At 54.6% G+C, this 57,671-nt stretch carries 48 protein-coding genes and 1 pseudogene (2 of these 49 cut by a window edge); 21 read left to right on the forward strand and 28 right to left on the reverse strand.

Annotated elements, in window-relative coordinates; genetic code table 11:
* The 6 genes from Q0S71_RS11125 to Q0S71_RS11145 form a co-directional block, all read left to right on the forward strand.
* Positions 1-1,187, forward strand: the 3' portion of a protein-coding gene (locus Q0S71_RS11125; RefSeq protein WP_295994988.1) for a hypothetical protein. It extends 2,248 nt beyond the left edge of the window; 1,187 of the gene's 3,435 nt are visible here — the last part of the coding sequence; the start codon falls outside the window, past its left edge; the stop codon is at positions 1,185-1,187.
* The gene (locus Q0S71_RS11130) at positions 1,180-2,007 is read left to right on the forward strand and encodes a phosphoadenosine phosphosulfate reductase family protein (protein WP_295994990.1); all 828 of its coding nucleotides are present in this window, start codon (positions 1,180-1,182) and stop codon (positions 2,005-2,007) included. The genes Q0S71_RS11125 and Q0S71_RS11130 overlap by 8 nt, the downstream gene beginning before the upstream one ends.
* A gap of 32 nt (positions 2,008-2,039) precedes the next feature.
* Positions 2,040-4,472, forward strand: a complete 2,433-nt coding sequence (locus Q0S71_RS11135; protein WP_295994992.1) for an ATP-binding protein — start codon at positions 2,040-2,042, stop codon at positions 4,470-4,472.
* A gap of 61 nt (positions 4,473-4,533) precedes the next feature.
* Complete coding sequence (locus tag Q0S71_RS11140) at positions 4,534-6,387, forward strand: hypothetical protein (protein ID WP_295994994.1); 1,854 nt, start codon at positions 4,534-4,536, stop codon at positions 6,385-6,387.
* A gap of 1,308 nt (positions 6,388-7,695) precedes the next feature.
* Complete coding sequence (locus Q0S71_RS27385; RefSeq protein WP_367185293.1) at positions 7,696-8,073, forward strand: RNA 2'-phosphotransferase; 378 nt, start codon at positions 7,696-7,698, stop codon at positions 8,071-8,073.
* Positions 8,070-8,582, forward strand: a complete 513-nt coding sequence (locus Q0S71_RS11145; RefSeq protein WP_295994997.1) for an HAD domain-containing protein — start codon at positions 8,070-8,072, stop codon at positions 8,580-8,582. The genes Q0S71_RS27385 and Q0S71_RS11145 overlap by 4 nt, the downstream gene beginning before the upstream one ends.
* A 412-nt stretch (positions 8,583-8,994) precedes the next feature.
* On the opposite strand, the gene Q0S71_RS11150 is transcribed toward Q0S71_RS11145, so the two are convergent.
* The 5 genes from Q0S71_RS11150 to Q0S71_RS11170 form a co-directional block, all read right to left on the reverse strand.
* A complete protein-coding gene (locus Q0S71_RS11150) occupies positions 8,995-12,141 on the reverse strand; it encodes an efflux RND transporter permease subunit (RefSeq protein WP_295994999.1) in 3,147 nt (1,048 codons plus the stop codon).
* Positions 12,138-13,646: an efflux RND transporter periplasmic adaptor subunit gene (locus tag Q0S71_RS11155; RefSeq protein ID WP_295995002.1), complete on the reverse strand. Its 1,509-nt coding sequence runs from the start codon at positions 13,644-13,646 to the stop codon at positions 12,138-12,140. The genes Q0S71_RS11150 and Q0S71_RS11155 overlap by 4 nt, the downstream gene beginning before the upstream one ends.
* Positions 13,643-14,959: a TolC family protein gene (locus tag Q0S71_RS11160; RefSeq protein ID WP_295995005.1), complete on the reverse strand. Its 1,317-nt coding sequence runs from the start codon at positions 14,957-14,959 to the stop codon at positions 13,643-13,645. Before Q0S71_RS11160 ends, Q0S71_RS11155 begins: the two co-directional genes overlap by 4 nt.
* 70 nt (positions 14,960-15,029) lie before the next feature.
* Positions 15,030-15,410 (reverse strand): hypothetical protein, encoded by a 381-nt coding sequence (locus Q0S71_RS11165; RefSeq protein ID WP_295995008.1) that lies wholly within the window; start codon positions 15,408-15,410, stop codon positions 15,030-15,032.
* A 114-nt stretch (positions 15,411-15,524) separates the two neighbouring features.
* Positions 15,525-16,577, reverse strand: a complete 1,053-nt coding sequence (locus Q0S71_RS11170; RefSeq protein WP_295995011.1) for a DMT family transporter — start codon at positions 16,575-16,577, stop codon at positions 15,525-15,527.
* 120 nt (positions 16,578-16,697) lie between these two features.
* Here Q0S71_RS11170 and Q0S71_RS11175 point away from each other — a divergent pair, with 120 nt between their 5' ends.
* Complete coding sequence (locus tag Q0S71_RS11175; RefSeq protein WP_295995013.1) at positions 16,698-17,330, forward strand: DUF305 domain-containing protein; 633 nt, start codon at positions 16,698-16,700, stop codon at positions 17,328-17,330.
* 42 nt (positions 17,331-17,372) lie between these two features.
* Here Q0S71_RS11175 and Q0S71_RS11180 read toward each other — a convergent pair whose 3' ends face one another.
* Together Q0S71_RS11180 and Q0S71_RS11185 are read right to left on the reverse strand one after the other, a co-directional pair.
* The gene (locus tag Q0S71_RS11180; protein ID WP_295995015.1) at positions 17,373-17,801 is read right to left on the reverse strand and encodes a nuclear transport factor 2 family protein; all 429 of its coding nucleotides are present in this window, start codon (positions 17,799-17,801) and stop codon (positions 17,373-17,375) included.
* A gap of 177 nt (positions 17,802-17,978) precedes the next feature.
* Positions 17,979-18,224, reverse strand: coding sequence for a hypothetical protein (locus Q0S71_RS11185; protein WP_295995017.1), 246 nt, complete (start codon positions 18,222-18,224; stop codon positions 17,979-17,981).
* A gap of 266 nt (positions 18,225-18,490) precedes the next feature.
* Here Q0S71_RS11185 and Q0S71_RS11190 point away from each other — a divergent pair, with 266 nt between their 5' ends.
* The 8 genes from Q0S71_RS11190 to Q0S71_RS11225 all read left to right on the forward strand — a co-directional run bounded on the left by Q0S71_RS11190 (position 18,491) and on the right by Q0S71_RS11225 (position 27,213).
* Positions 18,491-18,835, forward strand: a complete 345-nt coding sequence (locus Q0S71_RS11190) for a hypothetical protein (protein WP_295995021.1) — start codon at positions 18,491-18,493, stop codon at positions 18,833-18,835.
* Positions 18,835-20,208: a TolC family protein gene (locus tag Q0S71_RS11195; protein ID WP_295995023.1), complete on the forward strand. Its 1,374-nt coding sequence runs from the start codon at positions 18,835-18,837 to the stop codon at positions 20,206-20,208. Before Q0S71_RS11190 ends, Q0S71_RS11195 begins: the two co-directional genes overlap by 1 nt.
* On the forward strand, positions 20,205-21,596 hold the full coding sequence (locus tag Q0S71_RS11200; protein WP_295995025.1) for a copper oxidase: 1,392 nt from the start codon (positions 20,205-20,207) through the stop codon (positions 21,594-21,596). The genes Q0S71_RS11195 and Q0S71_RS11200 overlap by 4 nt, the downstream gene beginning before the upstream one ends.
* Positions 21,597-21,624: 28 nt before the next feature.
* Positions 21,625-21,954: a copper-binding protein gene (locus tag Q0S71_RS11205; protein WP_295995028.1), complete on the forward strand. Its 330-nt coding sequence runs from the start codon at positions 21,625-21,627 to the stop codon at positions 21,952-21,954.
* A 22-nt stretch (positions 21,955-21,976) separates the two neighbouring features.
* Complete coding sequence (gene copC / locus Q0S71_RS11210) at positions 21,977-22,345, forward strand: copper homeostasis periplasmic binding protein CopC (protein WP_295995031.1); 369 nt, start codon at positions 21,977-21,979, stop codon at positions 22,343-22,345.
* Positions 22,346-23,245, forward strand: coding sequence for a CopD family protein (locus Q0S71_RS11215; RefSeq protein WP_295995034.1), 900 nt, complete (start codon positions 22,346-22,348; stop codon positions 23,243-23,245). It abuts the gene before it with no gap.
* Positions 23,246-23,387: 142 nt separating this feature from the next.
* On the forward strand, positions 23,388-25,817 hold the full coding sequence (locus tag Q0S71_RS11220; RefSeq protein ID WP_295995037.1) for a heavy metal translocating P-type ATPase: 2,430 nt from the start codon (positions 23,388-23,390) through the stop codon (positions 25,815-25,817).
* A complete protein-coding gene (locus tag Q0S71_RS11225; RefSeq protein ID WP_295995039.1) occupies positions 25,810-27,213 on the forward strand; it encodes a hypothetical protein in 1,404 nt (467 codons plus the stop codon). Before Q0S71_RS11220 ends, Q0S71_RS11225 begins: the two co-directional genes overlap by 8 nt.
* A 166-nt stretch (positions 27,214-27,379) precedes the next feature.
* On the opposite strand, the gene Q0S71_RS11230 is transcribed toward Q0S71_RS11225, so the two are convergent.
* The 6 genes from Q0S71_RS11230 to Q0S71_RS11255 form a co-directional block, all read right to left on the reverse strand.
* Positions 27,380-27,904: a glycine zipper 2TM domain-containing protein gene (locus tag Q0S71_RS11230; RefSeq protein ID WP_295995042.1), complete on the reverse strand. Its 525-nt coding sequence runs from the start codon at positions 27,902-27,904 to the stop codon at positions 27,380-27,382.
* A gap of 291 nt (positions 27,905-28,195) precedes the next feature.
* Positions 28,196-29,158, reverse strand: a complete 963-nt coding sequence (gene dmeF, locus Q0S71_RS11235) for a CDF family Co(II)/Ni(II) efflux transporter DmeF (RefSeq protein WP_295995045.1) — start codon at positions 29,156-29,158, stop codon at positions 28,196-28,198.
* A 1-nt stretch (position 29,159) separates the two neighbouring features.
* Positions 29,160-29,363 (reverse strand): DUF1289 domain-containing protein, encoded by a 204-nt coding sequence (locus Q0S71_RS11240; protein WP_295995048.1) that lies wholly within the window; start codon positions 29,361-29,363, stop codon positions 29,160-29,162.
* A 9-nt stretch (positions 29,364-29,372) separates the two neighbouring features.
* Positions 29,373-29,648, reverse strand: coding sequence for a metal/formaldehyde-sensitive transcriptional repressor (locus Q0S71_RS11245; RefSeq protein WP_295995051.1), 276 nt, complete (start codon positions 29,646-29,648; stop codon positions 29,373-29,375).
* 374 nt (positions 29,649-30,022) lie between these two features.
* Positions 30,023-30,412: a hypothetical protein gene (locus tag Q0S71_RS11250; RefSeq protein WP_295995054.1), complete on the reverse strand. Its 390-nt coding sequence runs from the start codon at positions 30,410-30,412 to the stop codon at positions 30,023-30,025.
* A 12-nt stretch (positions 30,413-30,424) separates the two neighbouring features.
* Positions 30,425-31,210, reverse strand: coding sequence for an endonuclease NucS domain-containing protein (locus tag Q0S71_RS11255; protein ID WP_295995056.1), 786 nt, complete (start codon positions 31,208-31,210; stop codon positions 30,425-30,427).
* A gap of 140 nt (positions 31,211-31,350) precedes the next feature.
* Here Q0S71_RS11255 and Q0S71_RS11260 point away from each other — a divergent pair, with 140 nt between their 5' ends.
* Complete coding sequence (locus Q0S71_RS11260) at positions 31,351-32,367, forward strand: toll/interleukin-1 receptor domain-containing protein (RefSeq protein WP_295995091.1); 1,017 nt, start codon at positions 31,351-31,353, stop codon at positions 32,365-32,367.
* Positions 32,368-33,392: 1,025 nt separating this feature from the next.
* Here Q0S71_RS11260 and Q0S71_RS11265 read toward each other — a convergent pair.
* The 5 genes from Q0S71_RS11265 to Q0S71_RS11285 all read right to left on the reverse strand — a co-directional run bounded on the left by Q0S71_RS11265 (position 33,393) and on the right by Q0S71_RS11285 (position 37,440).
* A complete protein-coding gene (locus tag Q0S71_RS11265) occupies positions 33,393-33,917 on the reverse strand; it encodes a hypothetical protein (protein ID WP_295995094.1) in 525 nt (174 codons plus the stop codon).
* 9 nt (positions 33,918-33,926) lie between these two features.
* Positions 33,927-35,009: an XRE family transcriptional regulator gene (locus Q0S71_RS11270; RefSeq protein WP_295995098.1), complete on the reverse strand. Its 1,083-nt coding sequence runs from the start codon at positions 35,007-35,009 to the stop codon at positions 33,927-33,929.
* Positions 35,010-35,211: 202 nt separating this feature from the next.
* A complete protein-coding gene (locus Q0S71_RS11275; protein ID WP_295995101.1) occupies positions 35,212-35,523 on the reverse strand; it encodes an efflux RND transporter permease subunit in 312 nt (103 codons plus the stop codon).
* Between the two features lie 44 nt (positions 35,524-35,567).
* On the reverse strand, positions 35,568-36,518 hold the full coding sequence (locus Q0S71_RS11280; RefSeq protein WP_295995104.1) for a sce7725 family protein: 951 nt from the start codon (positions 36,516-36,518) through the stop codon (positions 35,568-35,570).
* 46 nt (positions 36,519-36,564) lie between these two features.
* Positions 36,565-37,440 carry a sce7726 family protein gene (locus Q0S71_RS11285; protein WP_295995107.1) on the reverse strand — a complete coding sequence of 292 codons (876 nt, stop codon included), beginning with the start codon at positions 37,438-37,440 and terminating at the stop codon, positions 36,565-36,567.
* A gap of 415 nt (positions 37,441-37,855) precedes the next feature.
* Between Q0S71_RS11285 and Q0S71_RS11290 the strand changes: the two genes are divergently transcribed.
* From Q0S71_RS11290 to Q0S71_RS11300, 3 genes are all read left to right on the forward strand, one after another.
* Positions 37,856-39,049 (forward strand): dsDNA nuclease domain-containing protein, encoded by a 1,194-nt coding sequence (locus Q0S71_RS11290; RefSeq protein WP_295995110.1) that lies wholly within the window; start codon positions 37,856-37,858, stop codon positions 39,047-39,049.
* The gene (locus Q0S71_RS11295) at positions 39,046-40,857 is read left to right on the forward strand and encodes a hypothetical protein (RefSeq protein ID WP_295995113.1); all 1,812 of its coding nucleotides are present in this window, start codon (positions 39,046-39,048) and stop codon (positions 40,855-40,857) included. Before Q0S71_RS11290 ends, Q0S71_RS11295 begins: the two co-directional genes overlap by 4 nt.
* 85 nt (positions 40,858-40,942) lie before the next feature.
* The gene (locus tag Q0S71_RS11300; protein WP_295995116.1) at positions 40,943-41,311 is read left to right on the forward strand and encodes a hypothetical protein; all 369 of its coding nucleotides are present in this window, start codon (positions 40,943-40,945) and stop codon (positions 41,309-41,311) included.
* Positions 41,312-41,587: 276 nt separating this feature from the next.
* On the opposite strand, the gene Q0S71_RS11305 is transcribed toward Q0S71_RS11300, so the two are convergent.
* Together Q0S71_RS11305 and Q0S71_RS11310 are read right to left on the reverse strand one after the other, a co-directional pair.
* Complete coding sequence (locus Q0S71_RS11305) at positions 41,588-42,712, reverse strand: Fic family protein (protein ID WP_295995118.1); 1,125 nt, start codon at positions 42,710-42,712, stop codon at positions 41,588-41,590.
* Between the two features lie 2,221 nt (positions 42,713-44,933).
* The gene (locus tag Q0S71_RS11310; protein WP_295995119.1) at positions 44,934-45,392 is read right to left on the reverse strand and encodes a hypothetical protein; all 459 of its coding nucleotides are present in this window, start codon (positions 45,390-45,392) and stop codon (positions 44,934-44,936) included.
* 291 nt (positions 45,393-45,683) lie between these two features.
* Between Q0S71_RS11310 and Q0S71_RS11315 the strand changes: the two genes are divergently transcribed.
* On the forward strand, positions 45,684-46,208 hold the full coding sequence (locus Q0S71_RS11315; protein ID WP_295995121.1) for an HAD domain-containing protein: 525 nt from the start codon (positions 45,684-45,686) through the stop codon (positions 46,206-46,208).
* 268 nt (positions 46,209-46,476) lie between these two features.
* On the opposite strand, the gene Q0S71_RS11320 is transcribed toward Q0S71_RS11315, so the two are convergent.
* The 7 genes and pseudogenes from Q0S71_RS11320 to Q0S71_RS11345 all read right to left on the reverse strand — a co-directional run bounded on the left by Q0S71_RS11320 (position 46,477) and on the right by Q0S71_RS11345 (position 55,363).
* Complete coding sequence (locus tag Q0S71_RS11320; protein ID WP_295995125.1) at positions 46,477-47,241, reverse strand: hypothetical protein; 765 nt, start codon at positions 47,239-47,241, stop codon at positions 46,477-46,479.
* A gap of 196 nt (positions 47,242-47,437) precedes the next feature.
* A complete protein-coding gene (locus Q0S71_RS11325; RefSeq protein ID WP_295995126.1) occupies positions 47,438-48,274 on the reverse strand; it encodes a hypothetical protein in 837 nt (278 codons plus the stop codon).
* Positions 48,275-48,287: 13 nt separating this feature from the next.
* Complete coding sequence (locus tag Q0S71_RS11330) at positions 48,288-49,625, reverse strand: hypothetical protein (protein WP_295995129.1); 1,338 nt, start codon at positions 49,623-49,625, stop codon at positions 48,288-48,290.
* A gap of 56 nt (positions 49,626-49,681) precedes the next feature.
* A complete protein-coding gene (locus Q0S71_RS11335) occupies positions 49,682-49,978 on the reverse strand; it encodes a hypothetical protein (protein WP_295995131.1) in 297 nt (98 codons plus the stop codon).
* Between the two features lie 602 nt (positions 49,979-50,580).
* On the reverse strand, positions 50,581-52,206 hold the full coding sequence (locus tag Q0S71_RS11340) for a hypothetical protein (protein WP_295995134.1): 1,626 nt from the start codon (positions 52,204-52,206) through the stop codon (positions 50,581-50,583).
* A 392-nt stretch (positions 52,207-52,598) separates the two neighbouring features.
* Positions 52,599-53,969: pseudogene (locus tag Q0S71_RS27390) on the reverse strand (TnsD family Tn7-like transposition protein); the annotation flags it as partial.
* On the reverse strand, positions 53,966-55,363 hold the full coding sequence (locus tag Q0S71_RS11345; protein WP_295995137.1) for a hypothetical protein: 1,398 nt from the start codon (positions 55,361-55,363) through the stop codon (positions 53,966-53,968). The gene Q0S71_RS11345 and the pseudogene Q0S71_RS27390, both read right to left, overlap by 4 nt.
* A 749-nt stretch (positions 55,364-56,112) precedes the next feature.
* Between Q0S71_RS11345 and Q0S71_RS11350 the strand changes: the two genes are divergently transcribed.
* A complete protein-coding gene (locus tag Q0S71_RS11350) occupies positions 56,113-56,349 on the forward strand; it encodes a DUF6471 domain-containing protein (RefSeq protein WP_295995140.1) in 237 nt (78 codons plus the stop codon).
* Positions 56,350-56,651: 302 nt separating this feature from the next.
* Here the strand turns inward: Q0S71_RS11350 and glmS are convergent, their stop codons facing one another.
* Positions 56,652-57,671, reverse strand: the 3' portion of a protein-coding gene (gene glmS / locus Q0S71_RS11355; RefSeq protein WP_295995145.1) for a glutamine--fructose-6-phosphate transaminase (isomerizing). 810 nt of this gene lie beyond the right edge of the window; 1,020 of the gene's 1,830 nt are visible here — the last part of the coding sequence; its start codon lies beyond the right edge, outside the window; it ends in the stop codon at positions 56,652-56,654.

Below are 57,671 nucleotides of genomic sequence, written 5' to 3' on the forward strand. Positions count from 1 at the left end.
GGCGCTGGGAATTACGAAATCCAAGCGAAGACGCTCTTGTAGACATTACACCCGTCTGGAACGAAATATGTGTTCAGCTGAGCGCTGAGTCGCCGCGCACTTTTTCCGGTGTCCTGGAAGCGTTAGCTGCACCGCCATTTGGAGTTAGAGCAGGTCCCGCAGGGATCTGGGTAGTGCTTTACCTTTGGGTAAATCGCGCTCGATGTGCGGTATTCGAGCGAGGAACCCTTGTTCTTGAGCTTACTGCGGAACACTTGCAGCGGATGTACAAAAGCCCTAACAACTTTACATTACGCGCACTCGAAAACGCGGAAGGAAGCAAGAAGTTAATTGATGAATACCGAGTTGCACTTGCGAGCATCGGCTGTTCTGTCGAAAGTAACACAACGTTCCTAGAAGTTGCCCGGACATTGTATCGATGGTTTACAAGGCTCCCCGATTATACGAAGCAGACTCTGCAACTTGGAAAGGACGCCGCGCTGATCAGATCGATGCTAAACAAGGCCACGGATCCCATTCAACTATTAACGCAGACTCTCAGAGAAAGTCATCTAGAGACCAAGTCCAATTTGGAGTTCTCCGAATGGCTAGCGAATGCCCTAACCGATTTGGGAATGGCACATCGTCGTCTTCAAGACAACGTTGCGAGCGAACTGAGCAAGGGCTTCGGTATTAGCGGTTCCTTAAGTCGGGTAAGAAACCAACTCCAAGCGGAGTGTTCAAAAGAAGCGTCACGACTTGCCGATGCGAAACTGCGGAGTTTTATTCTGCGATGTACTGATCTATTGCATACTGATGAAAAATGGTTAGACTCCGTTGGGAGTTTAATTGTGCAACGGCCCCTAGATTCGTGGATTGATGACTCCATGAGCAAGTTTCAAGAAGGACTTTCTGACCTTTGTGGCCGATACAAACGCTGGATGCAATTGGTCATGCATCGAGGAGAAGCTCCGCGTGCTGCCGACAGATTTGTCGGTCTCACTTTCACAATGTCCGGTGGAGAAGAAGCATCAGTTTTCGTAACAACGAATGACACATCTAAATCGATTTCAAAGGATCTGCTTTCGCTGGTCCTAGCCTCATCCAAAGGCGATCCCGAGTTGGCAGCCGCTGCCTTGGCGCAGGCTCTGGTTGATTTGCAGGGTGACGCGCATGGCGTAATCATGAAAGAGGTGGAAAATGGCTGAGCAAAAACGCGTTAGACACATTTTGAGTCTCTCTGGCGGCAAGGACAGTGCCGCGCTGGCGATCTACATGCGCGATCGCGTCCCGGAAATGGAATATATCTTTAGCGATACCCAGAAAGAACTGCCAGAGACCTACGAATATTTGGAGCGTATTTCCAGCTTCTTGGGGAAAGAAGTAGTTAGACTAAATGCGGATGTGGGCTTCGACCATTGGTACGAAATGTATGGTGGAATGATTCCCTCTAACCATCGCCGGTGGTGTACTCGTGCATTGAAATTGAAGCCCTTTGAGCAATACTGTGGCGACCAAGAGGTCATCAATTATGTCGGTCTTCGTGCCGAGGAGAATCGTAGTGGCTACATAAGTCACAAGCCTAACATCACTGCAGTTTATCCTTTTAAAGAAGATGGCCTCGTTCTTCGGGACATTGAAGAGATTCTCAGAACGTCCGGCGTGGGCATGCCTCCATACACTCAATGGGGCCGCACTCGTTCAGGATGCTATTTTTGTTTCTACCAGCAGAAGATCGAGTGGGTAAAACTCAAGGAAACGCACCCTGATCTCTACGATAAGGCAAAAGCATATGAAAAGCCTTATGAGAAAACTGGCAATTTCTTCACTTGGAGCCAAGGCGAGAGTCTTGAGGAACTTGAACAGCCAGCTAGGATGGATCAAATTCGCCGCGAACACGTAATTCGGATAGTACGACAAAAGGATCGGAAGGAGAATGCAACTCTTGCTGAGGTGTTTTCTGAAGCTGACAGAGCAGAGGAACCAGAGGATGACGATGAACAAGGCTGCCTGATATGTCAACTGTAGACGTGGTACCTCGCTAATTAGAACGGGTTAATATGGCATTCGAATTCAAAGCACGAGTTTTACTCGAACTAGGAGCAGAGCTAATCAGCTCCGACGCGGTTGCAATTTATGAGCTGGTCAAAAACTCGCTGGACGCAGATGCCACTATCGTGCGGATTAGTGTTGACATTGCTATGCAGTATTCGACGTGGCAGCAGTTGACAGATTTGTTGCATGGGCAGATACATCTGCGAGACCTATCCAAACCCGGCGATTTTTCGATTGAAGAGTTCAACAACGAAATTTCCATGCACCTCGACCCGTCGGCCGCGGCGCCATCAATTGAATGCTTCAAGGCGGCTTACGGGCAGCCAAAATCGTTTGAAGAGGCGATTTTCAATCTGTCCTTAGCGTATGAGAAATCGAACAAGATTTCTGTCCAAGACAATGGTCGCGGGATGTCGTTCGCAGAACTGAAATCAAACTATTTGACAGTCGGCACGCCGGAGAGATTAAAGGCGAAACAAGATGCCATCGCCTTGACTCTCGGATCGACTCCACGTCTTCAATATACAAAGACAGATGCCAAACTGCCACTGGGCGAAAAAGGTATTGGGCGCTTATCCGCCATGCGAATCGGTCATTGCATAACCGTGCAGTCTAAGGGACTTAACGAAAATAATTGGAACTTTCTTGAGCTCGACTGGCGACCTGCGTTTAATGATCCTACCTTAAACGCGGATGCGCCTGAGCTGGACTTCCAACCTCGCGCTGCAACTTGCGCTTCAACTGACGTGGACAAAACGGGTACCAGCATCTTTATTTCTGACTTGCAGTCAGACTGGTCGCGCGAAAAAATTCAACGGATTGCCAACAGCGATTTGGCGAAATTAGCGGACCCTTTCGCAAAGGCAAGAGCTAACAAATTTATGGAAGTGGTCTACCAAGGCACTTCTATTTCCGTGCCAACACTGGACCCTGAGCCTCTTGGTCACGCTGATGCGATCGTTGAAGCCACGTTTAGATATGAAGCTAACGGTGCACCGAAACTCGCGGTACACATCAATTACCTCACACACAAGAAGGAAAGGACTCTCCACATTGAAGGTGATCATCTTCGGGCTTGCGTTCGTGAGGAAATGGGCACGAAGAAGAATGCAAAGCCGAAGTTTCAAGTTGATGGCGAAATTGTAGCCCGCGCATTGGAGCACCTTGGCCCATGGGATCTAAAGTTTTATTGGTTCAACCGCGGAAGAATTCAACGCAACCAGCGTGAGATCTATGACACTCAGGTTAAAGGCTTCTTGGAACAGTGGGCCGGTGGATTCCTTGTGTATCGTGATGGGTATCGGGTTTACCCCTATGGTGAACGAAAAGACGATTGGCTCGACTTGGACCGTAAGGCGTTGGCGTCGAGTGCATATAAGTTGAATCGAGCCCAGATCGTAGGATATCTCCGGTTTTCGTCAATTGCGAATCCGATGTTACTTGATCAGACGAACCGAGAAGGGTTCCGAGACTCAACTGATAAGGAGGCGCTTCGTCGGCTGCTTAGGTGCATTACTGCCGGCTTCGTCCGACAATTTCTTGAAGAGGTTGATCGGGACGTTGAGCAACCGATTGAAGAGGTAAAACTGCTCGTTAGTGAGCGGATTTCGACCTCAAAGGGGTTGGCAATTGAGAGTTTGAAACGTATTCAAAGCGGAGCTCCCTCGGAATCCAAAAATGTCGCAACTGTAATGCATCACTTGGAAGAGGTCAGCGATGCGTGGGAGCGCGCGAAATTACGGATCGAGAGCTTTGACAAAGAGATTGAGGGTTTTATTCATTTGGCTGGCGTTGGGCTAATGCTCGAATTCATAGCGCATGAGTTAGCGAGAGTCACGCAGGACACCCTAAGGGCAGTTGTATCAGGAAAAATGTCGCCACAAGCGGTAGAAGCCCAACTGAAGACGCTCGAAAAGCGACTTCGCATATTGGATGAACTCAGCATTCCTGGTCGTCAAATTCGTCAGCAAAACAGCATCTTAGAAATTGCCCAACTTCTCGTAGACTTCCATCAATCGAAGGCCGCCCGAATGGGAATTCAACTGACGATAGCGCCACTGTTTGAGAAGTCACCGTGGCAAGAAAGAGTCGAGAAGGGACAAGTTCTTCAGATCTTGGACAACCTTCTGAGTAATGCTTTTTATTGGCTCGACAATAGATTAGATCGATCAGTTACTGGCACAATACACGTCGAACTCGATAAGTCTAGACGTGAAGTTCGGGTGACAGACAATGGTCCTGGCATTCCAGATGAGCGCGCCGAGGCAATTTTCGAGAAGTTCATGACTACGAAGCCACCACGGGAGGGGCGCGGTCTCGGCCTATATATAGCACGGCGATTGGCTGAGGAAAATGATGCGACTTTGGAACTGGCTCCTGCAGATAGCGATGGCATGGCGCGCACGTTCGTACTTGCCTTCGGAAAAAAAACCGACTAGTCGGGAAATTGCAGATGCCTCTGCAACGTGTGGATCTGAAGTTCAGAGAAAAGAGGAAAACTTGTCGCTCATTATTGCAAAAGCAGTCGTTATCGACGATGCGTTTGGCCCACCCGCTTCAGGCGCTATCACTTCTTTAGAAAAAGATGATTGGGGTGACTTCGTCGCGAAAGACTCAAATGCATTGAGTTCGCTACGTGCCGCATTTGGTGATCTTGTTGATCTATCTGACGACGAAATGATTGTGCGACTCAGTGGGGAACCGGCCAACCTGCGCAAACTGTGGATCAGCTACAAAAAGAAGGAGCTAGTTGACGCCCAGCTCGGTCGCCTTTTTGACATGGCGAATCAAGCTCTAATAGCAAAGGCAGATAAGGCGAACACAGTGGTTGACGTGCTAAGCGGTCTGATAGGCGCTCAAAATGTGTCATATTTCGACAGTTACGAGGACGCAGCCGGAGCGCTCGCGAGTGCTGACCTGGCAGTTGTCGATTTTTATCTCGATAACAACGACGACGAGGCGACAGCTTTGCAGCGGATCGCAGATGCTGCGCCCGTTCTGATGAAGCCGAAACTCTTGTTCTTTATGTCGTCTGTCGCCTCCCTTGATCTTCAAAAAAAGGTCCGTGGCAAAATTAATCTTCGAACGGCCTTTTTCGATGTAATGCGGAAAAGCGAAATTACGGCAGACTTTCTAAAAGCGAAGGTTGAAGCGAGACGAAGTTCGTACGAGAGCAACCTCGCACTAGAATCGATAATTGATGAGGCGTTGAAGTCTACGAAACAAGCCGTGGAAGAGTTTCAAATAGCCTGTCAAGAATTGGAAGTGCATGATCTGCGGCTATTAGACCTCACTCGTCTGGACGCTGAGAACGAGTCACTTCAAGAATATTTGACGTGGCTCTTTTCCGAAGCTCTCGCTGCTAAAGCACGCCGTCTTGCCTTACCTAAAATTATTCAAAAGTCCATCGCACCGCAGTCCATCGGTTTTTCCGGCCAGGTAGAGCAAGGGCAGATTCTTTTCGACTTGTACTCTGAAGTCGTTTTCGCGCCGCCAATAGCTCAAGGAAAACCTATTCGCTTTGGCGAATTGCTTCGTACTGAAGGCGAAGACGAGAGATTTCTTCTTGTTCTTACCCCGGCTTGTGATCTTCAACGTTGTGAGCCGACGAAGATGGTGCTGTGCACAACAGCGACCTGCACCGCATACAGTAGTCCGAAATCCTTGGCAAAAGACAAGCTTTTCGGAAAACAGGCCGACGGTCGATTGTGTCATCTGTTCACAGAACGAAAGAATCCGGAAACTCCCGACTTCATACTTCTTGATTGGCAAGTGGAGAGCGTCGAGACACATACAGTAAGGGACTTATTAGGGCCCAATTACGAACGAGTTGGTGTCATGAATGAACTTTTCGCTCATGAAGTTAAAGAAGAAGTACTCCGAGCTATTGGGCGTGTTGGAACTCAAATCGATCCGCCCCCTCCGTTGGCGCTACGGGCAAGTATTCGCTGGAAGAAAAAGGATGGGGCAGACGATGCGGCAGTCACGGCTAGAATGCCAACCAACGCTTTCGCCGCAGCGATCCTTACCTACTCTGAACAGAAAGAAAAGCCAAAAAAAGTACCTACGGTCATTCTTTCGGATAATTTTCGCCAATGGGTAAAAGATACGGTGACGGCTTCGTTTGAGGGGCAGGAGATTCCGGCGAAGCTGACGAACGCGCTAACGTCCGTGCAGAACGGTATTCAGTTTAAATTGAGCAAAACTACGTTCACGTGCAATGAAAACGGCTTGATCATAAAAGTGCTGGAGCCCGGTGAAGACCCAGCCCCCGATCCAAAAGCGTGGCTTGAAATCACGCTTGTTGGCGGAGAGGAAGCTATCCAAGCTCCCGCTGAGGCCTTTGCGGCATGAGGTGAGAAATGAGAATAGTAGGCCTTCGGTACCGAAGGCCTAACCTCAAGGTTTCGAACTTCAATGCCCTGTCTCCCACTTTAATGGCAGGGAACAAGCGTCGTGCCCATACATTATTGGCAGAAAACAACAGAACATTTCCGACCAACTTTATTCGGGCCCGACCAACTTTATTTGCTCTTGTGCGGTAAGAGAACAAAAGCGCTTCGCGAAAGTGCTTCGCGCCTCACAGGATTCAAATCTAAGTTATTGATATTCATAAAGAATTCTGTTATTTTCGGGAAGATTTTTTCCCTGGAAGATTAGGTCAAAACACCCCCTGCATTTTGGACGAGAATCATTTTGCACGTCCCAGACGGCAAAAGCGCTTCGTCCCAGTGCTGGCGGCCGCTCCTGCCCGGCACCACCCCTGTTTGCTCCCGGCGTGGCGAAGTAGGGCTCGAGATGGCGTGCTTTAGCGCCTCAGCCCAATTTCGTACATCCACGATTGCACTTCCCCAACCCACCATCTCAGCATATTGTTCTTAGGCAGATGCATCTTCGGTGGCGCTTTCTCCTGAGCGTTCTTCAGGTCTTTTCGTAGGGTACGAACACATTGACCGAGAACTTCAGCCAACTCATCAATATCCAAATATTTCGTCAATTGCAAGGCCTTAGATTTTTACACGCGGGAATACAAATATTCCCATCGGCATGATTGGGTATTAAACCGCCGGTTAAACTCGCACCTTCTTACCTCGATGTCACTCGCAGAGCGGTGCGCTCTGCTGCAAGGCGCGTCCTCCGCCCGCATCGACGTCTCCATCAAGGGGAATGCACTGTCACCTCCAAGGCCACGAAGCGCGCTCCGACCGAGTCCGTCGTGAAGGCGACTTGGCCCGTCTATGCGGCGTTCATCCATCTTCGCTAAACGGCGCCGGCGCCACGTTCGAAGACTGCCGGGAGGCTAAAGCCAAGTCGCCGCTGCGGCCGCAACCCAGTATTGCAGAGCCCGTTCGGATGCGGCGCACGGGCACTCGACTGCCTCACGCAAAGCCGCCACGCGCGCCAAATCCGGGGCGACGCGCTTGAGCTCACCCTGCAGCATGCACGTTTAGTTAATGAGCCCGTCGATGTCAGGTCTAGTTCTTGTGGTCAGCGCTGGTTCGCGCGTGGAGGCAGCGCAGCAAATTTAAGATTTTCGCTTGCTACACTAAAATACAGCAACGCTATTGGGGTATTAATTTCGATAGTTTTAATGGATTTCTTGGCAGTTCTCGACTAAGCTTACCTAGGAGCTTTCGCATCGGGAAGACGAGATGGTGCCATATGTCAATACTTGAACAAAACAGCAAGCTTTTAGCGCGTTGGTTCCGACACCGGCCCGACGCGATTAGCTTGAAACTGGATAGTAAGGGATGGGCTGTCATTTCAGAGTCGCCGGGGAAGGCTCGTTTAGCGGGCGCGCCCATCACCCATCACAAACTGATGCAGGTGGTGGCTGATAATGACAAGCAACGATTTTCTATCGGCTCCGAGAGGTTGCGCGGTCAGGTCGTTCAAGGGCATTCCGTCGATGAACTATGTAATATTTCTGTCGTGTTGCGAACGTTTAATAGGCGCCCGCGCCTTCCGTTGGCCAAGGGCGTTGCTTTTGCAATTCGACGCTTTTGTTGCCTTACTAAAGCACGGAGATGTAACAGATGAGTAGTGCTGAAGAGCCGCCTCGGGCGCCGCTCTGGGTCTGCTATTGCGACTACGATGGTGTGGCGCATGACGACGAGGTGTATTGGTCACCTAAGAAGGGCATCCATATGCGCACGCCAGGACGAACACTATTTGAATGGCTTCCTTTTTTGGAAGAGCTCTTGGCCCCGTATCCGGACGTCAAAATTGTGCTGAGTACATCTTGGGTGAGGGTGAAAAGTTTCGGATTCGCAAAGAGCCAGCTGACGCCGGCGTTGCAATCGAGAGTTATAGGCGCGACATTTCACAGCAGAGCGACTCAGAAGTTTCAATTTGACAATATGTCTCGCGGTAGCCAGGTCTGGGCAGACGTTGAGCGCCGCAAGCCGGAACGGTGGTTCGCGATTGACAATGATGAGCGCGGGTGGCCGGACTGGTGCCGAGACCAACTCATTAAGACTGACGACCATCTAGGACTTAGCGACCCTCGAGTGCAGGACTCAATTCGCAAGCTCTTAGCTTCGTTTTGAAGTTCTGTTCTCCCCGATACGAGTCATGGCCGCCTAGAGAAACGCGTCAATAGCTACCATCGCCATTGGTGGCCTAATCACCTCCACCATCTTGACGCTGTTTGTCCTGCCGGCATAACTGGCATTGTGTTACGTCGCCGTAAATCCAAGGGTGCAGAGATGCCCGCACCTTCTTAAGGAATTTGAGATGACGACTCCTTCGTGGCAACAGCGATGTATGGTCGCGGCTTACCGACAATTCTACCGTCGTTGACTATGGGCCTTGCGTTGGTGCGCGGCGTTCCAAGCACATAGGGGCCGGTTATATCCAGCTGCTGTTCCTTTCTGGTGATGCGGCTTTAAAATTAGCCGTTAGGAGCCTCCAGATGTGGAGGCTCCGACGACTTTAGCTACCGTTCGCTTTGCACATAAATTAGACCGCTTTCTGTTTCTTGCGAAGTTTCCACTTTTGAAGAATCTGCCACGCGGAAGGGATGACGAAGAGGGATAGAAGTGGTGCGGTAATCATCCCGCCTACCATGGGGGCCGCGATGCGGGCGATTGCCTCAGAGCCGGCACCGTGCCCAAACAACATCGGAAGCAATCCAGCTAGAATAACCGCGACTGTCATAGCCTTCGGCCGCACGCGCTGAACCGCGCCTTCCCGTATAGCTTCCAGAATCAGCTCTTGCGTCAAAGGTTTACCCGCGGCGAGTCGAGCGTCCAATGCGTTGCGCAAGTAGACCATCATCACGACGCCGAATTCCGCAGCTAGTCCGGCCAGCGCGATGAAGCCGACAGCAGTGGCCACCGATACCGCGTGTCCGAGCAACCAGATGAACCAGAACCCGCCAATGAGCGCGAAGGGAACGGTCACCATCAAAAGCGCTGCTTCTGCGGTGGATTTAAATGCGAGGTATAGAAGCATGAAGATGACCAGCAGAGTCAATGGCACCACTGTCTTCAGCTTGGCGGTCGCGCGCTCTAGGTATTCGAATTGCCCCGACCAGCCTATCGAGTAGCCCGGCGGTAGTTTGACATCGTGCTCAACCCGCGCCTGCATCGCCCGTACAGCCGTCAAGAGGTCGGTGCCCCGAACATCGACATAGACCCATCCGGACAATCGGGCGTTTTCACTGCGAATCATGGGCGGTCCGTCGTTGACCGCAATGCCCGCGACATCGTTTAGGCGTATCTGAGCCCCGCGTTCGGTCACAATCGGCAGCTCCCTCAATGACTGGACCGAGTCGCGGTAGTCCTGCGGGTAGCGAACATTGATAGGAAAACGCTGGCGACCATCCACAACCTCACCTACTGTCTCTCCGCCGATAGCAGACGATACAACCGACTGGATATCGGCCACCGCGAGACCGTACCGTGAGGCCCGTGCACGGTCAATACTGACGTCGATATAACGTCCGCCACTGAGGCGTTCGGCCAATGCGGAAGTGACACCCGGCACGGTCTTTACCGCTGCTTCAATCTGCGTGGTGATTTTGTCGATTTGTTCCAGACTTGCGCCGGAAACCTTTACCCCTACAGGGGTCTTAATTCCCGTGGACAGCATATCAATACGATTGCGGATTGGTGGCACCCATACGTTCGATAGGCCCGGCACCTTGACCACTTGGTCAAGTTCATCGATGAGCTTGGTCGGCGTCATCCCTGCGCGCCACCGGTCGCGTGGTTTAAACTGGATTGTGGTCTCGAACATTTCCAGGGGCGCTGGGTCTGTTGCTGATTCCGCGCGGCCAGCCTTGCCGAAGACTGTCGCTACTTCCGGGACCGTTTTGATGAGCCGGTCGGTTTGCTGCAGCAGTTCGCCAGCCTTTGCAGCTGAGAGTCCGGGCAGGGCCGAAGGCATGTACAGCAAGTCGCCTTCATTCAACGGTGGAAGGAATTCGCCACCTAACCGTGAGATGGGTATGGCCGTCAGAATCAGAGCAACTACCGCGATGCCGATGGTCCAAATTGGATTCTTCAGGCTGGTTTCAAGCAGCGGCCGATAGGCCCCAATCAGAATGCGATTAATCGGGTTGGAAGCCTCACTTGGTATCCGGCCACGGATAAGGTATCCCATCAAAACCGGAATCAACGTAATTGCTAAGCAAGCTGCGGCAGCTAAGGTATAGGTCTTCGTGTACGCCAGCGGCGCAAAAAGCTTGCCCTCTTGGGCCTCCAGCCCGAACACGGGGATGAACGACAATGTAACGATGAGGAGTGAAAAGAACAGCGCGGGGCCGACCTCAATGGACGCCTTCGCAATCAACGCCCATCGCTCTTCACTGGTCATCGGGCGTCCTGGGTGCTCGTAAGCATAAGCCTCAAGATGCTTGTGCGCGTTTTCGATAAGCACGAGCGCGGCGTCTGTTGCCGCGCCCACTGCAATTGCAATCCCGCCCAGCGACATGATGTTCGCGTTAACACCCTGGTAACGCATGATGATGAAAGCGACGAGCACCCCCAGCGGCAAGGATACTATCGCGACAAGCGCACTACGGATGTGAAACAAGAAGATGGCGCACACGATAGCGACGACTACAAATTCCTCAATGAGCTTGTTGCGTAGATTCTCGACCGACGCCGATATCAGCTTCGAGCGGTCATAGGTTGTTACGATTTCGACGCCGTTTGGCAACGATGCCTTGAGCGATTCCAATTTTGTCTTGACGGCGTTGATGGTCTCCAGCGCATTTTTACCTGAGCGCATGATGACTACGCCGCCGGCGACCTCACCTTCGCCGTCAAGTTCGGCGATGCCACGACGCATTTCGGGGCCGAGTCGGATGGTGGCGACGTCGCGTAGAAGTACAGGCGTCCCCGCATCGCTAGCGCTGAGCAGGATATTTTTGAAGTCTTCCAGCGAACGCAAATAACCGTGCGAGCGAACCATGTATTCGGTCTCGGCCATCTCAACGACGGACCCGCCAGATTCCTGGTTCGCCTTCGTGACTGCATCGAGCACTTTTGCATGCGACATGCCCAGTGCGCGCAGCTTGTCCGGGTCTAGGACGATTTGGTACTGACGGACCATCCCGCCGATGCTGGCGATTTCCGCGACATCAGGGACGGTCTTCAATTCGAATTTGAGGAACCAGTCATTGAGTGCGCGCAGTTGGCCAAGGTCGTTGTGGCCGGTGCGGTCAACCAGCGCATATTCAAACACCCAGCCGACGCCGGTGCCGTCTGGACCCAGTTCGGCACGCACGCCTTGCGGCAAGCGGCTCTGCACCTGGTTGATGTACTCAACGACGCGCGAGCGCGCCCAATACAAGTCGGTCGAATCGTCAAAAAGCACGTAGACGAAAGAGTCTCCGAAGAATGAGTAGCCGCGGACCGTCTTTGCGCCTGGCACGGACAGCAGTGCAGTCGTGAGCGGATACGTGACTTGGTCCTCGACGACCTGAGGGGCTTTGCCCGGATACTGAGCCCGGATAATCACTTGGGTGTCCGACAAGTCTGGCAAAGCGTCTAGGGACGTCTTCTGCAGCGATATGACACCCCATCCAGCTATCAGTACGGCGGCAATCAGAACCCAAATTCGGTTGGCTATGGACTCGCGAATTATTCGAGCTATCATTTCTTAGCTCCGCCGGTCAACTTCACGTTCTCTAGCATGTAGCCATCCTTGCCGTCTCTGAACGAGAATTCCACGCTCTGGCCTGGCTTTATATCTGAAAACGCATCTGGTCGAGGCTTCTTGAAGTCCATCGTCATAGCGCCCCACTGAAGCTCCGGAATCGGCTGGTGTGACAACGTGAGCGCGTCTGAAGTCACTTTCTCAACTTTCGCTGTGCCGTGAAGTACCGGCCCTGAGTCCATCGATTTACTTAAGGTAGGTTTCGATTCTGAGGCGTTCGCGAACTTCGGCAGGATGCCCTTCAAACTCGCTTCTGAATCAATCAGGAACTGTCCGGATGCGACGACTTTCTGACCTTCGCTGAGGCCGCTTGTGATTTCGGTATCACCAGAATTTTCTAGGCCGAGCGTCACGACAACGGGGCGCATGCTGTTGTTTGGGCCTGCGACAAGCACCACCGAGCGTTTGCCGCTGGTGATGATGGCTTCTGAAGGAACGACCAGGCGCGATACCGGCGTTGCTGCCGTCAACTGAATTCGCATCAGCTGCCCTGGAAGCAGGCTGCCATCTTTGTTGTCCAATTCAAGGCGGGCCTGGACGGTGCGCGTGGCCGTGCTTACACCAGGCAGTATTTCCCGCACGTGCCCAGTGTATTTGCGAAGTGGGTCAGAGGACGATGTGGCACTCACCGCCATGCCCGCGCGCGCACTATTGACTAGCGCCTCTGGAACCTCGGCTAGCAGCCACACCTTGCTCGTGCCGGAGACTTTAGCGACGGACATTCCTGGCGAAACCATTGCACCGTCACGAACTCCCAACTCGGAAACAACGCCGCTCACCGGAGACGTAAGCGTCAAATGGTTTTGCGCTTTGCCGGTCCGTTCGGCTTGTGCAACAAGCGCTTCAGGAATCGACATTGCTCGCATGCGCTGTCTCGCTGCATTCGCCAGTGGCTCATTGCCGCTTTGCTTCAAGGCGAGGTACTCTTCTTGAGGAGCTATCCAATCGGGAACAAACATTGACGCTATCGGCTCACCTCGTTTGACGCGCTGCATTGGCGAGCGAGTGTAGAGGTGGTCAATGTAGCCTGTGACTCGGCTTTGAACGACCTCGGCGATGCTTTCATCAAATTGCGTTGTGCCGACCAGTTCAAGCGTGTCTTTGCTCTCGATACGCCGGACCTCCGCCAAACGGATACCTAAATTTTGTTGCAGCGACGGTGAGATTTTTACCCCCGCATCCTCGCCGGCGTCGGCGTACACAGGAACGAGCTGCATGTCCATGAATGGACTCTTACCTGGCTTGTCGAACTTGGTCGCGGGCACCATAGGGTCATGCCAGTAAAGCACCTTCTTCCCAGATTTCGGGGCGGCACTGGCGTTGTCGGTTTTCTCCACTCCTTCGGATTTTGACTTCTCATGCGAGCCCGCCAAATAGCCGCCGAAAGCAAGAGCTGCCCCGGCAATGAGCAAAGCAATCGCCTTTTTTGTGAACGCTGGCTTCATTGTTCGCTCCCAGCTGCGTTTGGCATGTCGTGTGGGATGACGTGCAGTTCGAGCTTCGCCCAAGTCGTTGCCGCCGCTTTTTCCAACTCATTTATTTGCAGCTGTTTCTCTAGCAAGGTCCGCTTCGCCTTGAACACCGCCGTTAAAGTGCCGCCATTGGACCGATAGGCTGCGACGGCCAATGCAACCTGCTCGCTTGCGGGCGGAAGCAGGTCTGACTTCAATTGGGCGATACGCTCTTTTAGGCTATCGAGGTCTGCTGAAAGCATTTGGATTTGGGCCTGTTGCTCTAGCACAGCGTCTTCATATCGCAGGCGAGCTTTCGTTCCCATTGCTGATTTTTCGGCGACGTCACGGTCTTGTCGCTGGGCGCGGTTGACGGCGAGAGGGATGCTGATGCCGAAAGAAATCATGTTGGAATATTGGCTGCCGCGTTGGGCGAATCCTGCCTCGAATGACCAATCTGGGTTGCGCTCTTTCGCGGCAACAGTCGTATCGGCGTCCGCCAGAGTGACGGCACGACGTGCGTTAAGGACCATTGGGTGGTACTTTTCCAAGTCTGCTACCGCAACATCGGCAACGTGCTTGGTCATCGGAGGTGAGGCGTCTGCGACCAGCTGCACGGGTATTCGTAGCCAGCGCGAAAGCCCGATGCGCGCTGATTTGAGTTCTTGCTCGACTTTTCGCGTGTCGTCTTTTCCCTGAGCTAATTCCAGCTGTGCCTGAAGCACGTCGCTTGCCGCGGCTTTTGCTCCCCGGTGGGCTGCTTGTGCCGCGCCGAGGTCCTCGCCCATCTCTTTCTCGATAAGCCTGTATAAGGCAGCTGCTCGCTGCGTGAATAGAACGGCTATCCAGGCCTTCCCAGCCTCTTCGCGGACCTTGGCTACATTCTCAAGGTATGTGCCTTCCTCGGCCTCTACGGCGCGTTTAGACTGCTCCAGGCGTGCATTTCGTTTGTCGGAGGAGACCCATTGCTGTTCGATGCCGATACGACGCATGGTCATGAAGTCGGCCGTTGTACTGAATTTGTCTCGTCCCGTAACTGGGAGATTGTCCAGCCCGACTTTGAGTGTGGGGTCTGGCAATTGGTCAGCCTTCGCGGAAGCTTCCGTGCTGGCGACGACGGAAGCCTGGGCCGCCTTGTTTGATGCCGACGCGGTCGTTGCTATTTGAAGTGCTTGGTTCAACGTCAAGCCCGTTGCCTGGGCGTGGGCGAGGACAGGAATGAGCGTACACGCAAGGATAGACGCCATGCGATTTGCGAGACGCAAACGCTCAGTTGCAAATGAATGCGTTTTGAATTTTGAAGACATAGAACCCCCATGAATGAAGACGAACGCCGACTACGGCAATAAGCCGGCCGGCGAAACCATTGGGGGTAAATCAGATTCTGAAGCGCTGCGTCTGAACGTAAGGAGGGTCGGTACTTGGCAGGGTCACCGTGTTATCAAAAAAGGCTTCGACATCGCGGGGGATGAAGAGCGCCGGTACGGGGAAAACGAACGCTACCGAGATGGCGGCCAATTCTGGTGGCGTACCCAAGTGGTCGGAAGAGGCTTTCGCGCCGGACTTGTATTCTCCACAATGAACTGGATTCTCTTTATCCATGCCTGCGCATGGCATTCCCTCCATCATGCGTGCTTGTGCAGGGCTTGTCGTTAGTTGAGGACAGACGTAAGCAGCCATCGCCAGTCCCGAGTTCATGATGGTCATGACAAGGAACAGTGCAACCAAACGGAAAAATGAGGGGAAAGTGCGACGCATGAGGGACTGCTTCTATGATTGTGCGAATTGTAGTTATGCGTTTTGGTCAGCCAATGGTACCAGACCTTACAAATTTCCCGATGCAAGACTTTCTTTATTTTTTCCACTAAGAATTCAGTGGGGATGGCGGTGATGGATGTCTGGGTAATGGACGTGGGCGTGCGTCTGTGGCGAATGCCTGTGTGGATGTGCGTGCGCTGACTTTCCATCCCACGGAAAGTCATGTTCATGCCGATGATGTTCGTCGTGAGAGTGCTGATGGGCGTGCTCCATTTCCTCGTGCGCGTGCTCGTGGCCATGGCTTTCAGTGAGATGCAGCCAAATGCCAGCGCCCATCAGAGCCGCAGCGAGCCAGAACCCAGCGGCCGGTGTCTCGCCCAGCAGCATCAATGAAACCACTGCTCCAACGAAGGGAGCCGCTGAAAAATACGCTCCAGTTCGGGCTGTCCCCAAATTCCGAAGGGCCAAAACAAACAACACCAAGCTGAGGCCATATCCACAGAATCCAACTATTCCCGCTAGCACGGCGGTCGTCAGCGAGGGCAAAGCGAGGCCGAGCGAGGCGCCGATGGTGAGATTCACTGCCCCGGCGACCAAACCTTTTGTCGCTGCGATTTGCACGGCATCACTGGCCGACACCTTCCGAGTAAGGTTGTTGTCGATGCCCCAGCAGAGGCACGCACCAACGATTGCGAACGCGCCCCAAGGAAGTCCCGCAGCGGGTACTTGGTCCCATGTCAGTGCGATACCTCCCGCTACGATGAGCAGCATTCCGACAAATATGCGGCGGTCAAAGTTTTCCTTGAATACAAACCAGGCAAGGAGCGAGGTCAAGACTCCTTCCATATTCAGGAGCAAGGAAGCATACGAGGCTGGAGTCAAGGTTAGGCCAAGCATGAGGAGCGCGGGGCCGGCGACCCCGCCAAACAGCGTCGCTCCGGCCAACCATGGCACGTCACGGGACGTGATTCGGTCGCTGGACGCTTTCATGTCTTTCGCCGTCAGGGCACGAATTGCGAACCAGATTGACAGCCCAATCCCACTGCCGAGATACAACAGACCAGCAAGCTCAAGTGGCGCGACTTGGCCGACCAGCAACTTGGCAAAGGGAGTGCTGGCACCGAACGTGATGGCAGCTAGAAGCGCGTAGCTAACACCTTTCTTCATTTGAACTCTTTCGTTAGTCGAGACCGTGATTGTATCCCCAACGCGCGCCGCCGAATCGGCCGTTGCGGTAGCTTCTCCCTACGACTACTTCGTTGTATGGAACACGTACAGAGAGAAATTATGAAAAATTACGTAATGGCAATTTCACTGGGATGCTTAGTTTGTTCAACTGCGGTTTTTGCGCAAGAAAAAGCGGGGATGAAGCCCGGCGCGTCGATGCCGATGAGTTCCGCAAGCGGGGGCATGGAAGATTCGAGCATGATGAGCTCAAAAGGCGCCTCACAGGCACCCTACGACCTGCAGTTCTTGGACACCATGGCAATGCATCACCAAAGCGCGGTGGATATGGCCAAATTGGCCGACGACCGTTCTGAGCAGGCTGAACTGAAAGCCATGGCAAAGAAGATGATATCTGACCAACAGGGCGAAATATCGCAATTGAAGGCATGGCGGGACCAGTGGTATTCGGGTAAGAGCCCGGCAATGAACATGGAAATGCCTGGCATGATGGGTTCCATGAAGGGCATGTCGATGGCTAAACTCGCAGCAAGCAAGGGCAAGGAGTTTGACGCGATGTTTTTGGACATGATGATTAAACACCATGCCGGCGCCGTCAAAATGGCGAAATCGGCGGAAACGAAAGCTCAGCACCAAGAGGTAAAGGACATGGCAAAAAAGATGGTATCGGCCCAGCAGGATGAAATCGCGCAGATGAAGAAATGGAAGGCTCAGTGGAAGCTTGCTGTCAGCTGAGGCGCTGCTTAAAGCCCGTCGATATGTTGTCGGAGATGTCAATCACTTGGATTTACGGGACGACCAGTGGATGTGAACGATGACCCACTTCTCACCCTGCTTTTCGAGAAGTGCGGTTTCCGTCCCGAATAGGTGAACATTGCTGCCCTTGTACTTTCCTGTCGTTTCAGTCTCTTGCATTACTACTGCGAGTTTGCCGTCGATGCGTTCGCTTTGCTTGAGCACCTTATTCTTCGTGAATTTCGCGAACTCGACATCGGACTTGAGATGGTGGCCGGTGTACTCTTCGCGGGAGCGTTCGACATAGCCCGATTCGTAAATTTGAATTTCGGGGCTCAGCAGTTCACTCGCTTGCCCAGATTTTCCAGCGGCGAGCGCCTCATGGAACTCTGCTAGCGTCTCCGATGGAGTTGCTGCGAAAAGAGGCGCGCTGACGGCCGACAAGACGAGTAGGGAAATTGGCAGGCGCATCACGTCTCCAGAAATTGTTGTTGAAATATTGAGTCTGTGCAATTTAAGCGGTGATGAGTACTTCCTGCAAGGTCAATGCGCAACTTGTTGCTGCCTGGCGAATTCGCTTGACCTTCCTCCCGTGGGAAGGTGTAGGCTAATCAAACTTGGCTTTCTTCGAACGTCTAAGGTACTATTTCAAGGCTCATGAACATATTTGTCCGTTACCTGCTCTGGATTCTGATTGCAGCCCTCCCGTTGCAAGGGGGAGCCGTTGCTTTCATGTCGTGCGGTTCGGGTTCTGGACAAACTCAATCGTCGTCGCATCACGAGGACGAGAATGCCACCGATGTCCACGCTGACACTCATCACGAGGACGAAACCGCCATTGCGGTCCACCTTGACGCTCATCACGAGCATTGCGACGACGGTGATTCTGTCCACGCGGGCAGTCCGCATGGAAAATGTAGCCATTGCGCGAGCTGCTGTATCGGTGCCGCTGCGCCCCCAGCCATCCCTTCTGAAGTGTTTCCGACTAACTTCACCACGTTCGCCACTGCAGCAGTCGAACCTTCGATGACTGCTTACATACCCGCCACTCTCGAGCGTCCGCCTCGTCGCCACTCCTAAATATCACTGAACTAGCGGTCTAGCGACCGCAACACCTTGGGCAAATTCGCCTAGGTGCCAGTACATTTTTTAGGACAATCATGAACCGCTTTCGTCTACTGCTTCTGGCAGTGGCTGGCGCGCCTATGGTCATCTATGCACAGCCCGTTCGTGTATCGACGGCTGTGACAGATGCCAGCGCCGCAGTGCCGCCGCCAAAATATCAATCTGCTTTCGCGGATTACAAGCCTTCCGTCGACTCTCCGGTGTCGCCCGACAAATTATGGATTCAGGCAAATCAAGAGGTTTCTGGTGAGCCTGAGCACGGCGCGCATGGAGGTTCTTCCATGCAGATGACACCTACGCCGTCGGACTCGGCTAAGCCGGCTTCAGCCCCCGTTGTTGACCCGCACAAAGGGCACGACATGAAAAAGAAAGGTCAATAATGTCCCGACTTCAAATGCCAAAGGCTGCGCGAGTTGCGGTCGGCCTCTCTGCCATTTTCCTTGCCGGATGCTCGACTCTGTCGGCCGACGGCGGGCTAAATGACGTCTCGTCCCTCACCCAAAGCCGAATCGGCCAAACGGCGAACTTCAAGAAGGATAGCGGCGACAAAAGTGCTGAAGTTCAGGCGTTGCTGGACAAGCCTCTGACCGCTGAATCGGCAGTCCAAATTGCGTTACTCAATAACTCAGCCTTGAAAGCATCATTTGCCGAGTTGGGCGTTGCTGAAGCCGACTTCGTCCAGGCGGGCCGTATGCGCAATCCCAGCTTTAGCTTCGGCCGTGTCAAAGGTGGCGGCGATGCGGAAATCGACCGCAGTGTTATGTTCGACATCGCGGGATTGCTGACCCTGCCTACCCGCAAACGCATTGAGCAGGGACGCTTTGAGCAAGCGAAACTGCAGGCTGCCTCGCAAGCCACTCAGCTGGCGGCCGACACGCGCCGTGCGTATTTCATGGCAGTCGCAGCGGCCCAGTCTGCAGCCTTCGCTGAGCAAGTCCGCGGTGCCGCTGAGGCTTCCTCACAGCTGGCCGAAAGCATGGCCAAGGTGGGTAACTGGAGCAAGCTCGACCAAGCTCGAGAGAGGGCCTTTTACCAGGACGCAGTGACGCAGTTGGCAAGGACAAAGCACGAAGCAATCGCCAGTAGGGAACAGCTCATTCGACTGCTGGGCCTCTGGGGCGCGCAGCAAAATTTCTCATTGCCCGACCGATTGCCTGACTTGCCTTCTCAACCCAAGGAGATAAACGATGCTGAAGCACAGGCGCTGTCGCAGCGGTTGGATGTTCTTGCAGCACGACGGGACACTGAGGCAACAGCATCGGCGCTGGGTCTGACAAAGGCGACGGCGTTTATCAATGTCTTCGATACCGGCTATGCAAACAAGAGTACCACCGGCCTACCGCGCGAGAACGGGTACCAGGTGTCTCTTGAACTGCCTATTTTCGATTGGGGTGGTGCCAAGGTAGCTCGCGCAGAGGCGCAGTACATGCAGTCCGTACACCGGACCACTGATGTCGCAGTTCGGGCTCGTTCGGAAGTTCGGGAAGCCTACTCCTCTTACCGCACCACCTACGACATCGCGCGCCACTATCGTGATGACGTCGTCCCTTTGCGCAAGAAGATTTCCGACGAGGTTCTCCTTCGCTACAACGGGATGCTCGCTAGCGTATTCGAGCTACTGGCCGACTCGCGCGAGCAGCTCATGAGTGTGAATACCGCTATTGAAACTCAACGCGATTTTTGGATAGCTGAGACCAAACTGAAATCCGCCATCAGCGGTGGAAGCAATAACGATACAAGGACCATGCCATGATTTCACGTAGAGATTTTTTCAAAGGCGCTGGCGCGGTCGCAGTAAGCGCAGCAGCGGTCAGCAAGGCTGGAGCAGCATCGCTGCCGGAGGCGATGTTGATGAACAACGCGAATACACAGGTGCCGCCGCTGCCGCCGAATGGGCGACCATTTAATCCGGTGGTGACACTCAACGGCTGGTCGCTTCCATGGCGTATGAACAGTGGCGTAAAGGAGTTCCACCTGGTAGCCGAGCCAGTGGTTCGCGAACTTGCACCTGGCATGAAGGCCAATCTTTGGGGCTACAACGGCCAGTCGCCAGGGCCGACCATCGAAGTGGTGGAAGGCGACCGCGTCCGCATATTCGTCACAAACAAACTACCAGAGCACACAAGTGTGCATTGGCATGGCCAACGCCTACCCAACGGAATGGACGGCGTTACCGGTCTTACGCAACCTGGCATCGCTCCAGGTAAAACCTTTGTGTACGAGTTCGTTGCGAAGCGCCCAGGTACGTTCATGTACCACCCACACGCTGACGAGATGGCGCAGATGGCAATGGGAATGATGGGCTTTTGGGTAACGCACCCGAAGGACCCGTCGCTCCACGCGGTCGACCGTGATTTCGTCTTCCTGTTGAACGCGTATGACGTCGCCCCTGGCAGCTATACGCCGAAAATCAACACGATGCTGGACTTCAATCTGTGGACCTTCAACAGTCGGGTCTTCCCAGGTATCGACTCGATGCCCGTACGCCAAGGTGACAAGGTGCGCATCCGCGTCGGCAACCTGACAATGACGAACCACCCGATTCATGTGCACGGTCACGAGTTCTTCGTCACCGGCACTGATGGCGGATGGACGCCACCCGCATCTCGTTGGCCAGAGGTGACCACCGACATTGCGGTCGGCCAGATGCGCGCCATCGAATTTGTCGCTACTGACTTAGGCGATTGGGCCTTCCACTGCCACAAGTCCCATCACACGATGAACGCGATGGGACACGATGTTCCAACAATGATAGGCGTGGACCAGCGAGGCGTGGCAGAAAAGATTAACAAGATTGTGCCGGATTATATGAGCATGGGGGACAAAGGCGGTTCGATGGGAGGAATGGAAATGCCGATACCCGAGAACACCTTGCCGATGATGTCGGGGGATGGCCCCTTTGGCGGCGTTGAAATGGGCGGCATGTTCACCGTGCTAAAGGTTCGCAAGGACCAAAAGCGCGGCGACTATTCGGACCCTGGCTGGTACAAGCATCCAGCTGGCACTTTGGCGTACGAGTGGACAGGCAATTTGCCTGAGCCTGAACGCAGCACGAGCGCCGGCGGTCAATCGATGCCAGCAATGAATATGCCAAACGTCGAGATGACGGTTCGAAAACCGTCCGGACATGGCGAGCACTAATTTTCTATTTCATCTGAGAGGAAGCATCATGAAACATCTGCAAAAAGTTATCTTCGCCGTCTCCATCGGTTTCTCGTTCGCCGCTGTGGGGCCCATCGCCTACGCACAGGAGGCGTCTGCTTCTGTCAATCAAGCAGCAATGAGCGAAGGCGAAATCAAGAAGGTCGACAAGGACGCCGGCAAACTCACCATCAAACATGGTGAATTGAAAAACTTGGGTATGCCCGGGATGACGATGGCGTTCAAAGTTCAAGACCCTGCCATGCTCGATAAAGTAAAGCAGGGAGATAAAGTTCGCTTCGTGGCGGACAAAGTCGGTGGCGCGCTTACGGTCACATCAATCGAAGCAGCAAAGTAATTTCAACAAGGAGAACTGAAAAATGAAAGCACTGCACAACGTAATTTTCGCGACCGCCGTGGTTGCTGCGACGCTGGCTAGCCCTTTTGCTTCGGCACACGCAACACTGAAAAGTTCGAATCCAGAAGCTGGCGCCACGCTGGCTGCGGCGCCGAAGGAGATATCGCTGACTTTTAACGAGAAGATTGAAGAGGCATTTAGCACCATTACTTTGGCAGATAGTCAGGGTAAGGAAGTCGCTGCGGAGAAGGCGAAAGTTGACGCTGCTGACCCAGCTGTTTTGCGCCTTGTAGCCCCAGTGCTATCGCCTGGCTCATACACCGTCACATGGGCCGTTGCCGGACACGATGGTCACCGCCGCAAGGGTGACTTTAAATTTACGGTGAAATAAATGGATGCAGTCTCGTTGCTACAGATAGGCTCGGCATTTTTGCTTAACGTCAGCTTTGCCTGGCTTGTCGGGTCGTGGTTCGCACGCTACTGGATACAGTCCAATGGCACTGACCGTGACGAATGTGAGCCGGCGCTTCGAAAGCTCGACTTACTAGCTTCGGGACTGGGTGCGGTTTGTAGCGCGGTAGCGCTGCTGGCCGCAACTGCGGTTATGGGTGGGGTTGGCCTCCGCGAGGCTTGCCCGATGTTCTGGATGATGGTATCTAGTACGGACTATGGGCACGCGGGCTCCATCGCCACCTTGGCAATGATTGTCGTGTTTAGCGTTCGGTCACTTGGAAGTGTTAGTCACGTCAGCGACCTTGTAGTGGCGATGACCTTAACCGCATTCGCGGTGACTCGCGCATCTATGGGACATGCTGGCGAAGAAGGCTTTTGGACGCTAACACTCGCAGCCGAGGCCGTGCATTTTTCTGCCATTGGACTCTGGACTGGTGCGGTTCTGGTTTCGGCTTGGTTCACGTTGAATAAGGCGCGGGTTGCCACCTTTGAAATTGGTGCCTCCGACCGATACCTGGACCTGATGTCGCGAGCCGCGATGGTCGCGGTCATTGCAATTGCGGCCACTGGCATCTTCAGCGCTTGGCACAGAGTAGGCACTTCGGACAATCTATTTCATACCTCCTTTGGCGTGACCTTGCTCGTAAAAGTAGCCCTGGTTTTGGCTGCCGTTGCCGTGGGTGGTTATAACAAATTCATCGGCTTGCCTACCGCAAGTCGGTCTCATAGCGGCGTTAGGCTGGTTCGTGCGGCACTTCAGTTTGAGAGCGTTCTTTTGCTTGGTGCCCTTCTTGCGGCGGCGATTTTGACTTCTCAACAGCCACCGTCAGCGATGTAGCGAAAGTTCAGCATCCAGATTGAGGGTGCAGGTTGCGGCGGGTCCCGCACATGTCTGCTGCTGAGCAAGCGGCGCGCTGCTGTAGGCAGGTAGTGTTTAAGATACAGATACGGTTGGGTTCACAATCTCTGACGGAGGCTACATGAGCGGTAACGAGACAGGGCAGCACGAGCACGGCCATAGGCATGCCGCCATTGATGTTACCGGCGCAACCGGCCCGGCGTCGACTGTCGACAAGCCATTCACCGACCCTGTCTGTGGCATGAAGGTAGGTGCGGATAGAGAACGAGAAATTTCGTACAAGCAGGTGGTCTATCATTTTTGCAGCGCGAAGTGTATGGCAAGGTTCAACACCACTCCTGAGGCCTTTCTCACCAAAGAAAATGCCGAAAGACCGACGGCTGCGCCAGCGCAAGACGGAGCCGTTTACACGTGTCCGATGCATCCAGAGATTCGGCAGCCCACACCTGGTAGCTGTCCGATTTGCGGAATGGCGCTCGAACCAGTCATGCCTAGCCTGGACGATGAGGAAAATCCTGAACTCGTTGATTTTCGCCACCGGTTTTGGTGGACCCTCCCGCTTACCGCACTCGTATTCGCCTTAGCGATGTTCGGCCACATGATTTTTCAGGGCGGATTGGCTGGCCAGAACTGGATTGAATTTGCGTTGAGCACGCCGGTGGTACTTTGGGCGGGTTGGCCGTTCTTCGAACGATGGGCGCAGTCGCTGGTTCGTATGAGCCCCAACATGTGGACACTAATAGGCACGGGGGTAATCGCTGCTTACGGATACAGCGTACTCGCAACGCTTGCTCCCGGGCTGTTTCCGCCAACCTTCGCTGCTCACGGTAGCATTGACGTCTACTTTGAGGCCGCTGCCGTCATAGTTTCGCTAACCCTCTTGGGGCAGATACTTGAGTTGCGCGCGCGCTCCCAGACATCCGCGGCCATCAAGTCGCTGCTCGGGCTTTCGCCGAAGAACGCACGCCGTATTCGCGAGGACGGCACTGAAGAAGATATTCCGCTCACTGACGTGCATGTTGGCGATGCGCTACGCGTCCGTCCAGGTGAGAAAGTTCCAGTTGACGGCGTTGTCGCCGAAGGCGAGAGCTCGCTGGACGAATCGATGCTGACTGGCGAACCGTTGCCGGTTACTAAGCGTGCCGGCGACCGGTTGATTGGTGCGACCATCAATACGAGCGGCAGTCTTATCATGCGCGCCGAGAAAATCGGCAGCGACACCATGTTGTCGCAAATCGTGCAGATGGTCGCGCAGGCACAACGCTCGCGTGCGCCAATGCAGCGCTTGGCCGACAGCGTCGCTGGCTACTTTGTAGCCGTGGTGGTGGTCATAGCGTTGCTCACGTTTGTCGTTTGGGGTGTGTATGGCCCAGAGCCAAGCTGGGTATTCGGTTTCGTCAATGCTGTTGCTGTGCTCATCATCGCTTGTCCATGTGCGTTGGGATTAGCCACTCCTATGTCAATTATGGCCGCCACTGGACGTGCGGCAACTATGGGCGTCCTGTTCCGCGACGCCGCTGCGATTGAAGACTTGAAGAAAGTCGATACGCTTATTGTCGATAAAACGGGGACGCTCACGGAAGGTAAGCCATCCTTTAATAGCGTGGTGGCAGCTGAGGGTTTCAAAGACGAGGATGTCTTGCAGATTGCCGCTAGCATTGACCAAGGTAGTGAGCACCCATTGGCGCACGCCATCGTCAGCGAGGCGCACAAGAGGAAGTTGGTATTGACCAAACCCGACTCCTTCGAATCTGCCAGCGGAATCGGCGTTCGTGGAGCTCTGAGCGGCGAAAAAATCGCTCTCGGAAATACCGCTCTCATGGACGCTGAGGGCGTTGATTGGAAGCCGCTTGCGGATGCGGCCGAGAGCCTGCGAGCAGATGGGGCGAGCGTCATGTACCTCGCCTCTCAAAGTCGCTTGGTTGGCCTGATAGCGGTGTCTGACCCCATCAAGGCAAGCACCCAAGAGGCCTTGCAGGGTCTCCGCGCTGATGGCCTCAACGTCATCATGGCTACTGGTGACGGCGTGACGACTGCGAAAGCGATTGCCGCTAAACTAGGTATCGAGGAGTATTATGGCGAGGTCAAACCTCAGGAAAAACTTGCCTTGGTTGAAAAGCTGCAGAAACTGGGCAAGATTGTAGCAATGGCCGGTGACGGTATTAACGACGCCCCCGCGCTGGCCAAGGCCAACGTGGGCATAGCTATGGGTACTGGAACGGACGTCGCCATCAATAGCGCGCACATTACCTTGGTCAAGGGTGACCTTCGTGGGATAGCGCAGGCGCGGTTAATTTCTGTCGATACCGTCCGCAACATGTGGCAGAACCTGGGCTTCGCGTTTGTCTATAACGCGCTCGGGATTCCCTTGGCCGCAGGCGTGCTGTATCCGTTCACAGGCCAGCTACTCTCGCCAATGATAGCTGCACTGGCCATGAGCTTGAGCTCCGTCTCAGTTATTACAAACGCGCTTCGGTTGCGTGGACACGTCAAGGTATCGAAGCCCGACTACGAGCTCGACGCAGCAGCACAGAAAGCTGAAAATGGTTGAGACGAAAAATTCTGACTTGAAGGACTTATCGCCTATCAGCGCGGAAGCCTTGCTTCCCGCCGAGATGCTTAACGACAGCTGCTTTTGCAGTAGCCTGGACAAGGACGCTTTGCTACAAGCGCTTTCTGACGACTTCGACTCGGCCGCGCTTTACGACTTGGTCGAGTCGCGGTGCCCGTTTTTGTTTTCGTCTCGGCCTATCTTTGTTTCGAACAGCCAAAGTGAACGCATAGAGCGTGTCATTGAGGCGATTGAGTCCGTGATTGCTCTTCCGGCGTACCGCGCAAAGGTCTTGGCTGGTGCGCCTGAAATAGCTCAGTACGATGCCGGCGGTGCGAAGGGCGTTTTCTATGGGTACGATTTCCACCTTCGGGGCGACACTCTAGCGCTCATTGAAATTAACACCAATGCGGGCGGGGCTATGCTGAACGCCGCTATGGCAAAGGCCCATCGTTCCTGCTGTTTGAGCGCACCAGCATTAGCTGCTGCCATTGCCTCAGGGGCAGCGCTCGAGGACAGCATCTTCAAAATGTTCGAGGCGGAGTGGGCATCTTCGATGCATCAACGCCCCCTTCGAACGGTCGCCATCGTGGACGAGGCTCCAGAGCAGCAGTATCTTTATCCCGAGTTCATTTTGTTTCAGCGCCTGTTCGAAAAATTTGGCGTGCGTGCTGTCATCGCTTCGCCATCGGAGTTGACCTTCAGTGCCGGTGTACTGCGTTACGATAAGCTGGCAATCGACCTCGTCTACAACCGGCTCACCGATTTTATGCTGGCGGCGCCCGACTGCACGGCACTCCGTTCTGCCTACCTTGAGCGCGCAGTGGTACTCACGCCTCACCCGCAGGCTCATGCACTGTATGCAAACAAGCGCAATTTGGCGTTGCTTTCGGATGACCTGCAGTTAGAAGAGATGGGCGTGCCAAGCGATGTGCGGAAAGTCCTGGTGGAAAACATCCCACATACTGAGCTGGTCGACGTGGCGAACGCAGAGCGCCTTTGGGCCAACCGCCGCAAGCTGTTCTTCAAGCCGTTGGCTGGTTACGGCGGCAAGGCCGCATATCGGGGTGAGAAGGTCACGAAACGTGTGTGGGAGGATATCCTCGCCGGCTCGTACATCGCTCAAGCGCTAGTTCCACCAGGGGAGCGCGTCAATGGTACCAAGGCGAACCCGGTGCCGCTTAAGTTCGACTTGCGCTGCTACGTTTACGATGGCCACATACAGTGGACCGCTGCACGCGTGTACCAAGGGCAGACTACTAATTTCCGTACGCCGGGCGGTGGCTTCGCGCCGGTTTATAACCTCGACGATGCAAGCACCGCTACGGAAATTAATGCTCTGTCGTCTGCATCCGGTTCAAAGGGAGATTGCTGTTCAGGTGCGTGTTCGATGTAAGCTTGAGCAAGTGCGCTTCTTTCGGGAATTTCCCAAAGCGTGACTATTCGGCATGGCCTGGATTCGCGAGCATCATCGTGCTGGTGGTGATGATGCTCTTCCTCATGCTCGCGGTGTCGCCGGTGCCAACCTTGGTCCCGGTGCTCTCGTTAGCCTAAGCGACGTTTCACTGGCCAGCGGGCTCGTTACGCTTTGCGATTTCGTTGCCGACATAGCCGCCGCCGACCGCGCCAGCAATTGCTGCGAGCGTCCTGCCATTGCCGCCGCCAACATGACTACCCACCAAGCCACCGACAAGAGCACCAATTCCTATGCCAAGTGGGCTGTTTTGGGCAACAGGCGCAGGCTGCTGGTATGACGGAGCTGGACGGTAGTCGTGGGCTTGCTCGGCTTGACCCAATTGTGGGCGGTCGCCGTCATAAGAGGTCTGGATATGACGAGGATACTCATGGTGAACAACAGTCTTGTAACGAACTACTTCGCGTACCACTGGAGCAGGTGTCGACTGTTGTGACAGTTGAGCGCTTCCGGTACTCGCCATTTCCGTCGCCGGATTTGCTGCCGCAGCGCCATGTGAACTTGGCAGAAGTCCCGCAATCGCGGCGGCCCCGACCAAGCTGACCACTGTCAGCGAAACAGCTGCGGCAGCCATCAATGGGTTGATGCGATTCGAGGTAGCGGTGGTTTCCATTTTCATTCTCCGGTATGGCGCTGATATCGCGCTGATAGACCAATAACGCTCGTGGTCCTAAATGGGATGTACGAAAGATGTTTCCCGGGTAAGCAGACGTAACACGAACAAAAAATTGGCTTAATTCATCCTCCGCCTCCGCCCTAGGCTTTACCAACCTAGCGTAGTAGAGGAGGCAAACGATATGCCGTGGAGGACGTCTGTGGATGGCGCCTTGCAGTCGCCCCTGAAAACCATGGAAGAGTGAAGGAAATTTATGCCCGCATTTAGGGAGCCGCTGTTCGTAGGGTGCTATCGATGATGGATTTCGATGGTCGTGTGAACTACTTCTTCATGTACCGTTATTTGCTCTCGCAGCGTCTTAGCGGTCAAGGTCCGGTCGGTTGTCACAACGCTGAGTGCGCAAGAGTACAGCCCCTTACCGACCCGCCAGACGTGGAGGTCGACAACCTTCGTTTCATGCCCTTCGCGGCCTACCTCAACTGCCTCTCGAATTTCCTCCACGACCGGGTGGTCCATCTCTCTGTCGAGAAGCACTTTGCCAGTTTGAACGATGAGACTTTTTGCCCATACCGCGACCACGACCGCACCGACAATACCCATGACTGGGTCGAGCCAACTCCAACCGTAAATCCAACCGCCTGCCAGCGCGAAGATGGCCAACACCGACGTCGCGGCATCTGCAATGACGTGAACGTAAGCAGACTTCAAATTGAGGTCGTGGTGGTGCTCGTGATGGCCGTGCTTCTCATCGTGTTGTCCGTCGTGAGCATGATGCTCATGACCGTGGTCATGTGCACCACCCAATATCGCAACGCAAATCACGTTGACTATTAGGCCGACAATGGCAATCGTGATGGCTTCCTGGTAGTGAATCGGCTGAGGAGAGAGAATGCGTTCCAACGAGCCGAATATCATCAAAGCGGCTATCCCCAACAGGAATATGGCGCTGGTATAACCTGCCAAAATCTCAATCTTCCAAGTGCCAAAAGCGAACCGTGAATCCCTGGCGTACTTGCGAGACGCAGCGTACGCAACTGCGCTGAGTCCAATGGCCAGAGCGTGAGAGCTCATGTGCCAACCATCTGCCAGCAGCGCCATCGAATTGAACCAGTAGCCCGCACCTATCTCCACGACCATCATGGTTAGAGTAATCCACGTAACGGCGCGTGCACCTCGTTCTGCGGCTTGATTCCCGGTCTCGAACACATGCTCGTGCGACCATGCCGCCAAATCTTTTAGTTGCCCTGCCATTTCATGCCTCTTTTGTTTCGATTGATTGTGGGATAGGACGCACCTTGGACTTTCGGCGTTTCGCGTCGTTCAGTATCTGGTGTCGTTTGAAATCGGTCATCTTTTTCCACTGCCTCGATTCGTCGAGCGTGCGTAGACACCCCACGCAAAAGCCAGTCGGACAGTCAAAGATGCAAACGTCAATGCAAGGTGATTTTGCTGCCATCTCATGCGCCTACTTTAGGTATGTGCGAACGACGTCGAGAAGCTCTTCGGCTCCATGTTTTCGGTCGGCGTCACTTAGTAAAGGGCTGGCGACATGCTCAAGGATGTGGTCTTCGATGACTTCGCCCATCAGGCCATTGATGGCGCCTCGTGTGGCGGCAATGAGGTGCAGAATCGCAGAGCATTCGCCTTCGCTTTCGAGTGCCCGTTCAATGGCGTCTACTTGCCCTCGAAGTCGACGAACGCGGTTCAGCAGCTTGGTTTTTTGTTTGGCGGTATGACCCATGTATGTGCTGTTAAAAATAGGGTAGGTGGGTATAGTATCACGAGGGAGGCTTGGGTCAGATTCAATCACCGCCTTTCCTAGCTCGCAGCACGCATGGCAGCAATTTAAACGCCAATTCTGGGGCCCTGAACGGCTACTCCGGCCGTCCAAGGCCTACGCTCAAGCGTACGTGCTGCGTCAGCGGCTACATGAATCAAGGGTATTCCGTAACTGGTCCCTAACAAGAACGTCATCCACAGCTTCGATGAGCCTTCCTTTTAAAGATGGGAGGACTGCGCCGAGCGGCAAGATGCCTTCGGAAAAAGCCTTCCCAGGCATCGGGGCCGCCGCCGGTTGGCGGCCCCAACTATTTTTCATAAATGGTATAAATCGTTTTATTGGGCCTGGCTAGATTGGTAATGAGCGGCGCCGCGCATGTTCTCGTGCTCGGGTAGGTCGAGCGTGCGCTGTGGGTCCTGCTGTTGCATGTCGAGGCCGTTCTTGAGAATGGCCTGCACGCTTTTCCAGCTGACCGCGCTGTGCTTGAGGACGTGCGCGGAGGCCGTCTCCAGCCGGCCGCTGCCGTACTTCTGCCCCAATGACAGCACGCCAAAGCAACTGCGGAACGCCTGGTGCTGCCGCCGATGCAGAAGCCGTTCCACCAGCAGCGCGCCAGTGGAATGCGTGTCCAATTTGCGCTGGACTATGTGTACAGTTTGCCGTGGAATGGGTGTCCAGTTTGGCGCGGAAAACGCACCTTTTCTTCCGCGGTCATTGCTGGTCATAGAACAGCTTTGCTAAATCGTCGCTTCTTCAACTGCAAACTGGACCCGGTAGGTCATCCGCTTCAGACCAGGAATCGCCGTGGCCGCGTATCGCACAGGTTCTGGAAATCCGCTTGCAACTAAGATGGCCCTTGGAAGTTTTCCATCTTGTTTTGCATACCATCCCATGTATCGGGCGATTTGGCCAATTGATGAATCTTTGGCCTCACCTGCTTTTAATTCTATGATGACCATCCGCCCGTCGCTGTCACGTGCGAGCAGGTCTACGCGGCCGACATCGCTCGATTCTTGGCGTGATACCAGCGTTAACCCGGGTTCGAGCACTTCCAGATGATTGAGAATCTGGTCCTCAAGGTCGCGCTCAAGACTAAGGCTGCTTTCGACGTATTCCGTCAGCGCTTCGGGGGTCGACTCGCCGACTACCGCTGCGGCTAGTTCGCCCGCGTCAACTGAGTCATCGAGCGTGAAAACCGTGTGCTTGGCTTTGAAGTCTGGGGAGGCGCGGCGGCCAGCATCTAGCCAGAATCGTGCGTGCGGCTGACTCGACGCTTTATTTGCCCACCAAGCACCGTACTGCTTTGCCGAGTTCGGCAGCCCGCCCTCAACAATCGAATCCAGTTCAGCAAAAGAGAGCGTAATCCGTGGCGCTTTGCTTGATTGCAGGTGCGCAGTAAGCCGGGAGTATCGCGACATGTTGACCCTTGATATTTGCACTAAGTTATTATCAACAGCATAGCGGTTGTGCTCTTCGGTTGACAATACGAAACTGGTGGCTCTTTCATGGACCGTCTCTGACATCGTATGTAGCCAATCACTAACTTGATAATCGACCGTGGCGTGATAGGAGGGCACACTTCGCAGAATTGGAGAAGTGGCTGCCCAAACCTCACAATTGCCTGCGATAATGAACAGCACAACTCCACAAGGAAAATTGCGCTATGGCAAAACTTTTCTTCTCTTATTGCCATGCCGACGAGGCATTGCGCGACCGCCTCGAAGTACACCTTTCCCTGCTGAAGAACCAAGGGCAGATTTCGACCTGGCATGACCGGGGCATTGTTGCGGGCTCCAATGTGGACGTGGCCATTGATGAAAATTTGGAAAGTGCTGACGTCATCCTTTTGCTCGTGAGCGCAGACTTCATCGCATCTCGTTACTGTTACTCCATCGAAATGAAACGAGCCCTTGAGCGAGACGCTGACGGTACCGCACGTGTAATCCCGGTGATTCTTGAGCCATGCGATTGGCATACCGCTCCGTTCGGCAAGCTGCTCGCTGTTCCCAAAGACGGCAAGGCTGTCACGACTTGGGCGAACCAGGCGGAAGCCTGGACTGATGTCGCGCGTCAGATTCGCAAGGCTATCGAGGACTTGGGACTCGTGCAGTCGGTAGCGCAGCCTACGACAGGTGGAGTGCCGTCGGGGTGGGGCATGGCTCAACCTGCCACCAAGCTGGGCCAGGCCACCCCGGTTGATGCTGGTGGCATGCACCTGGGTCAAGAACAGCCGAGGTCAAGCAATTTACGGTTGAAGAAGGAATTCACCGACTACGACCGCGATAAATTTCTGCACGACTCGTTTGACTATATGACTAAGTTTTTCGATGCGTCCTTGGACGAGCTAGCTGCTCGCAACCATGGCATCCAAGTGCGTTTTCAGCGCCTGGACGCACAGCGCTTCTCCGCTGTAGCGTACCGAGAAGGCAAGTCGGTCGCCGAGTGCTCAGTGCGGGTCGGTGGCCTCGGCGGCCGGTCTCCGTCGCTATCCTTTTCTTATGATGCGAACGCATCCGCGAACACGTCGAACGAGTTCATGTCGGTCGAGTCCGATACGCAATGTATGTTCTTCGAACCGATGGGTATGCAATCCCGGGGCGGGCAGCAGAATTCTGGGCTCTCAGAGCAGGGCGCCGCCGAATACTTTTGGGGATTGTTCATTGACCGCTTGCAGCGATAAGCAGGCTTATCCGCCGGAACTGACTGCAGCTTTGATTTTTTCCCCTCACGCGCGCCCCATCGTAGCTCCTTTGTAAAGAATGCACATGAAAATCGTTCGGTTTCTAATGGGTCTTCTGCTCCTGGTCTCAATGGGAGCGTGGGCGCAAAATCCTCAGCTCCAAGAAAACTTCAGGAGCTGCGATGGCGGCTATATGGGTTGCAATCAGTCGCTGTTGACTCCGGCCCAACAGGAGCAAGTACAGCGGTCGGCGCTCCGAAGAAATTTCGTCGCTTGCGATGGTGGTTACACTGGCTGCGTTGATTCTCTGCTGTCAGAGGCTCAGAAGGAACAAGTTCGAAAGTCAGCGCTACTGCGAAACTTTGCCAGCTGTGATGGCGGGTACTCAGGCTGCAACCAAGCACTGCTTACGCAGGCGCAGCAAGCCCCAGGTGGATGCCGCCGCACTGGCGCGAAACTTTAAGAATTGCGATGGGGGGTACTCCGGTTGTAACGTCGGCCTTCTGACTGCCGAGCAGCGTGCAGTCGTCGAGCAATCCGCAGGTCGTCGCAATGCTTACAATTGCGCACACGGATTTAGCGGCTGCGTGCCGAACGCGGTCTCCGCCAGTGCGCCGCGGGCTAATACGCTGCCTAAATCGGCAGCTGTACGGCGGGAGCCGGCAGCCGTGTCGCCGAGCAGCTCTCTTGGACAACCGTCAGCCAACAGCCTTGCCGCGTACGACCGTACGACGGAAACCGTAGCAACTCCTGCCACTCTGGTAGTAGCTCCAGCGGTTGCAGGCTGCGCTGAAAACGGCTCCTGCTACGGCGATATCAGTGCGGCGACTGGACGGGCCAAAACTACTCACGTCAACGGCTACACGCGTAGCGATGGGACCTACGTTCGTGGGCACTATCGTAGCAAGTAGGCGACACCACTACGCAGTAAGACGGCGTATGCAGAGCGCCTCACCCACGCGGACGGCAGATACGCAGGCTGCTGTTATGAATGCAGGCACGCCGGAAGTTCTCGGCTTAACGAACTATGGAATGAAACCCAACCACACCTGCGTACGCACTTCAGCGAGGAACTTGGTGTAGTGTTGAGGTCCCAGCTGCGCCAGTTTTCCGCGCGAAGTGTTTGCGCTCACGAGCAGCTCTTCTAAGGACACGAGATGGTCGAGCCATCCCGGCAGTTTGCAAAATGCAATTGCGCCTTTGTCGGCCGTGCTGACGACTTTGAAATTCCCGAGCGGCAGCTCATGAGCATTCAGATAGGCGAACAAGTTAAGTTCTCCCGGGTCGAGGACAGCCACGGTCGGGTAGTCGCGAAGGAGCTTGTTCCTGTCCTGCCGGGTGACCGGGTATGGCGGCATAGCCAGGCCGCCTAGCAATTCAGTACGGTCCATCAGGACATGGCCCCGCCGACTTGTGTCTCCTGTCATTGCCTCCGTTATTACTTCGTCAACGGTCTCAAGCTTATGGCCTTTTGATAACTCAGTCCAAACTCCAATTTTGAAGCATTCAATGATGACGTTCGTATCCAGGAAAACTCGTTGAGGGGCCATCGTCCGCGCCTACAGTTCGAAAGGAGCCGCCAAATCGTACGCCTCAAAAAGTTCTGTCAATTCGAATAGCGGCAGACCCAGAGTCTTTGCCGCCTTGCGCGCGGAAAGCCGCCCTTTGTCCAGTGCCACGTGAAGTTTCTCCACGAACCGGGCTGAGAAGAGCTTAGGTACCTCTTGTGTATCCTGACTTCTTTCCTTCGCAAGTGCCAGTCGGGTGGGCTCATCAATTCGCCCAAGATTTACCAATCGCCAACCGAGAGCGTAGGTTGTGACCTGCAGCTGCTCCGCAACGTTGGCCAGATGCTTAACGTCCATTGCGCGTGCAGGGTCAATGAAGTGGTCGAGCGAGCCACTGGGCATAAGCAGGGCACTCGCGAAATTGTTTGCCAGTTGCTCAACGCGCTTGAGCTTTGAACGGTGCTCGACAGCATTCGATTCACGACGACTTGGGGGCATTGCCTCCCACGTTAAGGCATGAAACAGCTCGTGAGCTAAGTCAAAATTACGCCTAAATGCGCTCTCGCGCCGATTGACCAAAATCACACTAAAAGCGTTCACTTGGCAAGCAGCTCCAGAGATAGCATGCGGTTGCAAGCCTGGCGCTGTGTCCACAAAGAGGACCGGAATGCCAAGTTTTAACTCAAGGCACTCCGGCAAAGTAGCTGCTGGCACCGTGCCGAGCTTAAGCAAGCTTGCGAGAGCCTCACCAAAGCTTTGTGCCTGTTCGAAACTGCTACTCTCGCTGAGTCGAAGGCTGAGTAAGCCGAGGTCTGGCGCCTTGTCTTGGTCCTGCAGGTGGAGCCAACGGAACATCCCTACCCACCCGTTAGCGGTCGCCTCGAACTGGTCGAGTTCTTCCTTTGGTAAATCATCGCTCGCGCGCCAAGAGTAGTGAGCCTCAGCGACTACGTTGAATGGGTCGAGAAAGAACTCCAATTCTTGATTGAGCGCATCACTCAACTCGAGTAATTCGTCAGTCTTGAGCGCACGTTTACCGTTCTCGATATCCGAGATGGTCTGCCGGTCATTGAAGCCCAGCGTGGCCGCCAGGGCATCTTGCGTAATGCCCAGCAAATCACGAGCGTGTTTCACTCGAGGGCCGACATGGAAGGAGGTAGCGCTAGTCATTTGATGGCAAGGCTCTGTGGGTGAGGTTACTTGCGTATAGGTACATGCAGTATATTCTTGCGAAATGCCTTTTGCAAGGCGAGTGCGATTGTAACACGCCCCCAAGCTAGTGGTTTTTTCTGCGACGGTGACTTTAATATTGCCTGCAAGAGAACATTTCACATCTCTAAGCCCGCGTCAGCCTGCCAAGCTTCCAGTTCTCGAGCACCTTCACCGCAGGTATGACGAACAGGGGCAGTAGCGGTGCCGTAATCATTCGGCCGACCATCGGCGCTGCGATGCGAGCAATTGCTTCGGACCCGGCGCCGTCCCCGAACAGCATAGGTAGCAGCCCCGCCAAGATGACCGCGACGGTCATCGCCTTGGGGCGGACCCTAAGCAATGCGCCTTCACGCATCGCTTCTAGTATCAGCTCCCGCGTCAGTGGCAGGCCGGCGGCGAGACGTGCGTCCAGCGCGTTACGCAGGTACACGAGCATGGCCGCCGACGAAACGAAGTGCTCCTCGCACCTGCAGTGTGCCTTCACTGACCCGTCATGAGGTAGTCGTGAACGCGCGCGATGTGATGTTGAATCTGACGCTCTTTATTTTTCGGCAAGCCGGGGAAGTGCGAATCATTGTGGTTCTGAAGATAATCGTTAAGAGCCGCGTTTGCACCGAACTCAGCTGGCCGGCCGTGGTACTCGGCCGCGAATTTTGCTATGGCTTGTAAAAATTTCTCGCCCGTGGTGCCGACTCCCATGTCCGTGTCGTCGGAAACGAAGTGCTGGACCCACAAGTTGCCGTCGGTCCCGCTCCTGTATGTGATGTGGACAGCCACTGCAGCGGGCTGCCCGCCACCCAACTGCACTTCTGAACCAGTGATGGTGTAGTCGCCGAAGCCCGCTCCATGCTCAGCGAACGAGATGTGCTTGTCGGTGAAGTGCTCCTCACCAGCATAGTCGGCATTCCGCGCCTGCTTGTTGAAGTGGTCATAGATATGTACCTTCTTCGCGTGGGGAAGCAACGCAATCTGCGAGCTCGGAACTTTCCCCTGAAGCGCAATGTGGTACGACACGTTCGGTACGGATGCAAGCGACTGAACAACCGCATCGGGAAGGCCAGAATTGTGATAGAGAAGCGCAACCTCGCGCTTGGCGTATTTTGTCAGGAATGTTGAAATCGCTACAGGTGTGACACCAGGGCGGCATAAAAATGCTGGGACGATAGTAGGATGGGCGGCAAGCGCCGCATCTACAGGGCCCGCCCAGGCCGCCCCCGGTCCACCTTTCAGCTCGCCCTGCGAAGGGTTGGTGATGATAATGGCTTTTTGCGCTCGCTCGCCCATCTCTTCGATGGATTTAATGAGTGCTGCTGGTTTTGCGACGATTGGTTCAATGACTGGCGTCACCAGCCCGGAGGACAGGAAGTTTTTACTACTGCTGCGGATAGCAAGCAACTCTGACGCACGGCCAAAAACGTATGGAAAGTACATTGACGGACTCCGGCTGGGTTAGCGACTCACCACCGGCTTCTCTTCTTTAATGGGGTAGCTGAACCGGCCTCGCCAGAGAATCTAATAACGAAGTGCGTTGACGTCCAGAGAGGGGCGTCGCATACCCTAAAGCGCGTAGAGACGATGGTAATCTGGAAACAAAGTCTACATGAGATTTGTCTGTAGTACGAGCTTTAAGGGCTTTAACAAATGCACTGTGGGCTTGCCCTGTGGTCAACTGCTTGAACAACATTTCACAATAGGCACCGATTAACCCATTGGGCATGGCAGGAACTGCGCCTATATGTGACTCGATAGCGCTAATGTATTCGTCTCGACGCATACACCGGAAGATGGTTCTGGGGTCCACGTTTTCGGCATTGGCACTCGCTTCACGATAGGGCGTCAATGCGCGTTTCTCCGAAAGGACGATTAGCCCGACGCGCGGGTCAAGCTCGCGTTCGTAACGTCCAATGTGAGCGGGGTGAGTAACGACGTACACCTTGTCAAAGGCCTTAAGGTAGTCGTTGGTCTGCGAGGAGAGCCGTCGAGCGGTATCGAACTCAGTTTTGATTTCATAGGCTGTCGTCGTACCATTCGCGACAACGACATCGGCGATTGAAGCGCCGACCCGCAACTCAACCTGGAAGCTTGCAGTACGGGGGCTGTGACGCTTGAAAACCAGCCTTGTGGCGAGCTCGTTCTTGTAGACGTACTCGTTACGGTACCTAGAGGCCAAGAGGCTCCAGCCGCGTTCAAACAAGTCGTCCAGGCGAAGCCCTGCGACATCATCGCCCACCTGACCATGCGCGAGCAGAAGGTCTGTCACCGCCCGCGCGTCTCCCGTTCTGGCCAGCTGAGTAAGCATTGGCCTCGTGTAGGCCCGGGAGAGCAGGCGGAGAGAGTCGAGCGTCGTGGTCATGTTCGATTGCGGTTTAACGGATATATCGTATAGCCATCAGGTACCCGCTTTCGAGCGACCAAATGGAAACAGGGCATTTTACCAGCATGCCTCTTCGCGTTGCGGCGTTGGATAACCCGACGCATACCCGCATCAGACAAGGCGGCCCCCACCAGACTACTATTAATCACCTGCCTATGGCACAATGATTTGCATACGACAACAATCTGTCCAGGATGCTTTTTCGGTTTTCATCGAAAGCCGGTCACACAGCAACCGGACTTTGCCGCCGCTAAACCCAAAAAACGACAATATCGACTACATGATTACGGCGCCAACTGAACCTCCTCTCCAGCAAGTCGCATCGGACCTGTTCCGAGACTTCAAAGGGGATGAAGTCGGGGGAAGGCATGCTATCCGTGGATTCAGCTTTTAGGTGTGGCATGCGGTACTGGAAGCGCTCCGTGCCCACCGGACCGGCGACGACTACGCAGTCGTACTTGAGTGGCAGCAGGACGTCGCCGTCCTGGACTCATCCGTAGCCCCGACCGGGGTTCGCTTCGTGCAGCTCAAGAAGCACGAGGTATCGACTCATTGGAAGCTCAATCACCTCATTGCCTCCCCCAAGGGGAAGGACGATGATGCGCAAGCAGAGGCAGATGAACCCGATGACTCCGGAGCTAGCGGAGTCCCGACGGCGCCGCTCCCTGAGCCAGTCAAGAGCGGGAAAGGAGCGAAGGTGAAGGCAGCCAAAAAGCCGAAGCCGTCAATTCTGGCCAAGCTATACGCTCATCGGCGCCGATTTAAATCATTAGGGAAATCTCGCCTGGAGTTCGCCTCCGACGCCCAGTTTGAAATGCCAGATGGGACTGGCGCCAGCCCGTTGCGCAGCAGTGTTGAGCTTTCTGCCGCCGATTCTGCCGTCCAACAGGCCATCGAAGCAAAGCTGAGAGAGCAGCTGGGCCTTGACCCGGCCGAAGCAGTGGACTTTTCGGACTTCGCTCTCGTGGTGAGCGACTGCCCGGTGAACGAACCACACAAGTACCTCGCCGGTGAACTCGCACAGATGCAGCTCGACTCTGAGCTTAATCTCAGCGGCAAGGCCACTATTCTCGCGGTCCTCATCATCGCTTCTTACGTGTATCTCAGGGCCGGTAGTACTCGCTACGCCAAAAATTTCCCTGAGTTGTTAGGCCGCGCAGTCACGCGGAGCGACATCGACCTCTATCTGGCTGCTGCCGACGAAGAAACGGTCTCAGCACGGGACCTCGTGGAAGAGGTTATCCAAAGGCTGAACATCGAGGCGGCACCATTCTCGCTGGTCAAAAATATGAAGAAGCACGTAGTACGTGCGTGTATGGAAATCACGAACCGTGCCGGCCCAGTGCCGGTCGTAACGGCGTACCTTAAAGCGCTATACGAATTGAATTCGGAGTACGACTCTCTACCGCGGGTTACCGATATCTTCTCCGCTTGGTTCGAGGACTTCCAGCAGTTGCAGTTAAGCGAAGCTCGCCCTTACAGCCGCGAGTACATTTACTGTCTAATGTCCATGATTACTCAAAATGCAAACCCCACAAAACAACTACCATCTGTTCCGGCTGGTCCGCAACCTGAGGACTCGGAATGAGGCAAACCGTCACCTATCACGAGCTCTGGCTGGTATCCGAAAGGGACGAGAGCGCCCGATTCCTGACGTTCAATCCGCGCAAGAACCTGCTGGCGGGAACGAATGAAACGGGCAAATCTCGCATCCTAAAGCACCTCGTTTGGGCGCTCGGCGGCGAGCCATCCACGCGCATCGCTGGGAACTGGGACGTCAATATCGCGGCAAGCGTCGGCCTAAGCATCGGGCAGAAGCGATTCACGTTCCTGCGTTCGGGGCGTGACGAGCGCGCGGTCTTTGACGCAGAAGGCAAGCTCATCCTGGCTACGGAAAGCGCTCAAACTTGGGCGCGCTTTTTTGCTGACACTTTCGAGTTCCCTTTGAAGCTGCAGCGCCATCAGGAGGGTGCGTTTGCCTTGGCAGGGCCTGAGTATGCCCTGCTGCCGTTCTACATTGACCAGGAGGGCGGCTGGGCAAGGAAATGGGGAAACTTCATGCGGCTGACCCAGTTTGCGCGGTGGGAGCCAGTCGTTTTCGAATCCTTCCTCGGCTTGCGGCCGCAGCGCTACTTTGATGCTCAGCTCACGCGTGACGAACTTGTCTTCAAGCTGCGCGAACTGCGTCTGCAAGCCAAGGTGCAGGCGACCGCCTATCAGCACGTCAAAGCAATGCTGCCCGCGTCTGATGCGACGCTCGACGAAAGCGTGTTCGCCAAAGAGCTGCAGCAGGTTGCCAGCCAGGTCGAGGCCTTGGTCGACGACGAGAACCAGGTCCGCGACGATTTATTCGCAATCGCCCAGGAACGGCAGGAGCTGACTGGCCAATTGCAACTGGCGGCCCGGGCTGAGCAAGACTTGGTGGAGGACTTGGCGTACCTGTCCAACTATTCCGATGACGAGCAGTTGAACTGTCCAACGTGCGGTCAGGCGCACGGCTTGTCCTTCCGCGCGAAAGTTGAACTCGCCTCGGACGCGAACGACGCACATCAACTGTTCTTGAGTGTACGCAGTCAGCTGGACAAGTTGAGTAAGCGCGAGGAGGGCTTGCGCGGCAAGCTCACTAGCGTCACCAAACAAATGGAGCGCCTGCGCGTTTCGACGGAGCGGAAGCCAGGGCAGGGCGGTATCGCCGAAATCGTTGCCGCGAAAAGCTTGGCCACCATTGAAGAGGCATACGGGCAGACCCGCCAGCAACTTTCGGACTCCATTGACGAACTCGATGAAAGCCGAACCGAGCTCCAAGCTGAACTGGACGCGTTGACGGATGCTGAGCGAGTGAAAGAGGTACGAGCCTTTTATAAGGCCGCAGTGAAATCGTGCGCTGACCGTCTCGGCATCGACAAGGCGGAAATTGCTTCTGTCAAAATTGGAGCGCGGCCGGCGATGGGGGCTGGTAGCTCCGGCCCACGAGTCTACTTAGCAATGCACATGGCAATGCTGGAGACCAATGCAAAGTACGGCAGCGGGCCGCGCTTCCCCTTCATTGTCGACACCCCTCGTCAGCAAGGATTAGATGACCCGAACACAGGAAGGCTCCTCAGCGCCGTCTACAACCATGCGCAAGCAGAGCAGATTTTCATTGCGAATGAATCCGTGCCGGCCGACTGGACACCCCCGCAAGACTGCACTGTTCAAACCTTCACGGAAAAGCGCCACTTCCTGCGTGAAGACGAATATCGCGCTGGAGTTGAGCAGTTAGCGCCCTTGGTGGAAGCAATGCGTGACGCAATTGCGGCCGAGCGCGAAAGCGCTGCGGAGATAGACGCGGAGAGCGAAGTTATTGAACCGGCGGTCCAAGATGACGCCCGTGACCCTGACGAAGATGACGACTGATACATCCTTTGATGAACGGGGGAATAACAACCCAATTACCAGGCCAAGGTGCGGTCTGACCAACGGCCCATAGAGAAGGAAAGTCGTGGCAGGATTCGAAGAAGTACGTCCATTCGACTGCATGTGGACGCCGCTCAGGGCGCGCCTCGAGCTGAGGCAGATGTTCGAGCGCTGGTTGCCGCGGTCGCGTTACCTCCGTGCCACCGTCGGACCGGACGAAACGGTCGACGAGCTGCGCATCCTCGACTTATGCCAGCACTACCGATTGGAGTATCCGGGCGGCGCAGAGGACGTTGCCAGCATCTGGGACGAATCCGAGCAGCGCTTGGCAGACGGCGGCCCGACATTCGCCGACCTCGCTGGTTTGGGCTGGGTGTTCTTCGACGGCGGGCGCTGGCTTACCTGCGCTGCGAAATTCTTGAACCTCCCGATTATGAAACAAGTGGATATATAGCGACCTATCGTGCTGACCACCGGGAAGTCGCGGTAGTTTTCCTTGTTGCGGACCTTAAGGCTTAGGACAGTCGGGTAGTGGAGGTGGCCGGTCCGAACAATTTGGTCGGCCGCACAAACGCCCAGTGCAAGCTACTTCCCATACGCTTTGCCACCTCGACATATCGTGAGGAGCTATACGCGTTTGCATTCCCAGGGCATCGCTAAGCGTCTCCCAGCTGAGCCATCTACTTATGAGCGCCGACCCATGCGTCAGCGGTCCCGGCTTGAACTTTGGTCACTGCGAAGGGGTTAGTAATTTGAAGCGCGTCAAGGATTTTTCGAACGCATTGCAGGCTTTCATTTCAGCAATCACTTTATCGATATCCTCGTAGTCAAACGCACTTGTCCACTTGTGTATCTTTTGCATTGCGTCCAAGAAGGGGACAGGATTGCCTTCGCGTGTCAGTACGCGCAGGCAATCGAGGTACTCCTCCCGAAACAAGGTTGGGATAATAATCCGGCAGCTGCCCACAACTGATAACTCCGCGTTCATCACGAGTCGCGCCAGCCGGCCATTTCCATCGCTGAACGGATGGACTTCGGAAACAAGAAACATCGCAAACAGTGCTCGTGCGATACCTGGAGGCACAGTGGGGAGGAGTTGTGAGCCTTCCGTCAGCGTTCCTCGAACAAGGCGCGGCGCCACAAACTCAGTATTCCCCGCCCGGTTCGCTGTCGCTTTGAATTCCCCTGGCCCCACCTCGGGTCGCTCCCTCATCTGGTCGGCATGTCGCTCTTGCAATTGCGTGAGGATAGAGCGTCCGGAGCTCAACGTCTGGTTGGCCCAACCTTGGTTTAGCGCCTGACGGAAGACACCGAGAATGTCATGCGAGTCTTTTGGCCTTTCTGTGATTGGCTTGCCTTCCAAGACAAAACCTTTTGCTTCCGCAACTTCGAATTCCGTGCCTTCAATGAAGTTGCTGAAATAGGACTCGAGGAACGCGAAGTGCGTTCGGCCTTGCTCCGTTTTTACGACGCTGGGTGGTTGAGGCAAAGGAATGGAGCGGAGGTGCTGAGCAAGTTTCTCAAAAAGGGCTAACCTGTTGGCGTCGTAAGGAATCGTGGCCACCATTGCCTTGCCGGCGACGGTGGACATCTCCGATTTTCTTGTGCCCAGAATTCCTCCGATGAGCCCGTCAAGGATAGCGAACTCGCGCTCCAACTTCAGTGTCGGCGCCAGAGCCCTTGCGCTGTCGCGCAGAGCGACAAGTTGCTCCTCACCACGAGCTTCGCAGATTTCAATTAGGCGCTGCTCAACGGCAGCTCGGCCTACAGACTTCTGGACCTTTCCCCGAGAAACTGTGAGGTTTTCCAGAAGGACGCGTGCGCCGGAAGGGAAATAGAGCTGACGACCCATCATGGGCATATCTCCCGGCGCCGACGCCGACCCATCTAGTAATTGCACAGCCAACCCCGGCAATTGCACACGCTTTGTGTACGTGTATGTGAGATAGATAACTCCGTCGCTCGGCGCTCCCCCTGAAAAGGCGCTCCGTGGACCGATAACTGCATCTGGGTATAGAGCCGCGAGTACTCGTATCCGCTCGCGCGCGATTAGGGCAGGCCAAGACTCTTCAGGGAGGGAGGTGAGAATACCGGTGGCGACCCGTTTTAGCTCGCCGCTTTTTTGCCGCCGTTGAGCGGCTCGGATGTCCGATGGTGTCAGCTCTGCATAGAGCACTAGCGTGTCGTCCGTTGTCGTATTTTTTTGGCGTTGGGGCATCTTGGCACCACTCCTGGCGTGATTTTTTAGTTTTAAGCCTATTATCGTCGTGTTTTTTCTCTTGCTCTCAAGGCGGCCACCGCTCCCCTTGTCGCATTTTTTCAAGGTCAGGAACTTACGAAACGATATCTGTCGCGAAAATTGTATCAGAAATTCTATTTTGTCGCAGATTTTTAATTAACTTACATTGTCCAAAGTACGTAGGTGCAATCCATGAGACATGTCGCCAGCGCTGCCAATAGGCTGGTTGTGTTGCTTAGAGTGCATGGGAGCATCGAAGTGTACTTTGAAGCCGCGCCGTCATTGTCTCGCTGACGCTGCTGGGCAGATACGTCGATGATGCAAAAAATACCAACAGGCGGCCGGGAACACATTCGACGGAAACCATGCCGTTTTATCGAACCCACTTCGACGATGCTTGGCATTCAACGTTGGGACGGCAAGCTCTCCAATCATACTTTTAGTACGTCCTTAGCAAAATGAACGATTTGACGAACTTACCAGTTTAAAGTTTTGCCCAGAAATTGGTAAAATTTAAGATAAGATTGCATGTATGGAAACTGCACTTTTTACTAATAGGATTGTCCCTGTCGGTGTTTTTCAACGCTTGCGGGAGTCGCCGGATGACCGTGCGACTTGCCCTGTCTGCGGAGAAGACGTTTTTTTGTCTGCGGCTAATAGCGTCGTTAAGACGGCAAGTTTTAACCACTTGCCGCGCGGCGACGAGGAGGAGCGATGCCCGCTGTCCTATCCTTATCATCCATCGTATAGTTGGCTTCAGAACGTCGACCTGGAAGTAGTTCAGCTCCGAGCAGATAGGCTTAAATCCTAGTTCTATGAACCGGAAAACTTAAAACGTGCATTCACGTTCTTAACGACACTCACAGGTAAAGGTGCGGTGAATAGCTCTGTATTCGCGCTGCTTTTACGAAAGGCCGACCAGTTCGGCATCTGGAAGTACGCCGGTCTGCCAGTCTGGGCAGTACCATACATCATGCTGACTTTTACCGACTTCGTAGTTCGTCGTCCTGCAAAGCCAGCGTATGTGATTCGTTTTATTATTGACAAGCCTGCGCGGTCAAAATTGAATACGACATGGCTGCACCCAGGCCAGTGCTCCCTTGCTAAGTACTTCGTTAACGGCGGAAAGGCGACGAAGCTGTTCGGAGCTGGAAAAAGCCAGGTGCGACCTACATCAACAGCGGCGTCAACGTTCCCCGCTATCCCTAATCCACTTCCGTTCAGCGAGCCAGAGTTTCTGAGACTTACCGCTGACACTTCGTGGATTTCAAGTGGATTGAAAAACCTACTTGCGGAGATGGCGATGGTAGCCTCTGTCGAGGGCGCCTGCCCGGCAGATGGGACGGCCACACTTGCGGTAGCGCCTACGAGGGAAATCGCACGGCAAAAGCAGGAGGGTGAGCATATTTCGAAACAGCGCGGGCCGGCGAGTTCAGTTGCCGAGTTGAAGCAACACGCCCCCGTAGGTGACTACCTTGTGCGAGATGTCACAGCGGTGCCAACGGCAGAGAGGGGTTTAGCGGCTCCGGCGGCATCGCAGCGCGTAGTCGTGGAGCGTAAAGTGCCGGTGGGCTATCAGCTTGAAACGTCAGCATCGCAGCCGTTAGATACGTCAACGGCATCGGCACATCCAATGAAACAAGTCGCTGACGCTGCCCCTCGCCTTTCTTCAAACAGGGATTCGCATGACGGGAGGATACCAGCGCCTAGCGTCGGCGGCATTCGTCACGGCGATGCCCGGCCTAGCTCGTCAAGGAAAGGCCCGTCTCGGAATGTTAAGTATGAGACAGTAGAACCAAACCGCGTGCGCGGATTGTGGGCTTGGTTGAAGCGATTGTTATGCTAGCGCGCAACGCACGGCGTGGAAAGCAGGAGGCCCAATGATAGTTGCCCTCTTGTGGAACAGGCGCTCGTCCGTAGTGTGGGATTGCCGCATCGACGTCGTCTGTTGCTGGGGCCAGCGTCGGTAGTGCTCGCAAAGTGCGCTGTACCCGTAGCCGTCCGGTTGCTCGGCCTTGTACTCCTGCCACAGAAGTTCCAGCGTCACGCCTTTGCGCCCCAGTTCGTTGTGCAAAGTCGGCCCAGCGGGCGCCAACCGCTGCACCGACGACGGCTCGCTGGGCGGGAACAGCAAGCGCTTCAGGAAGGCGTCGTCGCAATCGGGTGGCAACGGCGAGAACAGGCCGGCCAGCTTGGCCCGGGCCTCGTGGTTGGAGGCGGTGGGGGGAGACGTTGATGACGCGGGCGATTTCCCGCTTGGAGCGGCCGTGTTCGAAATGCAGCCGCAGGACTTCACGGATTTTGCGCATGGATAACCTTTTATTGGTCAAGCAGCCCTCCGGATGAAATCCGGCAGGTTGCCACAGTTATCCCGTTTGCCATTGGCCCTACTCAGGCCGCTGCAAACAGTCCAGTTTGCAGTGGAATGCGTGTCCAGTTTGGCGCGGAAAACGCACCCTCGTCTCCAACTATGGGCAAACTCAGCATATCTAAGCGCTCTATCCATCTCCCCCACAACACTTATGGTCGAGAACCCTAGACCGCGGTAAACGACTGCCGGACGCGTAAACGCTACAATGTGGCCAAGATGCAGACAATCGTATTTCTCGATTTTGATGATGTACTGGCAGTCCACCCGGAGCACACGTCACAGCATGTGGTCGCGGCCCTCAGGTCAGGCAGTCCCGACCAATTTGCTGAGCTATGGGCTAACGTGTTTCACGAGGCCGCTTGCAAAAACCTGAGGGCTCTCTATGATGAGTTCACACCGCATTTCGTCATCAGCTCGTCCTGGGCAACTTACCTATCGCGCGGAGAGGTCGGTGACGTACTCGTTCGTGGCGGCCTAGATTTTGTCGCTGCCGCACTGCATTCCGACTGGCGAAGCGCCACGGATGTGGGTTCGTTCCGCGCGACCGAAATCAACTCCTGGCTAAAACGCCAAGGCGGCCCGCAAGGGTTTGCCTACGTAATTTTGGACGATACGGCTAGCGGTCATACGCTGTACGGAACGCTTCTCAAGGCCCAAACCGTGTTCTGCGATGAGTGGCAGGGCTTTTTGGACATTCGCCTTGCGGAAGCACAGAAAATTCTGCGCCACCAACTGTCGTGAAACGATAGTACCGGTGTGGCCCTACCCCTGCGGGGAGTCGGGCTCAATTGACGATTGTGGGGCCGTCCACTTTGCCAGGTCAGCTGCACGGCGAATCACCCAGCGCATCTCGGCGTCAGAGCCCCAGCCAGTTTTTAGCAGGCGCTTTAGGTACTGGTCGAGTATTTCGCTTTCGGTCATGTGCGCCCGTTTTCCGCTCTTGCTGTCGAGTGACGCCTGGCAGAACTGTCGCGCCAGGTCCTCGCAAACATCCCATCTTTCCCAAATTTCAGGAGGCGTACACCCCGGTGAGTAGAACCGGTTGTTGTACGCAACCATCAACAGTTTGGGCTGCGCGCCTGGAACTGCTCCCAGGTGCTTGGGACGTGGAAAGTCTGCCGGGACCTGGGCATATCGCGCATCTTCGTCTGCTGCAAGTTTGTTGCTCATAGAAAACCCCTAGTGACTGCGATTGACTAAGACCCTTCGACTCCGGAAGCAGGGCTAGCCCTTTAACCAAACGGCCTAAACGCTCTGCAAAGCCAGCCGCGCAGATGAGCACTTCCTGCACTCGACCTTCGGCGAGTGCCTGTAGCGGAGTCATTCCTAGCGATAACGATTCGCTGATGAAAAAGAAGTATTTGCCTGGGCCCGGTAAACGGGGAAGAACTTTCGAAACTCTGCCGAGAGCGCGTCTGTCGTACGAGCTCTCGGCAAAAAATGAAGGGAAGTAACCGCCCCCGGACGGCGCCTGCAGCGAGAACACGCGTCCGGCCTTGAGCGCGTTGTTTACCCAGCGGCGGTTGCCTCCAACACGCGTTACCAACTCGTCCTGGGTGATTAGTTCACCGCGCTCGATACGGGACAGTAATGTGGCTTCCGAGGCGCGGTGCATTTCTGCCATGAACCTTTCGCCATCGCGAATCGACTTTTCCGTCACCATCGGTGCCGGCGGCCGGCTGCGCGCCTCGCGAAGAATTTTCTCAACCATAAGCTCCTCGGCCACTGCCTTGGCAACATCTCCTGGTGGCAGGTTGCTGAGGTCTATCGGCAATGTAATCGTCAGCTATTTCGGCATGCTATTTGCTCTTCATCTCATTCAAGTCTCTTCCGTCACAGAAGTTGCGCTGTCGGCGCCGGCGTTAGAAAAGGCAGCAGGCGACGCAACAGAGTGCGTCTCCGTACGCGCTCAAACGCCCGCTTCACGGTGCGACACACGCAATTGCATTCGCATCAGCGTCTGGCCAAAATCACCAGTCCATGTCATTCGACAAATCGGCTGGATTAGGTTTCCTATAGCCAACCAAAGAATCCGTCTCGACGGTCGCACTATCATGCGCCGGCCGGCCGACGGGATACAGTTCCTGCAGCAGGGCGTTGTTACGAAACGCGTCCTCCTGCATCTCAGCATGCGCCGCTGCCCTGTTCGCACTCTTCACCCCCTTCGCAGGCTTTTTCCGCGGAAGCCCATCAACTGCTTGAATAGCTTTTTCCTTCGCAGCAGAAAACGTTCCAGACATCGCCTTGGCTGCCCGCTGTACGCGCTCCGCAGAGTTCTTGAGCATATTGACAAAACGCAAAAGCCAACGGCTACGGTCCTCATAGTTCGGCTTAAACCGGTCCATATTGCGGAGCGTTACCCATGTCCCATCATCCCTTTCCCACAGGAGAATGGCATCAGTCTCAGCAAATTTATAGATTACGACGGTCGGCGCAGATACCCGCTTTGTTGGACCTCCGTTGTAGTGCTCGTAATACGACGTCAATTCGTCGGCTTGATATTTCTGTTTGTCGACTGTTACGACGCCACCCGTGGCTTTGACCTCATCCCAGTCAAGCAGATTCTTGTACAGCGCAGCCGCCGGCCACTCATAGCTGGCGTCGCCACGTCGCCGCCCCCTGTGGTACATGAAAATCTCTTTAGGGTTCGGAGGGACTTCCGCTTTGACCATCTTAGCGTCGAGCAAATGACCGGCCATCATAAAGTTGTTATGGTCGCTGATAGCGTGAAGCAGCAAGGCCATGAATTCATCAAACTCCAGCTTCGCCGCAGCCTCTGCGTTCTTGTGTGTATCCTGGTCGCGCACCGCCCCAGTGCGCCTATACCCCCCCACCGACGCCTACAATCGAATTCTCGAGGAGGCCAATGATATTTTCAACCACTCCCTTCCCTTTCCCCTCCCTAGGTCGGGTTATCAAACCATCTACACGGATTCTTTCGGTGAGGGCCCTTGATACCGAAACGGAGATACCGGGACCTCGGTCGAAGAAGGCCTGGTCACAAACACCGTAAACAAAGCCGGTAAGGTGTCCAACGTCGTAGCGGGCAAGCCAAGACTCTTTCGAAAGAAACGCATTGAACAGGCAATGCTTGTACGCGTATCCGTTCTCCCGTCCTAGCCAAACAAACCAACCAACAATTGCGCGACTCTTCCGCTCCACAGCAAACAGGGCGCTGGGCTTCCCCGCATGGGTCTCCCCGTAGAGAATCTCACAGTTGAACTCGGTTCCGTCGAAATCATAAATCTCAATTATCCCCCGCGCCAAGTCCTCGGCATGTCCGCGCTTACCCGCGAAATCGTTGCCCCATTCAAGATGACCCAATTTCTTCCGCTTTAGTTCCAATTCTTTGATGATGGCGCTTCCGTGCCGAAGAAATAGGGCGCGCTCCGGCAGCTTTTTGGGAGAAATCGGCCACGAGACAATCTTCCCGTCCTTATCTCTATTGCGTATTCGTAGTCGAAGAAGCAGAATTTCGTAACATTCCGTTACACTTTTATTCCCAAGAACATATTCTTCCTCGAGCACCTGTGTCCAAATTCGCAGATAACGTCGGGACATATTCCTTCCGGCATACTCCGTCTCTGGGTCCAAGACTTTGTTATCATTCGGTCGTCCCATCTTTACTTTAGTCGAATCGAGCCTTTTTACGCCCTTCGCACCCTTGAATTTACTGAGGTTCATTAATGCGTTGGGATGCCTGCCAAAATAGAAATGGCGCGTTAGCAAGGTTCGAATCCAAGGCTCAGTTACGCCCGCATCCTTCGCCGCCTGCTTGATGAGGCGTGCACGTACCGTCCCATCGGTGACAAGCGCATCTCCTCCCTCGTCAACTATCCAGGCAATGTTGTTCCATTTCAAAGCCAGTTTGAAGGATTCATTCTCGTTCAGGTGAGCTTTCAGCATCCATGGCGGGATAATTTTTTCTTCAATCTCCTTAATCGCGGACCCGAAAAGCGCGATATTTTTACGCAGCGGCCACTGAGCAATCGGGCGCGAGTTTCTCGGTGGCTTCCCAAGGTGGGTCTCCATGACATACATATATTGCTCATCCGACAACAGGTGTCTCCAGTAAGTCTTTTTGCCGCCAGGCGACACCCGCTCGAGCAGCGCTGACCGAGGAAACCCTAAGACTGGTGTGACAAACTCTTTATCCATTGCATTCTCCCGCATGAAATCTTAGAAAGACCGTTATCTGTGTCGCGTGCGCGAAGTTACGGCAGTAAAACGAGTGGCAAATCTATATTCAATGGAAATCGGTGGTCCAGCCATAGGTAACCGAGGAATACCGCAACTCCGACGAGCCGATACGAGCCATCGCGGTCGTGCCCGAACCGCCGTCCAATCATCGTCAAGACACGCTCGAGCGAGCCTTTGGCATTGCTTTGCATGACTGCATGCGCAAATTCGTACGCAGCATCCATATGCGCGGCAATGTCGGTCCATAGGAACCATTGCTTGAGCAGCAGGTAGTTGTCAAACTCGCGGTCGGGGACGGTGAACTCGTCCATTACTTCATGAGTGCCCCCCCATGTCCAAATCCTCGAGACCTCGCGTCGATGCCGCCTAATCGTTTTAGGCGCCTCAATCTCTGCCCTTCGTTTTCCGGAAATTCCGTGGTAGTGGTAGTGCGGCAAACCTGGTATCCTAAGTGTCACCATGAAGTCGATTGTCATTACCTTATTTTTGGGGAACCTCTTGTCCGCTTCGTAGTAGCGCGCGTACTCCTCTTGGCTCCAAGAAGGGTACTGCGTCCTGAACTCGACTACAAACGGGCACATGTCTAAGTAGGCGTGTATCCGAGCCTCCAACATCGAATGGCAGGCGTTCATGCGGCCAGTTTTGATGCTGAACCAATTCCCAGAAATCCCCGTCCGCCCGTCTCGCGCCTTTTTCCAACAATCAAAATCGCGGCCCATCGCGACTCCTCTTGGGTCGGCAGCTGGCAATTGAATTGGCCATTGCAGAATCGGCCGGCCCATGAGCTCACGCAGCCGCAGTCGCGGGTGCGCGTCGTCGTCCGTTGTCTGAGACAAAATGATGTCTCGGATTTTCGCTTGTGACTGGTATGGGCTGGGTCTTTCCCTAATAAAAGGTAAGGAGGACCCGTCCGTTATGTAGAAGCATTTGCGCGAAGCCATTTTCGTATCCTTTCCTTAAAGCGTTTGTGTGATTGGTGTGAACGGGTATATGCGTCCAGGTCCCGATGAAAAGGTGCTTCTTCTGAGAGCAAGAACGCGTAGTCCAATAGAATTTCAGCCTCTCGGATTCTCCAAGACTCAATGGTCTCGACGCATAATTTCAACGCTTGCCTTGCTTCTGGGTATTGGTGCAGAGCGGCTTTACTTCTGCCTGCAAGTGGCCATCCTTGCATTAAACGCCGATGGGTGATTCTTGCTGGCAAGCGAGCGGCACGGAGGTGCGTACTACGTGCATGCACATGGTCAGCTATCGCCCCTCCGGTCCGGGAACGCTTCTTCTTATTTGCCTGGATTCGTTCCGAAGTGAACGGACGCCGCGGCAATGCAGCATCAAACCACTCCTTGTCAAATTCCCGCAAAAAATAATATAACTCCCGTTCGCCGGTCTCCCGTAAGTTCATGCGTTTAAGGTTGGGGAAACCGTCCTTCAAACCTAATAATCTCGCTCTGAAAATATCGCGGAGCTCCAAAACTTCCTGCTTATTTTTCGAGTGAAAATAGTGAAAACGATTTGGACGACCAGCCCGACTCTTTACTTTTAGGCCATTCTCAAAATAATGAGGGGTACTCGACTCGACATCAATCTCCTTGCTCGCTATCAATAATTCGTCTAGTCCATTGAATAGGGTAAGTATTAATATTATGTTATGGACCGGATTCCTAGACAGACGCTTTCCCTGAAGGCTAAAGTGAAATAACGAGCGAGTACTGGATACGAATTTATAGGAATTGATTACTTCGGCACCGATACGATGTACCAAAAGCGAACGGATTTTCGCTAGTCCGCCAGGTTTCCCGAAACCGAGCTGTTTCGCGCGTCGCGCAATAGCTGACAGAATGTTTTTGCTCCCGACCGCGGCTAACTCGCCATTTATTAATATTTTTCTAACTGTTTTTGAAATCGCAACCTCAACTTTACGGCCCTGTTCCGACCTCAAAACTCGCCTAGGAGTTAGTTCGGCCCCACATTCGCAAAGTGTCTTCGGTATCCACACAGCCAGCGATTGTCGAAAGCCGGTCACGCATTCACCGCAATAGTTGTATAAAGTTTCAAGATGGACGGGACAAAGCGCAAGCCCGGGAGTGAAATGCGAGGTCCTCCAATACGGTAACCCCTTCTGTCTATCCTCGTCGATACACGCAAGACAAACCGGCAAAGAGCTCGATGGGCCGCAGGAATTAAAGCCGCAGATTGCGGCGATGCCCGGCGTTGGGCCGGCGAGATAGTGTGCACGTACTTGTGCGACCGAGTCATTCGCCAAAAAAGGGCGGATAAGCGGGAAAAGCGTATTGTTCTGCAGCAGAGATTCCGCTATGGGCATTGTTGCACCATAAGTTTTCGATAAACGTTCGAGTCCCGACGGAAATAGCCATGCGAGCTTATGCGCCGGCTTGTTTAGAAGTCTCAGTGTCATTTCGACTCCCTGATGGGTGGCGAAGACTGAGATTCGGGAGACATATCCGGTGACATTTTCGCCGACGTGTATTGCTGGTTTGAATAAAAAAAGTGCTGCGGACTCTGATGCTGCTGATGACATTGTTGAATCTTATCGTTGACAATATTGATGACAGATTGGCTTCCGGCCAGCCGAACGATAGAACTCGTGCGCAGCCTGGCGCTCTTCGCCCAGCGCCATGGCTTCATCCCACTAGTGAAGGCCGGCCGAAGCGCCACCCAAAGGAGACGGCGCAGTACGAATGTTGGTTGAGTTTCGGGTACAAATCCCTCTGCGAGCTCACGGTCCATGGTCCGAAGGCGCGAGAGCGCGTATTCCGACAGTCCGGTTATGGCCTGGAGACGATAGGCGCTACGCCGCTCGGGAAGGAAGGTCGCAGTCTCGCATCCGTGCCAGCCTCTCCCGACCGCCTCCGCGGCCAGTTCCAGCAACGATTGCGGAAGTTGTACAAGGTCCTTTTTCGCGTGGACTCTCCTGCCCTGAGGAGTGTGAAGTACCAGCCATTCGCGGTCGTGTCTGTAAAGGTAGGACCAGTCCGCCAGATGGCGGTGTCGCAACTCTGTCGCAGTGCAAAGCGGATGCTGCGCGAGGGCGCACTGCCACACCTGACGTGCCGCAAGTAGCCGGGTCTTCGATTTTGTTTCCTGATTGGCCGCTTTACCACCAGGTGTGCTAGCCGTGACACGGTAGACCGTTGACAACGAAACACCGCACTTCGTCGCAATTTCGGCGGTCGATATACCCAGCAATACCTGCTCGGCAATCTCACGCCGTTTAGCCCCGAAAATCCGCTTGGGCCGGGTGCTGACCGGTATCCCATGTTCATGACAGAGGCATATCAGCGAATTCTTGGGAACACCCAAAAGGTACGAGGCCTGCGTGACCGACGGAGAGCATCGGAGCACGCGCAATCGACTCTCTAAGCTTGGAACGGATTTGTGCCGTGAGGGATGCTGGACGTTGCGCCGAGAACGTTCGACAGGGCGCGCTCCGTCCGCCAGCCATTTGAACAAGACGCACCAGACAGGGTGAATATTTCGGTCGGTTCGAAAGACCGAACGTAGGGCACTCTCGGCATATCGGGGCTCGGAGCAGAGCAAGCGTAGCCGCTCGTCACCGAATGCATCATTGAAGGTTTTGTGGAACGAATCAAGGAATGCGCTCACCGCGCATCGCCGACTCTCTGAAATCCACCCCCTCTCAGATAGATGGTCAACCAATCTGGTGCGACGGTAGTTGGACGTAAGCCACGGAAATTCTATTGAATCGGCCATTCGGACAGCGAACTCTTTGGTAGCCTCATCAGACCCTTTTCCGCTCTTTCTGCACATCTGGTCATACCCGGTATTGCGCCGGTGAAGGGGCTCCAACACGGTGCCGTGCCAAGGGCAAACCGCTACAAAAGCTGCCGAGTGCTGCCTATAGGTAAAACTGAAGCCATATCGCGCTCGGTTTACCTCATCACAATCAGCGCAATGAAGAGATTCTTGTTCACCATGGCCAAAAAATAGTGGGAGGCGTGCCGGGCGCAGGGGGCCTCGTGAATCGCTCAGCAGCCTCGTCCGAAACTCATCCGTTCGACCTTGGACAACGCCACATGCAAAATGATTGAAGAGAGTATGGTCTTCAAGCAGTTGTAATTCGTTGCCGTAAATACCAAATGCTTGACTAATTCTATGTATTGAGCACGGCAAAGCATCGAGCAGAGGACGTGACCGTTTGAGCAACTGAAGGCATTCGGCCCGCAACGTGCCACCGAAGTTACACACGGCGCTCCTCTCCAATAAGCTGTTTATCGTCTCGTCCTTGGGAAAGGCAGGCTTAATAATCAAGTGTTCAGTCATGGCCGTTTTTGTTTGACTGGGGAATCGGCGCGCGCTCTGGGCTTCGTTTCCAACAATTCGCGAGAGGTCCCGGAGAACGCGGCAAACGGAAGGTAATCGGCGTGGTACAAATCCGCCGGAGTTGGGTTTGGCATCGGCTCAGACTTCTTCTGGTTCTGAATCCTCTTCAGCAACATTAAGGGCTCGTCGAACATCCGAAGCCAGAGGCCAAGCAAATATGCGACCTCAGATGCAGGTGCATTAGCGAAGAAACGTGGTTCATAGACAGCGTGATGGAGTATCGCGTCGAACCCCTGCGCAAACACTCTCATGTTGCCCAAAGATGCTCCCCACATCATTGTTGGGAGGTACTCAGGCATATGAATGTCAGCGGCATGAAAGCCGAGCCCCCAAAACCACGTACACATAGCGTCCCAATTGGCACCTGGGGGCTCCAAGTCCCAATACTCTTGACCTAACGAGCCAAAGTTTGCATGTTTGCTTCCACCTCGAGCGATGAGTTGCAACGCAGGATAGGTGCAACAGACAATCGTTGGGATGCCAGTTCTCGCTTTAAACGTGGCGATAAAATCGAGGATTTCTTTCGGGTCCCCATACAGTGATTGCTTGCACATACCGTCGACTGCGAGCAGTCCCAAGTTCAAAAAAACGCAAGTGGCAATCGCAGCGCTCGGTCCGAATGGGCCAAGTAAATTTGCAAAGGCATTTTCACTTGTTTGCGAACAACCCAATTCTCCGATAAGTGCGTTTCGCAGGTTAGCAAGAAGCCCAAATAGCGTGCCGCAATCCGGCCAACGGAGTATCAGCATCGGTACAAAAATAAACTCAGCAGGAGCGTCTCCAATGCCTATAATTTTTGTGTGACGCTCGCCCACAAGTGCTCGCAGACGTTGCAGAAATACTGTTTTTCCGGAACCAGACGGGCCCGCCAACAAAAAGCCGGCGCCGGTCAAGCTCTCTAAAAATTCTGGCATCGGCTTAATTTTTCCGCCACGCATTACATCGGCTTGGTCGTAATAAAAGCGCAAATAGCGTGGGTCTTGAGGATTGCGCAATTCCAGTGAAACATGCATTTGCATAACGACACGCTGCGCAAATCGAGCAGCGTCAATCGTTGGGCGATAGGCCCGTGGCAGAGACGCCAGTGCTAGAAGCTTCTGTTCCATCGACAGACCATCGTTGTTGTCGACCCTCGGCACACCCCGATGGTGCAGGAGTTTTTTTACCTTCAATTCCGGTAGCTGAGATTGAAGCAACCTCAACAGCGGGTTTTCAATCGCGCCTGTTAAAACCGGTGGAAATCGCTCGATGCAGCCAGCGTTAGCGGACTGTGCAGCGATATCGGCGCTAATGGCCCGGGTTTTATCAACTGGGTCAAATTCGACATTGTTCATGCTCTTTCCTTAATTGCGCGTGGCAAATCAAGAAGCAAACGGGTAGCGTCAGTCGGGCGCTTGGCCCTAAGTTGGGAAAACGCTGACGGGACCGGGTAGTGTGCATACACCGTCAGGTGGGATGAGCTCCCAGGGGGTATCCCGCCATGAGGATGGGAGGCGATGCGCGCGGGCATCAAACGATTAGGCGAAGCAGAGTTCATGTATCAGCGTATGTTGTATGGACAAGTTCGTCCATTCCGCGTCCGTACTTCTACGGGCGGCAGTTGACGGCCGGCGTCAGCCGTGCAACACTACGCATCTACTAGGCGGGGTGTCGTAAGGCTCACCGGGAAAAAGGCGGGGCGGCAACCCTGCCTTTTTTCGTTTACGTTTGGCTATATTAAAAGTTCGTTTTTCTTACATCGATTTAGGATTCCTTAAGCAGTGTGTTTTACTGTAGCAAAGACTATAGAAAGTCGAAAAAACCTTTAGGATTCAAAGGCTTAGAGAAAGTCACCAATTCTATTCGAGCCTTCCGTTTGTCTGCAAGCAATTTCCAAATCAAATCGTAAAATAGTCGTCGTGCCGTTCGAAAAGTCTTGCGAACGCTCCACTATTCAGTGCCGGCGTGGGAACATTCTTCCGCCACGCCACGGTAAAATCACGTAACATTTCATCTCCTCCAACCGTCATTATTTATCATATACGATAACGATGATAACTCAAGGGAGGCAAGGCACTTTTCTAACTTACTGAGCAGACGACTGATGGATTGGCACATCGAGGCACGGCGCATCCTGCGCGCTGAATTGGTGCGAAAAGGAATTTCCGTTGGGGAGCTCGCTCAGAGACTTGCATCGGGCGGTATCGATGAATCCCCCAAATCTTTGGCAGTGAAAATTTCGAGGGGGAAGTTTCAGCTCGCGTTTTTTCTGCAGTGCCTGGCCGCTATGGGCAACGACACAGTGACCATCAAGCTTCCACCGAAGAGCACGATGGAATAAGCGCACGGATACAGTTAGAACGAACGTAGGCGTAGGGACTTTCGAAAGACGAAGACCTCGAAAAACCGCACCGCAATATCTTCTTTGCAACTATAGTTGCCTATTTTGCGTAGATTATTGGTCGTAAAGTGGAGGTGTTTTTGCGCGTAAGACACTATAAATGAGTCAGCCCGTAAAAGCGCTTCGCATCAGCAGTGCCGTGGGTTATGGCGTACTAATACCCCCTCCGCGAAGCGCTTGCGGGAGAGGCCGCGAAGCGCTTTTGTTCGCATACTGCACTTGTCAAAGTCTCGATTGCGGACCTACTCGACCGTGACCGATTTCGCCAGATTGCGCGGCTTGTCCACATCGGTGCCGCGTGCCAGCGCCGAGTGGTAGGCCAGCAATTGCAGCGACACCACGTGCAAGATCGGCGACAGCAGGCCGTAGTGTTCCGGCAGCCGGATCACGTGCACGCCTTCGCCCGAGGTGATGCGCGAATCGACGTCGGCGAACACGTATAGCTGGCCGCCGCGCGCGCGCACTTCCTGCATATTCGATTTCAACTTTTCGATCAGCGCGTCGTTGGGCGCGATGGTGACGACCGGCATTTCCTCGGTGACCAGCGCCAGCGGACCGTGCTTGAGCTCGCCCGCCGGATAGGCTTCGGCGTGGATGTAGGAAATCTCCTTGAGCTTCAGCGCGCCTTCCAGCGCGATCGGGTAGTGCATGCCACGGCCGAGGAAGAGGGCGTTTTCCTTGCGCGCGAAATCGTCGGCCCAGGCCATGATTTGCGGCTCCAGCGCCAGCACCGCGGAGATGGCGACCGGCAAGTGGCGCATCGCCTTGAGCTGGGCCGCTTCTTCCTCGTCGCTGAGGCGGCCGTTGATTTGCGCCAGCGTCAAGGTCAGCAGGAACAGCGCGGCCAGCTGCGTGGTGAAGGCCTTGGTCGAGGCGACGCCGACTTCGACGCCGGCGCGCGTGATGTAGGCCAGCTTGCATTCGCGCACCATGGCGCTGGTGGCGACGTTGCAAATGGTCAGCGTGTGTTCCATGCCGAGGCCGCGCGCGTGCTTGAGCGCGGCCAGCGTGTCGGCCGTTTCGCCGCTTTGCGTTATGGTCACGACCAGCGTGTTCGGGTGCGGCACGCTGTCGCGGTAGCGGTATTCGCTGGCGATCTCGACGTTGACGGCGATTTTGGCCACCGATTCGATCCAGTATTTGGCCGTCAGGCCGGCGTAGTAGCTGGTGCCGCAGGCCAGGATCAGCACACGGTCGATCTGCTTGAAGACGGCGTAGGCGCCGTCGCCGAACAGCTCGGGCATGATGCCGGTGACGCCTTC

The sequence above is a fragment of the Rugamonas sp. genome, from assembly GCF_025354735.1.
In the GTDB taxonomy this organism is placed as follows: Bacteria; Pseudomonadota; Gammaproteobacteria; order Burkholderiales; family Burkholderiaceae_D; genus Rugamonas.

Excerpts from the sequence above, each read along its gene's own strand:
- Q0S71_RS11130 (WP_295994990.1), top strand. The coding sequence starts at position 1,180 with ATGGCTGAGCAAAAACGCGTTAGACACATTTTGAGTCTCTCTGGCGGC.
- Q0S71_RS11135 (WP_295994992.1), top strand. The coding sequence starts at position 2,040 with ATGGCATTCGAATTCAAAGCACGAGTTTTACTCGAACTAGGAGCAGAG.
- Q0S71_RS27385 (WP_367185293.1), top strand. The coding sequence starts at position 7,696 with ATGTCAATACTTGAACAAAACAGCAAGCTTTTAGCGCGTTGGTTCCGA.
- Q0S71_RS11145 (WP_295994997.1), top strand. The coding sequence starts at position 8,070 with ATGAGTAGTGCTGAAGAGCCGCCTCGGGCGCCGCTCTGGGTCTGCTAT.
- Q0S71_RS11150 (WP_295994999.1), bottom strand. The coding sequence starts at position 12,141 with ATGATAGCTCGAATAATTCGCGAGTCCATAGCCAACCGAATTTGGGTT.
- Q0S71_RS11155 (WP_295995002.1), bottom strand. The coding sequence starts at position 13,646 with ATGAAGCCAGCGTTCACAAAAAAGGCGATTGCTTTGCTCATTGCCGGG.
- Q0S71_RS11160 (WP_295995005.1), bottom strand. The coding sequence starts at position 14,959 with ATGTCTTCAAAATTCAAAACGCATTCATTTGCAACTGAGCGTTTGCGT.
- Q0S71_RS11165 (WP_295995008.1), bottom strand. The coding sequence starts at position 15,410 with ATGCGTCGCACTTTCCCCTCATTTTTCCGTTTGGTTGCACTGTTCCTT.
- Q0S71_RS11170 (WP_295995011.1), bottom strand. The coding sequence starts at position 16,577 with ATGAAGAAAGGTGTTAGCTACGCGCTTCTAGCTGCCATCACGTTCGGT.
- Q0S71_RS11175 (WP_295995013.1), top strand. The coding sequence starts at position 16,698 with ATGAAAAATTACGTAATGGCAATTTCACTGGGATGCTTAGTTTGTTCA.
- Q0S71_RS11180 (WP_295995015.1), bottom strand. The coding sequence starts at position 17,801 with ATGCGCCTGCCAATTTCCCTACTCGTCTTGTCGGCCGTCAGCGCGCCT.
- Q0S71_RS11190 (WP_295995021.1), top strand. The coding sequence starts at position 18,491 with ATGAACCGCTTTCGTCTACTGCTTCTGGCAGTGGCTGGCGCGCCTATG.
- Q0S71_RS11195 (WP_295995023.1), top strand. The coding sequence starts at position 18,835 with ATGTCCCGACTTCAAATGCCAAAGGCTGCGCGAGTTGCGGTCGGCCTC.
- Q0S71_RS11200 (WP_295995025.1), top strand. The coding sequence starts at position 20,205 with ATGATTTCACGTAGAGATTTTTTCAAAGGCGCTGGCGCGGTCGCAGTA.
- Q0S71_RS11205 (WP_295995028.1), top strand. The coding sequence starts at position 21,625 with ATGAAACATCTGCAAAAAGTTATCTTCGCCGTCTCCATCGGTTTCTCG.
- copC (WP_295995031.1), top strand. The coding sequence starts at position 21,977 with ATGAAAGCACTGCACAACGTAATTTTCGCGACCGCCGTGGTTGCTGCG.
- Q0S71_RS11215 (WP_295995034.1), top strand. The coding sequence starts at position 22,346 with ATGGATGCAGTCTCGTTGCTACAGATAGGCTCGGCATTTTTGCTTAAC.
- Q0S71_RS11220 (WP_295995037.1), top strand. The coding sequence starts at position 23,388 with ATGAGCGGTAACGAGACAGGGCAGCACGAGCACGGCCATAGGCATGCC.
- Q0S71_RS11225 (WP_295995039.1), top strand. The coding sequence starts at position 25,810 with ATGGTTGAGACGAAAAATTCTGACTTGAAGGACTTATCGCCTATCAGC.
- Q0S71_RS11230 (WP_295995042.1), bottom strand. The coding sequence starts at position 27,904 with ATGGAAACCACCGCTACCTCGAATCGCATCAACCCATTGATGGCTGCC.
- dmeF (WP_295995045.1), bottom strand. The coding sequence starts at position 29,158 with ATGGCAGGGCAACTAAAAGATTTGGCGGCATGGTCGCACGAGCATGTG.
- Q0S71_RS11240 (WP_295995048.1), bottom strand. The coding sequence starts at position 29,363 with ATGGCAGCAAAATCACCTTGCATTGACGTTTGCATCTTTGACTGTCCG.
- Q0S71_RS11245 (WP_295995051.1), bottom strand. The coding sequence starts at position 29,648 with ATGGGTCATACCGCCAAACAAAAAACCAAGCTGCTGAACCGCGTTCGT.
- Q0S71_RS11250 (WP_295995054.1), bottom strand. The coding sequence starts at position 30,412 with ATGACCAGCAATGACCGCGGAAGAAAAGGTGCGTTTTCCGCGCCAAAC.
- Q0S71_RS11255 (WP_295995056.1), bottom strand. The coding sequence starts at position 31,210 with ATGTCAGAGACGGTCCATGAAAGAGCCACCAGTTTCGTATTGTCAACC.
- Q0S71_RS11260 (WP_295995091.1), top strand. The coding sequence starts at position 31,351 with ATGGCAAAACTTTTCTTCTCTTATTGCCATGCCGACGAGGCATTGCGC.
- Q0S71_RS11265 (WP_295995094.1), bottom strand. The coding sequence starts at position 33,917 with ATGGCCCCTCAACGAGTTTTCCTGGATACGAACGTCATCATTGAATGC.
- Q0S71_RS11275 (WP_295995101.1), bottom strand. The coding sequence starts at position 35,523 with ATGCTCGTGTACCTGCGTAACGCGCTGGACGCACGTCTCGCCGCCGGC.
- Q0S71_RS11280 (WP_295995104.1), bottom strand. The coding sequence starts at position 36,518 with ATGTACTTTCCATACGTTTTTGGCCGTGCGTCAGAGTTGCTTGCTATC.
- Q0S71_RS11285 (WP_295995107.1), bottom strand. The coding sequence starts at position 37,440 with ATGACCACGACGCTCGACTCTCTCCGCCTGCTCTCCCGGGCCTACACG.
- Q0S71_RS11295 (WP_295995113.1), top strand. The coding sequence starts at position 39,046 with ATGAGGCAAACCGTCACCTATCACGAGCTCTGGCTGGTATCCGAAAGG.
- Q0S71_RS11305 (WP_295995118.1), bottom strand. The coding sequence starts at position 42,712 with ATGATGGGTCGTCAGCTCTATTTCCCTTCCGGCGCACGCGTCCTTCTG.
- Q0S71_RS11315 (WP_295995121.1), top strand. The coding sequence starts at position 45,684 with ATGCAGACAATCGTATTTCTCGATTTTGATGATGTACTGGCAGTCCAC.
- Q0S71_RS11330 (WP_295995129.1), bottom strand. The coding sequence starts at position 49,625 with ATGGATAAAGAGTTTGTCACACCAGTCTTAGGGTTTCCTCGGTCAGCG.
- Q0S71_RS11335 (WP_295995131.1), bottom strand. The coding sequence starts at position 49,978 with ATGGACGAGTTCACCGTCCCCGACCGCGAGTTTGACAACTACCTGCTG.
- Q0S71_RS11340 (WP_295995134.1), bottom strand. The coding sequence starts at position 52,206 with ATGTCATCAGCAGCATCAGAGTCCGCAGCACTTTTTTTATTCAAACCA.
- Q0S71_RS11345 (WP_295995137.1), bottom strand. The coding sequence starts at position 55,363 with ATGAACAATGTCGAATTTGACCCAGTTGATAAAACCCGGGCCATTAGC.
- Q0S71_RS11350 (WP_295995140.1), top strand. The coding sequence starts at position 56,113 with ATGGATTGGCACATCGAGGCACGGCGCATCCTGCGCGCTGAATTGGTG.